This window comes from Elusimicrobiota bacterium, assembly GCA_041660925.1.
Taxonomy (GTDB): domain Bacteria; phylum Elusimicrobiota; class Elusimicrobia; order UBA1565; family UBA1565; genus JBAZUV01.
In genome coordinates, this window is record JBAZVI010000007.1 from 1 (window position 1) to 55,801 (window position 55,801).

Here is a 55,801-nt window from a genome sequence, read left to right on the forward strand (position 1 = left end):
CGGCGGCGGGCGCCGGTGCAGGCGCGGCGGCGGGCGCCGGTGCAGGCGCGGCGGCGGGCGCCGGTGCAGGCGCGGCGGCGGGCGCCGGTGCAGGCGCGGTTTGCGAGACAGCCGGCGGCGGCGCAGGGACGGGGGTGGGCGCCGGCGCGGGAGCTTGAGCGGCGGCGTCGAGCTCGAGCGGAGGCCGCGACAAGGGGAGCGGGGGCTTCTTCGGCGCGGGCTTGCCGGCGGGAGCGGGCTTTCGCCCGAGGACCACCGGACGCGGGCCGAGGTCGATGCCCCCGGCCTCTTCCGGCGAGCCGTACATCTTCTCCGGCGCAGGGGAAGCGATGGGGGGCTTGAGCAGGGACTCCGGAGCGCTCTTCGGCTGCGGCGGCGCGACGGGCGCCGGCGCGGCGGCGCGCTTGTCGGCCTCCGCTCGCGCCGTCCCTGACGCGCTCGAGGGCGCGGCGTGTCCGCCGCGCTGTTCGTCTTCCTTACGCGACGGACCTTCGGCGCTAGGGCCCGCCGAAGGGAGCGCCGCGGCGACCTTCGGCGGCGCGGCCGCCGGCGCGGGGGCGGGCTTCGGAACGGAAGCAGGGGCCGGCTGCGGCGCAGCAACGGGCCGCGGCGTCGGCAGAGCCTGCGGCGACGACGGCGGCTTGGCGGCGGCGGCGCGCTTGTCGGCCTCCGCTCGCGCCGTCCCTTCGGCGCTAGGGCCCGCCGAAGGGAGCGCCGCGGCGGGCTTCGGGGGCGCGGCCGCCGGAGGGAGCTTCGCCGCGGGCAGGGCCTGCGGCGACGATGGGGGCTTCGCGATGGGGACCGGCGCAGCCTGAGGAGCCGGCGCGGGTTTCGTGGGTGCGGCCGCCGGCGCCTGCAGCTGGATCGGGGCGGGAGCCGGGGGCTGAACGGCGGCCGGCCGGATCGGCGGCGTCGAGAGCGCGGGCTTGGGCTCGAGGGGCGCCACCTGCGAGACCGGGACCTTCGGCATCCCCGGCGGCGGTTCCACGACCGGCGCCGCGGGGTCCGCCGGGGCGGCCGCGGAGACCCCCTCCGGCCCGGTGAGGCCGTTGAGGATGCCGTCGAGGTCGGTGAGGATGTCCTCGATCTCCTTGTCGGAGCCTTCTTCGCTCATGCGGGAGTCTGCCGGTCCTTCATCTTGACGGCCATGTCCTCGGGGTTCGATGCGTTCTCGAGGACTTCCGCCTCCCCGAGCTTCCCCTCCGCCAGCAGGCGCAGGAGGTCCTGGTCGAAGGTGTGCATCCCGTAGTAGTCGCCGGCTTCCATCGCCTTGAGCATCTCTCCGGGCTTGTTCTCGGCGATGTTGCGGCGCACGACGTTGTTGGAGACGAGCACCTCGGTGGCCGGCAGGCGGCCGCGACCGTCCTTCGCGCCGACGAGGCGCTGCGCGAGCACGCCCTTGAGGGCGTAGGAGAGCTGCTGACGCGCCTGGGCGGCCCGCCGCTCGGGGACGCTGTCGACGATGCGGTCGATGGTCTGCGCCGCGTCCATGGTGTGGATCGTGGAGAGCACGAGGTGCCCGGTCTCGGCGGCGACGAGCGCGGCCTCGATGGTCTCGGGGTCGCGCATCTCGCCGATGACGACGACGTCGGGGTCCTGGCGCAGCACGTGCTTGAGCGCGGCGGCGAAGGAACGCGTGTCGCGGCCGACCTCGCGCTGGACGATGGAGCCCTTGAGGTCCTGGTGGAAGAACTCCACGGGGTCCTCGACGGTGACGATGCGGCAGCTGCGGCTCTCGTTGAGGTGATGGACGAAGGCGTTGAGGGAGGTGGTCTTGCCGGCCCCGGTGATGCCCGCGAAGAGGATGAGCCCGCGCGATTCCGACGCGAAGCGCTCCATGGCCTTGGGCGGGAGGTTGAGCTCGGCGAAGGTCCGGACCTTCAGCGGCACCACGCGCAGGCTCAGCGCGAGGGAGCCGCGCTGGCGGAAGAGGTTGATGCGGAAGCGCGAGACGCCCGGGAGGCTGTAGGCGAAGTCGAGTTCGTCGAGCTTCTCGAACTCCTTGGCCTGCGCCGGGGTGAGGAGCTGCGTCGAGATCTTCCCGATGTCCTCGGCCGAGAGCTTCTGGATGTTGGCCGCCGCCACGAGCTGTCCATGGACGCGCACGGCGGGCGAGGCGTCCGCCTTGAAGTGGACGTCGGAGATGCCCTTCTCCACCATCAGCTTCAGCAGCGCGGCGATGTCCATGGGACCTCTAGAAATCCAGCGTATACGTGAAAGAACCCGGGCCGCACCTGCGGCCCGGGTTCTCGTGGGCGAAGCAAGGCGGCCGTTCTAGCCTTGGCGCACCTCGATCCCCTTCAGCACCAGCCATTCCATAGCGAGGGGGCTGACGATGGCGCCTTTCGGTATTGTAATCTCCCGCGACCCCGGCGTCAACGCGTTTTTGAGCTCCCGCTCCGTCAGGAAACGGCGTCCGGGCACGGGAGGCAGACCGCGGCCCTTCCCGGGACCGGCGGGCTCCCCCTCCCGTACGCGCGCGGGCGCCTGTGGGACCCGCATGCCCGCGGGGAGTGCCGCATCCGGACGCCGTCCGGGCGCGGCCCGCACGCGTCGCAGGACGGCGTCGATGAGGTCGTCGCGGGTGAACATCCCGGCGGGTCCTTTCCGGCCCCGCTCAGGCCTTGATGGCGATCTTCGAGAGGTACTTCTCGAGGTCGCCGTGCGGCCGCGGGATGATGTGGACGCCGACGAGCTCCCCGACCTTCTGGGCCGCCGCCGCGCCCGCCTCGACCGCCGCGCGCACCGCGCCGACCTCTCCGCGGCAGAGCGTGGTCACCAGCCCGGAGCCGACCCGCTCGTAGCCGATCATCTCCACCTTGGCCGTCTTGGCCATGGCGTCGGTGGCCTCGATCATGCCGATGAAGCCCTTGGTCTCCACCATCCCCAGCGCGTCCTTGGTCTCAGCCATTTTCAGTCCCTCTCAGTGGTCGTAGTTCGAATCGCGCGATTCCTGACGCTCGCCGACCTCCAGGCCGGCGTTGCACCAGGGACAGCGGCGGGCGGGCGAGTAGGTGCGCACGCACTCCTCGTCGTCGGCCCACCATTCCTCGAAGAACATCTCGACCTTCTTGTGGCAGCGGATGCAGTAGCGGTCGAAGCCGGCCCCGCAGGACGCGCAGTACTTCGGCGGGTTCTCGCCGCGGTGCACGATGGCGCCGCAGGCCCCGCACTGCATGTCCTCGACGAGGCGGACCTTCTTCTCGTCGGCCATCAGTAGCCCTTGCCGCCCTGCGGCTTCGCGTCCGTGACGATGGCGACGCTCGCGGAGGTTCCCAGGCGCGTCGCGCCGGCCTTCACCATCGCCTGCGCGGTGGCGCAGTCGCGGATGCCGCCCGAGGCCTTCACGCCCATGAGCGGCCCCACGGTCTCGCGCATGAGCTTCACGTCCGACACGGTGGCGCCGCCGCCGCCGAAGCCGGTCGAGGTCTTCACGAAGTCGGCGCCGACCTCCTTGGACATGCGGCAGGCGCGGACCTTCTCGTCGTCGGTGAGCATCGTCGTCTCGAGGATGACCTTGAGGATCTTCCCCCGGGTCGCCTCGCGCACCGCGCGGATGTCGTCGCGGACGTAGGCGTCGTTGCCCGACTTGAGCGCCCCGACGTTGATGACCATGTCGATCTCATCGGCGCCGTTGGCGATGGCGTCGCGCGCCTCGATCGCCTTCACGGTCGGCGTCGTGGAGCCGAGCGGGAAGCCGATGACGGTGCAGACCTTGACCGTCGAGCCGCGCAGCAGCTGCGCGCAGAGCGGGACGTAGCTCGGGTTCACGCAGACCGAGGCGAAGGAGTTCTCCCGCGCCTCCTGACAGAGGACGGCGACCTCGTTCTGCGTCGCGTTGGGCTTGAGCAGGGTGTGATCCACCATCGAGGCCACGGCGAGGCAGGTCTTCGTCGGGTCGCAGGCCGCGACGCGGTCGGCGCCGAGGGTCTTGAGCTCGGGCGCGGCGGCTTCGAGCGCGCGGCAGTGCGGGCACTCGGGACCGTGGGTGTGTCCGTCGTCGTCCTTGAGGGGCGCGCCCTTGTAGGGCTGCCACTCCTTGCCGCCGAACACCTTGCCGGCGGTGCCGACGGTGGTGGCGCGGACGGGGGCGGCGGAAGCGCCGGGGTTCGGGCAGCCGCAGGAGCTCCCCGCGCCGGAGCCGCCTTTCAGGTAGCCCCGCTCCGCGAGGACGCGGATGACGGCCTCGACGACGACACGGATCTCTTGTTCAGTCATAGTTTCCTCTCCACGCCGTTGACGCACGCCGCGTCCACGATGCCGCAGACGACCGTGCGCACCGGCGCTCCGGGGTCGCCCAGGATGCTCCGGGCCGAGCCGCCCTCGTCGACGACGAGCACGACGCTGCCGGGTCCCGCGCCCACGCCTCCGTCCAAAGCCATCGTCACTTCGCCGGTCGGTTCGTCGGTCATGGGGTCGATGGGCCGCACGAGCAGGAGACGGCGGTCCTTGAGCGAAGGATGCCGGCTCGTGCCCCACACGTTGCCCACGACCTCGGCGACGAACATCAGCGCCTCGCCTCTTTGCGGAAATCGCGCACGTGACGGCCCTCGACGATGCCGACGACGGCGGCGTCGATGGGCGGCAGGTCGGGGAAGGCCACCGCGGCCTCGCGCGAGGCCACCCAGACGACGTCCTCGCTCGCGCCGGCCCCGACGCACTCGCAGGCGACGAGCGGGTCGCCCTTGTCCGCCCCCGTCTCCCAGTCCCGCGGCTGGATGAGCAGCAGTTTCTTGCCGTCCAGCGTCGGGTACTGGCAGGTGCAGAAGACGCGGCCGACGACGCGGGCGAACTTCAAACGCGGCCTCCGAGGTGCTTCGCCTCGATGGCGGCGACCTTCGCGAGGCGCCGCTCGTGGCGGCTGCCCTCGAAGGGCGTCGAGAAGAAGGTCTTGAGGATCTCCTGCAGCATGAGCTCCCCGTGCGTCTTGCCGCCGAGGCAGAGCACGTTGGCGTCGTCGTGGGCGGCCGCGAAGCGGGCACTGACGAGGTCGTAGGCGCAGACGGCGCGCACGCCGCGGACCTTGTTGGCCGCCATGCACACCGCGCCGCCGAAGCCGTCGAGCAGGAAGCCTTGCTCGAACTCGCCGCGCGCGACCGCCTCGCCGACGAGCTGGGCGATGTCGGGGTAGTCCACGGCGTCGGGGCTGTAGCAGCCGAAGTCGACGACCTCGTGCCCCAGGCCCTGCATGAACTTGAGGAGGCGGCCTTTCGCCTCGAAGCCGCCGTGGTCGGAGCCGATGACAAGCTTCATCTTACTTCCCGAACTGCGCCAGGAGCTGGGGGTCGGCCTGCGCGATGACCGTGTGCCCGACGAGCATCTCCTTCGGCACGGCCGAGATCCCGGCGCCGACGGCGGTGCGCACCGCGGCGACCTCGCCGGTCATCGTGACGTAGCCCTTCCCCCCGCCGACGACGAGCTTCACGTCGATGAGGTGGACCTTCGCGGCCTTCGCGGCGGCGTCGGCGGCCTGCACGCAGGCCACGGCGTCCTTCGTCTCGATGACGCCGAGCGCCTCGAGCTTCTGGACGGCGCGGCGTCCCTCGAGCGCATCGAGCACGCCCTGGTGGACGTTGCGGATGATGAACTGGTGCACGAGCGACGTCCCCAGGGTCTCGACGCCGGCGCGCAGCGAGGACTCGACCTCGCCGACGGGGCCCTGGATGAGGATGGTCTGCTTGCCTTTGCCGATGATGTTCGTCTTCACCAGGTCCACGGAGGCCATCTTCACCATGACGTCGCAGGCCTCGACGCCCAGCGCGATGGAGGAGGTCTCCAGGAGTCCGACGGCGATGTTCGCTTGCATGTCGTTCCTCTCTTTATCTCTTCAAGCAGGTATTGCCGGGTTCGATGCAGGGGTTGTAGCCCGGTCCTTGTCGTTCGTTCCCGGAGCCTTCTCCATCCACCGTGTTATTCGACGATGTCCCTGACTGCGGCGGGAGAAACAGGCGCGCAGCAGCGCGGAAATCCTCTATGCCCAGCGTCATGGAGCCCGTCGGAGAGAAGGACTTGAAAACATGATTGAGCGTATCATCGACGCAACGCTCGATCGGGTCGTTGTGATTGTTCTGCGACAACTGGCTCATAATCCCGTCGTAGTAGGTCTTACCATAAAAATTCGCTTTCTCAAGCGCGAAAGAGAAATCACCTTCAGCGCGAGGATCCCCACACAACGTCTTAGCCATCTCCCGGAATGCCTCCATTGCCTTGAAGAACGCATCCCACCCACTGCCAGCCTGTCTCTTGCGGGCCGCCTCCTCCTGCGACCGAAGAACCCCCTCCACGACGCGCTGCCTCTGTTCTTCGAGATATTTCTGATTGGCCGCTTCCCGATCCCGCCGCACGTTTTCTTTGTTCTCTCTGTCCTGGCTTTCCTTCTCCAACTTCGCGCTTAAGGATTTCTGCTTATCACGAATTTCCCGAAGCGGCCCCTCTTGCTCCTCGAAACCCTTGCGATTTCCCTCCTCTTGCTCCGGAGTGGGGAAAGGGTAGCTGCACGGAAGCAACTTACACGCCAAGCGTCGATGATTCCAGTAGCTCACATTCTCGCGCAGAATTCCACGATCATATTTGCTGAGCTCAAAAGCATCCACATGGTACGTCTCATCGGAATAGGCTTCATGCTCGATCTGAGGCAACGATTCCCAGCCAGTCAACGTCAAGCGCTGCTGGTGAATGGACTCATGATAGAGCGTCGAGGCAAGAACCCCAGGGTTCCCGCTCTTCAACACCTTGGAGAATAAACCTTCACGAATCATTATGAGACCATCTTCCCATACCCCGCCCGCCTGAATCTGCCCCTCCCGAACCTTGGGAGAGAAACCCAGGTAGTGTTTCGTCCCATCCTCAGCCGTAACTTCTCGATATCGAATCCCATCTGGGAGGACGGAGATGCGTTCTTTTGCTTGTTGTCCGGCAAACGGCCCGTTCTGGATTGTGCCTCCTCGAATCTGGACGCTATAGTATTTCAGGGACAGGGCTATCGCTCGCGAAAATGCGCTATCTCGCTCTGCGTTCGCCTCGTCGAGCATCCGCTTAGCCAGACCCCATGCCTCGAGAGCCTTGGGGCTATCATCTGACTCGGCTCTTGCACGAGCTTTTTTCTCGGCATCGAGAAATCCGATGGCTTGTTTGCGCCGATCCTCCCCTTGGGATATCAAATCCAATATTTCCGCCTTCATTTCTTCAGTCGCAGAACACGGATAGGAAACCCCCCATGCATTTGAACATGGCCGATCCGTCGCAGCGGCATGCACTGGGTTCCACAAAACCATCAACAACAACCCCACAATCACGGAACGACCTCAAAAACGACGTCTTGCGATTCAAAACGTCCCAGCGCATATTGACGGAGCACGTCATCCAACTCCCGAGTATGCCGATCGAATTCTGAACCCATCGGACTCGACTTCCGTACAGGAGGAAGATCGTCATAAACGACCCTCAGCCGATAGGTTCCCGGCCTGGTGAACTGATAGGACGTCTGCAACGCATGAAAACCCGGGATGGCCGGCTTCGGCGGAATCTTCCCCCCCAGGGTTCTGTAAAAATCTTCCACGGGGTCTACCTTCTTCGGCGCTCTAGAATAAAGCGTTTCACCTGGCAACAAGGTGACGCGAAGTTGATCAATGCGTTCGGAATAGGCGTTGAGATCCCGAACCCGCAAGCTGCGCTGTTCCGACGTCAACTGCCGTTCATCGGGGAGGCGGAACTCCGTCGAGTAGCCCCCGCTCGCGATGGCTTTCTCTTCCGACTGCAGCACCAGCTCTCCGTCAGGGCCGCTCAAATAAAACCTGAAATGCTCATCGATCGGTTCGCCAGTCTTAAAAAGCGACTTCGATCCATCCCAGACAGAGAGTGCCTCGCGTCCCACGTTCTGGAGTTCCAGTCGATAGGTGAAGCGCTCCCCCTTGCGCAACTGAGTCGCCTGCGGAATCAAGGTCAGCTTGATCTTCCTGGAAACCGGCTCGAGCGTGAAGCCCGGCGGAGCTGGACGAACGAGCTCATGTCGGTCGTTGCGCTCCATGCGCCACTCGAAGAGACTCTGTTCATGGGTGGCGTTCAACGCCGCGAGCAGCTTCCTATCCTTCTCCGACATCCCCGGGCGCTCTGCGCGCTTCTTCGGCAAAGGAAGGTCCGGAGCGACGGGGCGATTGTCAGCGGGCGGCTCCGTCTTGCGACAGGAGAAGAATCCCGCTGCGAGCACGATGAGCGCCAGCCCTCCGAAAAGCCGTCTCATTATCATGCGATTCTGAAGTATCCCACGAGGCTGCAGTGCAGCGGGCGCACGAAGTGCGTCGCCTTGGTCAGGCCGTCGCCCGTCGGGGTGCCGATGGACATCGTCGCGTAGCCCTCGCCCATGCCCAGGCCGTAGAAGGTCGGGGCGTTCTTGACGAAGATGGAGCAGGCCATCCGCCGGCCCATCTTCGTGAGGTTCGCGACGTCCATCGAGTGCATGCTCGAGGTGTGGCGGTTGTAGCCCTCGGCGTGGTAGCCGAGCTCGATGGCCGCGTCGATGTCCGCGGCCGAGGTCACCGGCAGCACCGGCATGAGCTGCTCGGTCCACACGAAAGGATGGTCGTTGGGGACGTCGGCCCAGAGCAGGCGCACGCCCTCGGGCACCGAGATGCCGGCGCCCTTCGCGATGACGGCGGCGTCCTTGCCGACGAAGTCGCGGTTGAGCTTGGGGTCCTTGCAGCCCCTGCCGCCCTCGACGATGACGAGCTTCGTCACCGCGTCGATCTGCGAGGGCGAGAGCTCGAAGGCGCGCGGGTCGCGGCGCATGGCCTCGAGGAAGCGCCCGTGCGCGGCCCGGGTCGTGATGACCTCCTTCTCGGCGGTGCAGAGCACGCCGTTGTCGAAGGAGGCGCCGGTGATGATGTCCTCGGCGGCCCGGGGCAGCAGCGCGGTCTCGTCCACGATGGCCGGCGGGTTGCCGGGTCCGGCGGCGATGGTCTTGCAGACCTTCCCGGCGGTGAGCGCCACCTTCACGATGGCGGGGCCGCCGGTGACGAGGTTGACGCGCGGGCCCGGGTGGGTGAGCAGGGCCTTCGTCGTCTCCTGCGAGGGCGGGTCGACGGTGACGAGGAGGTTGCGCGGGCCGCCGGCCGAGACGATGGCGTCGTTCAAAAGCCGCATCGTCTCGCGGCTGCACTTGACCGACGCCGGATGCGGAGAGAAGATGACCGCGTTGCCGCCGGCGAGCGCCGAGATGGCGTTGTTGATGACCGTGGCGCAGGGGTTCGTCGAGGGCGTGATGGCGGCGATGACGCCGAAGGGCGCGTACTCGACCAAGGTGAGTCCCTTGTCGCCGGTGTAGGCCTGCGCGCGCAGGTCCTCGACGCCGGGGGTCTTGAGCGAGCAGACGAGGTTCTTCTGGACCTTGTCGGGCCAGCGCCCCATCCCCGTCTCCTCGCGCGCCATCTTCGCGAGGGGCTCGGCGTTCTGCACCCCGGCCGAGCGCATCGCGCGGATGATCTTCCGCCGCGCCTCCAGGCCCATGGCCTGGAACTCCTCCTGGGCGCCCTCCGCCGCGCGGAAGGCGTCGTCGATGCTAGAGAAGACGAAGCCCCCCTCGCTTCCGGCCGGACGGCGGCCGGAAGCGAGCTGGAGCGGACCCTCGGCCGATTCGACCTGGCGGAGCACTTCCGCGACGATGCGCGTGATGTCGTCGTTGTTCATGGGAGCGGCCTCCCGGCGTCAGCCTTGCGCGTCGTCCTTCTTGAAGAACACGCGCTTTCCGCCCAGCTCGACGGTGTCCACGATCGCGACGATCGTGGCGTCCACCGGCGCGCCCTCGGTGCGGGCGGTCTGCCGCGCCGAGGAGCCCTGGACGATGAGCACCAGCTCGCCTTCGCCGGCGCCGACCGCGTCCACGGCGACCAGCGGGGCGCCTTGGACCGCGCCCTGCGGGTCGGCCGATCGGACGAGGAGCAGCTTCCGACCGACGAGCTTCTCCTCCTTCTGGGTGGAGACGATGGTCCCGACGACGCGGGCGAACAGCATCGGCGTCGATGCCGCCGCTTACTTGCGTCCGCGGGCGAGCGTCTCGGGCAGGGAGATGGGCATCTTCCCCTCGAGGTCCGGGTGCGGCTGCGGGATGACGTGCACCGCGACGAGCTCGCCGACCTTCTGGGCGGCGGCGCCGCCGGCGTCGCAGCTGGCGCGGCACGCCGCGACTTCGCCGCGGAAGAGGACGGTCACGAGGCCGGTGCCGACCTTCTCGTAGCCGACGATGTGCACGTTGGCGGCCTTCACCGCCGCGTCCGCCGCTTCGACGCAGGCCACCAGGCCGCGCGTCTCGATCATTCCCAGAGCTTCCATGTGTTCCCCCGTTCTCTTATGTGATGTGGACGAAGTCCCCGTTCTTGAGCCACGCCGCGTTCGCCTCGTCGCTGTCGACGTGGAGCTCGAGCGCGAACTCCGGCGAGACGCGGACCAGCACCTGCTCGAAGACCAGTTCGCGCGGCCCGCCGATGCCGGCGCGCATGCGCACGATGTCCCCGGTCTTCAGGTTCAAAACTCTTCCTTCGTCGGGACTGAGGTGGAGGTGGCGCATCGGGATGATGAGCCCCTCCTGCACCTCGACCGAGCCCTTCGGCCCGTGCACCTTCACGGGCGCCGCGCCCTCGAGCTTCCCCGAGCCGGCGACCGGCGGCTTGAGGCCGAGGGCCAGCGCATCGCCGCGCGAGAGCTCGACCTGGGTCTTGGGGCGGTGCGGGGCGATGAGGCGCAGGCCGTTCAAGCGGCCTTTGGGCCCCTCGACGTCCACGGTCTCATGACAGGCGAAGTAGCCGGGCTGACGCAGGCGCCGCATCTCCGTCGGCTTCCTGTCGCGGCCGAAGAGAAGGTCCCAGTGCTCGGCGCTGAGGTGGACGTGCTTGTTCGAGATCCCGACCGGGACGGCCGTCTTCGAGCGCTCGATGCGCTCGAGGACGTCCTTCGCGATGTCCCGGGCAAGTGCTCCGACCGGGGAATTATGCATGTTTTGTCCGGGCGATTTCGTCCAGGCGAGACAAGGAGAGAGGAGCGAGGATGCCTCGAGGCATCTGAGCGACGAATGACGCGGTCGCAGCCCGAAAGCGCCCGGCCCCTTTCCAAGAAGTTTCGCTGCCTACGGCAGCGAAACTATTCTGGACGGGGAGGCCCGCCCCCGCGCGCATTCCGCGTCGCTCCTCCCTCAGATAGACCACGCTATCTTCGGTCGTCGCTCCTTGAATCCGCATCAGGCTCGGGCCTCCAAAACACGCATAATTCCCCGGTCGGAGCACCGGGTCGCCAATCTAGCGTCCCACCGGCGTCTGGAACTTGATGATGCGGGAGAAGGCCTCGACCTTGAGGCTCGCACCGCCGACGAGCGCGCCGTCGAGGTCGGGCTCGGACATGAGGGCGTCCACGTTCTCGGCCGTCACCGAGCCGCCGTAGAGGACGCGGACCGCGTCCGCGAAGCCCTGCCCGAGCAGGCGGGCGACGGTCTTGCGGATGAAGAGGTGGGCGTCCTGGGCCTGGGCCGGCGTGGCGGTCTTGCCGGTGCCGATGGCCCAGACCGGCTCGTAAGCGATGACGAGCGCGGCGAGCTCGACCGCGGCGAGGCCCTTGAGGCCGCCGCTCAGCTGGGTCTCGAGCACCCGGTAGGTCTTCTGCGATTCGCGCTCCGCGAGCGTCTCGCCGATGCAGAACACCGGGACGAGGCCCGCCTTCAGCGCCGCGCGGATGCGCTTGTTGACCGTCTCGTCGGTCTCCCCGAAATACTGGCGGCGCTCGGAGTGACCGATGATGACGTGCGTGCAGCCCGCGTCCTTGAGCTGGTTCGGGGCGATCTCGCCGGTGAACGCGCCCTTCTCCTCCCAGTGGAGGTTCTGCCCGCCGAGCGCGATCGGTCCGCCCTTCAGGGCGGAGCCGACGCTGGTCAGCGCGGTGAACGGCGGGGCGACCAGGATCTCGGGGCCCTCATAGGGCTTGGGCAGCGAGGAGAGCAGGCCTTGGACCAGGGCGAGCGAGCCCTTGAGGTCGAGGTTCATCTTCCAGTTTCCGGCGATGAGCGGGCGGCGGTTCTTATTCATGGTATCTGTGGCCTAATTGTCCACAATCGGGACTCCCGGCCTGTTTTTATTATACCTCAATAGGACGCAGGTCAAGCGCCCATTATCGTGCCTGCCATATAACGTTTAGTCATCAGGGGGGTGCCCCCACACATTTCATGTTTCACGTCAGGGGGACTGCCCCCTGATGTTTCATATTAGGCCCATCCGATGGATAAATAAGAGCGCCCGCGTAAGCGGGCGCTCTTTGATGATTCACGCGTACGGTCAATACTCGGAGAAAGGGACGACGAGTTCCTGCATCGTCGCGGGGTGGTAGTCTTCCTTGTAGCTCGACTTGGGGCTGCGGCGGATGCGGAGGGCCAGGACCTTGGCCTTGCGGCCGGCGGTGATGGAGGAATCCCGGTCGGTGAAATAGAGCACATAGGTCGCGCTGCCCAGTGTGGCCGCGCGCACGCCCTCGCGCTCTCCCGCGAAGACGAAGTTCGAGGCCAAGTGGCGCCACTCTTTGCGCAAGGCCTGCCCCCCGTAAGAGGGCCGGTCGGCGAGGATGGTGATGCGGAAGCCGAAGACGCGCAGGATCCACGCCGCGGAGTTGGTCAGGATCTTGCGGCTCTCGATGTCGTAGCTGTTGTTGACGATCTCCCAGAAGGCCGGGGAGAAAGGCACCGTCCCGCTCTTGAAGGCCTTGGTATACGAGGGTGTCGAGAAGACCAGGGTGTCGTCGTAGTCGAACGCCACCTTGAGCCCGCCGATGGTCACGAGGCTGTAGATGAGCCCCCAGACCATCATCATGCCGAGCACCTTCTTGAAGAAGGTGACGGTCTTGTCGACTTTTTCCTTGGCGACCTTGACGATTTCCATGTACCGGCGCCTATCCTATTAAATTTCCAGCCGATTTCAGAGTTTCTGGATGCGTCCGTCGGTCGGCATGGCCAGCGGGGAGTAGTTGCGCACGCACCACTCCAGCATGTCCCGCACGAGCACCGGCGTGTAGGCCGGGTCGGCCCCCCTCTGGAAGGACGCGTAGCCGTCGCCGCCGCCCACGACGAAGTCCGCCGCCGTCACCGAGTAGCTCTCGGCGTCCTGGAGCGGCTTCCCGCCCACGAGGACCTCGCGCAGCTTCTTCCCCCTCGGCGCCGCCGCTTCGTAGCGCATGGTGAGGCCCGCGACCTGCAGGATGCCGCGGTCCCCGTCGACGGAATGCTCGAGCGCCTCGCGCAGCTGGGCCCCCGTCATGGTCAGGGTCACCAGCGTGTTGTCGAAGGGCATGATGGAGAACACGGTCCGCATCGTCACCGGTCCGGCGGTGAGGTCGGCGCGGATGCCGCCCGAGTTCTGGAAGGCGATCTGCGTCTTCGTGTACTTGCGGGTGCAGTCGCACATCCAGTCGCCGAGGGAGGATTCCTCGTAGCGCTCGCGGCGCAGCATGACCGTCGAGCTCCCGATGACGACGTCGAGGGCGCTGCCGACCTCCTTGCGATACTTCTCGACGAGCTTGAGGACCGCGGGGTCCTCGCCGTACTGGTCGACCCAGAGGTCGTAGACCTTGTCCTCGGAGCGGAGGATCTTGTGCGTCTTGGGGTCGATCTCCAGGACGACCTTGCCGAGGCGGTTGAGGCTGGAGCCGGTCTGAACGACGAGCGTCCCGTTCTTCGGCTCGCGCCAGGGCTCCTTGAGCAGGGTGTGCGAGTGCCCGCCCACGATGAGGTCGATGCCGGGCACCGCGGTCGCGATGGCCTTGTCGTCCTTGAACTGGGTCTTGTCGAGGTCGGCGTAGCCCACGTGGGAGAGGAGGATGACGACCTCGGCGCCCGCGGCCTTGAGCTCGGAGACGGTCTTGCGCGCCCACTCGATCTCGTCGCCGGCGGCGCGGCCGGGGAAGTTCTTGGGGAAGACCAGGGTGCTCATGCCGGTGGTGATCAGCGCGAACATGCCGACCTTCACGCCGCCCACGTCCTTGATGATCCACGGCTTGAGGTAGGGGACCCGTTCGTTCGTCGCGGCGGTGAGGACGTTCGCGCCGAGGACCGGGGCGTTGATCGAGCCGATGAGGCTCTTGAGGTTCTCCTCGCCGTAGTCGTACTCGTGGTTGCCGACCGTGAGCGCGTCGTAGCCGAGCAGGTTGAAGTACTCCGCCAGCGAGCGCCCCTGCGTGAAGTTGCCCTCGGGCGTGCCCTGGAACCAGTCGCCGACGTCGAGGAGGAGGCGGGGGACGCCCGGCTCGGAGAGCTTCTTGATCGCGTTGGAGGCGACCGCCGCGCCGCCGACCATGCGGCTGGGGTCCTCCTTGTTGTAGGTCGCCGGCCGGGCCATGATCCAGCCGTGGATGTCGTTGGTGTGGAAGACCTGGATGCGCAGGGACTCCCCGGCGCAGACGCCGGCGATCGGGAGCGCGAGCAGCAGGGCGGCGGCGAGGGAGAGGAGCGTCGTTCTTCGGTTCATGGGTTCCTCACGAGGAGTTCGGCGAGCCGGTCCGTCGCCTCGACGCCATGCGCGGCGGCGTCGGAGAGGCGGCGGTAGAGTTCGCGGGTCTTGAGCATGCGCACGACGCTCGGCCCCTGGAGCTGTTCGGCCAGCCCCTTGCGGGTGAGGCCTTCGACGTAGAGAAAAGCCTTGCGCGCCTGCACCAGGGCGCCGGCACGGGGGTCCGGCGCACGGCCGAGCTCGCGCGCGGCCGCCTCGAGCTCGCGGCCTCCCTCGCGCAGGACGGAGGCCGCCTGACGGATGAAGGCGTCGACGGGGGTGCCGAAAAGGCGCGCCTCGGCGGCGGCCTCGCCCAGGGCCTTCCCCGACTCCTCGAGGGAGCGCGCGCAGGCGCGGGCGAGCCGGAGGTCCGCGGGCGGCCACTTGAGCGCGGAGAACGCCGCGTCGGGGTCCGGTCCGGCCGGCTCCGCGGCGGGCGCGGGGGACGAGGGGACGAGGGCGAAGTCCTCGAAGCGGCGCAGCCGCGACTGCAGGCGCCGGACCTCCGCGAGGAGCGGAGGGCAGGATCCCGCGCGCCGGGAACGGGAAGAGAGCATCGCCGCCATTCTACAAATTGTGGCGAAGGACGGCGGGGGACTCAGTTCTTGACGGCGGGATGCGGCAGGCTCCGCAGTCCGCGCCACCACAGCCCGAGGACGGCGATGCGGTAGAGCAGGCCGGTATCGATCTCGCGCGAGCCGGCGCGCAGGTGGGCGAGCATCGCGCGCAGGCGGGGTACGTCGAAGACCCCCAGGCCCTCGAAGCCGCGGTCGGCGAGGAGGTCCTCGAGGAAGGAGTTCTTCGGCGAGCGGACCCACTCCTCCCAGGGGACGACGAAGCCGTGCTTGCGCCGGAAGGCGATGGGACGCGGCAGGTACTTGGCGGCGATGCGGCGCAGCAGGTACTTCCCCTTCAGGCGCCTCATCTTCACCGAGCCCGGCAGGCCGAGCGCGTACTCGACGAGGCGCCGGTCGAGGAAGGGCACGCGCGCCTCCAGCGAGGCCCGCATCGTGGCCTTGTCGGCCTTCATGAGCAGGGCGTCGCAGAGCACCGTGCGCAGGTCGAAGCCCTGGGCGCCGGCGAGCGTGTGCGGCTCGTCGTAGTCCTTGAGCCACTCGAGCGCGTCGATCCGATGGGAGGCGGCGCGGAACTCGGGCTTCAGCACGATCGCGTACTGCTCGGGGTCCCCGTGCGCGCTGCTGCGTCCCCAGGAGGCGAGGTCGGCGTAGGGGATGCCCTCGAAGAGGCGCCCGCGCCCGAAACCGCGCGCCAGCGCCGCGGCCGGGCGGCGGCCCCAGGCCGGCATCGCCGCGACGGCCTCCGAAAGCCAGGCGGCCTTGTAGCGGTTGTAGCCGCCGAAGAGCTCGTCGGCGCCCTCCCCGGTGAGCACGACCTTGACCCGCTTGCGGGCGTATTTCGCGAGCAGATAGGTGGGCAGGATGGCCGAGTCGGCGACCGGTTCATCGAGGCACTCGGCGAGGCCGGCGACGTCGTCGAGCACGGCGGCCGGCAGGACCAGCTCATGGTGCTCCGTGCCGAGATAACGGGCGACCGCGCGTGCGTGGGCGGATTCGTCGAGACCCGCGCGCGCGCCCGAGAAGCCGATGTTGAAGGTCTCGACCTTGGCGCGGGTCGCCCGCGTCATCAAGGCGGCGATCAGCGAGGAGTCCACTCCCCCGCTCAGAAAGGCGCCGACGGGGACGTCGCTGAGGAGCTGCTCGCGGACCGAGGCGATGAGGAGGCGCTCGGTCTCCGCGAGGGCCTCGGCGAAGCCGACCTCGCGCCGCGGATGGCGCCCGGCGTGGCGCGAGGGGAGCTCCCAGTACTTCTCGACGCGCAGCCCCTGGGCGTCGAGTCGCAGCCAGTGACCCGGCGGCAGCTTGAGGGCCGCCTCCAGGATGGTGCGCGGCGCGTGGACGAGGCCGTAGCAGAGGTAGTCGGTCGCCGCCGCGGGGTCGATGCGCTCGTGGGGCAGGAGAGCGGCGAGAGCGCGCAGCTCGGAGGCGAAGGCGAGGGTCCCTCCGTCGAAGTGGTAGTAGAGCGGCTTGACCCCGATCGGGTCGCGCGCGAGGGTCAGCGCGCGCTTGTGGGCGTCGTAGACCGCGACCGCGAACATCCCCTCCAGACGCCGGAAGGCCTCCTCCCCGTGCAGCGCGAAGAGGTGGAGCACCGTCTCCGCATCGGAGCGCGTGCGGTAGCGCACGCCGCGGGCCTCGAGCTCCTCCTTGAGGACCGGGTGGTTGTAGATCTCGCCGTTGAAGACCAGGGTGAACCGGCCGTCCGCGCTCGACATCGGCTGGCGGCCGTTCGCGAGGTCGAGGATGGAGAGCCGCCGGAAAGAGAGCGCGGCGCGCTCGTCGCGGAAGGCGGCGGCGTCGTCGGGCCCGCGGTGCGCGAGGCGCTCCGCCGCGGCCTCGACGCGCTCGGCCTCGGGAAGCTTCCCGTCGAGGCGGAACTGCCCCGCGAAGCCGCACATCAGAGGATGCCCATGAGCTTCTTGAAGCGGCCGGCGTCGCGGAAGGAGGCGCGGTTGCCGAAGAAGAGCCAGGTCCGGGCCGGACAGCGCTCGCGCAGGAGCGCAAGGTCCGGGTCGCCGAACTCGTGCGCCCGCGCGTGCGTCGCGGCGTCGAGGGCCCCGTGGACGCGGCAGTAGAGGGCCGAACCGCGCCGCGGCGGCTCATCGCGCAGGGGGTCGCAGACGCGCAGGAGGTCGAGGTCCGCACAGACGCGCTCGACGACGGAGGGCTCCCACCCCCCGTGGGGCTCCCAGACGAACGACGCCCGTCCGCGCGGGGCCCCCTTGAAGAAGCGGCAGAGGGCGCGCAAGCTCTCGGCGCCGGGGTGGAAGCTCGGCGGGGTCTGGAAGAGCAGGAAGCGCGCGCCGAGGACCTCGACGAGTTCCTGGGTCGCCGCGAAGGCGGCGCGGACCTCGTCGCTGTCCTGGAAATGGCCGAAGCGCCCGGGACGGCCGGGAAGCTTGCCGCGGCGGCGCTCATAGGACGGGTTCGAGGCCGGGTGGGTGATGAGCAGGGGGGCCTTCAGCGAGAAGTCGAAGCCTTCGGGAGCCTCGGCCCGCCAGGCCCGCGCGGTCTCGATGCGGGGCAGGTCGTAGAACGGGGAGACGAGCTCGACGGCGTCGAAGCGCCGGTAGTACGAGGCGCGGGCGACGGGGAAGCCGCAGCAGCCGACGCGCACTAGGCCGCCGGAGTCTCCCGCTCCATCGTCTCGGGGAGGAAGCGGGAAATGCTCCAGAGGTACCAGGCCAGGCCGAGGCAGGCGAGCCCGTAGGCGAGCTCGAAGCCTCCGTAGCGCAGCCACTGCTCGCGCGTCACGAACGCCCAGGGCTGCGGGGCGTAGAGGTTGGCCTCGGGCTCGCCGACGAACAGGTCGTAGAGGGCCTTCAACGCCACGGGGAAGCCCCAGCAGGCGAGCAGGACCGCCGGGATCCGCAGGAGACCGCGGACTTTTATGCGTTCCCGGGCCACAGAGGACTCCGGATCAGCGCTTGGAGTACTGGAAGCGCTTGCGGGCCTTCGGCTGGCCGGGCTTCTTGCGCTCGACCATGCGCGGGTCGCGGGTGAGGTACCCTTCCTTGCGCATGATCTTCTTGAACTTCTCGTCGACGCGCGCGAGCGCGCGGGCGAGGCCGTGGCGGATCGCTTCCGCCTGGCCGGTGAGCCCGCCGCCGACCACCTTCACCGTGACGTCGTAGCCCTTCTGCTCGGCCTTCTCGAGCGGGAGCTGCACCGTGCGGATCTGGCGGTCGTAGCCGCGGAAGTACTCGCCGATGGGCTTGGCGTTGACGAGGACCTTGCCCTGACCGTTGGGGATGAGGCGGACCTGCGCGACGGAGGTCTTCCGCCGGCCGGTCGCGAGGATGGAGGAGGAATCGGTCACTTTTTAACCTCGGGCGCGAGCTGAGCGGCGTGGGGGTGCGCGGCCCCGGGGTAGATCTTGAGGCGGGTCATCTGCTGTCCGCGCAGGCGATTGACCGGCAGCATGCGCTTGACGGCGAGATAGACGACCCGGCGGGGATCGCGTTCCATCTGGAGCTTCATGGGCATGATCTTCGCGCCGCCGGCGTAGCCGGAGTGGCTGAAGTAGGTCTTCTGCTCGAGCTTGTTGCCCGTGAGCTTCACCTTCGCCGCGTTGGTGACGAGGACGAAGTCGCCGCAGTCGACGGCCGGCGTGAAGTAGCGCTTGTGCTTCCCGCGCAAAAGGTTCGCGGCCTGAGAGGCCAGGCGTCCGAGGACCTTGCCCTCGGCGTCGATGTGCACCCAGCGGCGTCCCGCTTGGGCTTGCTTCGGGGTCGTGATCGTCGTCTCTGTATGCATAGCCCTGTGAGTATAGCAAAGTCCCCCCCGTCGGAACAATGCTTATTTCTCGTCGAATGCCCGCGAAGCCCCCCTCAATATCAAGAGGTGCCTGCTACCACACTTTTACACTTTTACGACTGAGTCCTTTAAAAGTGTAAAAGTGTGGTAGCAGGCACCTATTTAAAAGTCGGGGTGCCTTGGAGATTCCCGCTTTTATCGCCGGAGCGGTAGCGGGCGACCAAGGCGAAGAAGGGGTCGGAGGGCGACATGAGGTAGTAGACCACGGTCTTGCCGCGGACGACCTGCAGCGAGCTCTCTTTCTCGAGGTCCGCTTCCGACAGCTTCGTGGTCTTTATAAGGAACTGCTCCTCGCCCTCCTCGATCTCCACGTAGCCGGTGCTCTTGAGCATCCCCGCCCGCTTGGCGGCCTCGGCGTCCTCGGCCGCGGGCTTCAACGGCTTCTTCCCCCCGGCTCCGCTCGGGGCCGGAGGGATCCTTGGAGCGCCGGTGAGGGCCGCGGTGCGCTCGGCGGTGGGGCGGGTGTTTCCGCCCGTACGTCCGTCGCGGTAGCGCCAGAAAGCCGGGAGGCTGCGATGGATGCGGTTGAAGAGTTCGTCGCCTTCCTGCGTCAGCATCCCCCGGGAGTCGAAGAGGTCCCGGCCCGACAGGCTGCGCAGGCGGAAGACCTCCTTGGCCTCCGCGCCGTGCGTCTCGAAGTACTTGCGGGCGTCCTGCGAGCGGAGGAAGAGGTATTTCCGATAGCCCTCGACGGTCAGCCAGACGTCCAGCTCGCTGGAGCCCGTGCGGGACTCCAGCGCGTAACCCTTGAGCGTCCCCATGCGCGCGCGCAGAAGCCCGAAAGCTCCCAGCGCCTGCGCCTCGCGCACGCGCGAGAGGAGCGTGAAGTCGTCGGCCGAGAAGTCCTCCTGGTCCTGCGGCACCACCCGGCGGCGCTTCATCTCCTGGAGCGCCGCCGACCGGTCCATGAGCGGGAGCTGGGCGCGCAGCGTCCCCGCGAGCAGCGGGAAGAGGAAGAGGCCGACTAGAAGCCATCCAGAAACCCCGTTGATACGCGAAAACGTGGATTTCGCGCCTCCGGCTAGGCAAGAGGACCGCAGCGTACTGGAGGTACGCGGCGGTCCGAGCAACGACGCCGGAGGCCGAAAGCCGCGTTTGCAGGCGCAGCGGGGTTTCTGGATGGCTTCTAGGGACGCCCGGAGCATCAGGGGTTCTTCTGGAGGATGCGGGGCAGGACGACGCCGGTCTGGCTCTGGTACTTGCCCTTGCGGTCCTTGTAGCTGGTCTGGCAGACCTGGTCGCTCTCGAAGAAGAGGAGCTGGGCGATGCCCTCGTTGGCGTAGATCTTGGCCGGGATGGGCGTCGTGTTGCTGATCTCGATGGTGAGGATGCCCTCCCACTCGGGCTCCAGCGGGGTGACGTTGACGATGATGCCGCAGCGGGCGTAGGTGCTCTTGCCGAGGCAGACCGCCAGGACGTTGCGGGGGATGCGGAAGTACTCCACCGTGCGGGCCAGCGCGAAGGAATTCGGCGGCACGATGCAGTGCTCGCCCCTGAAGTCCACGAAGGACCGGGGGTCGAAGGCCTTGGGGTCGATGCAGCCGGCCAGCGCGTTGGTGAAGATCTTGAACTCGTCGGCGACCCGGATGTCGTAGCCGTAGGAGGAGAGCCCGTAGGAGACCTTCCCCCCCCCGTCGAGACGCTCCACGAAGGGTTCGATCATCCGGTCCTCAAGGCAGCGCTGCCGGATCCACTGGTCGGATTTGATCATGAACGGGGCTCCTGGGGATATTCTAGTAGATGCCGTGGGTCCGGGCCCAGGCGCGTCCGGCGAGCACGAGCTTGCGGCCGGTGCTCAGGCCCACGCGCTGGAAGAAGACGCGGTAGTTCTCGGCGCGCACCCGCTCGAGGACCTCTTCGTAGACCTCGGCCATGACCTCGGCCGGGAGCATCGCGACCCGGTCCTCGGGCTCGAGGAGGGTCCGCGCCTTCCGGTAGTACTCCTTGGCGCGCTCGTACTGCCGGCTCATGAGGCGCGTGAACTCCGGGCCGTAGCGCCGGTGCACGACGGCGTCCTCGCTGCAGCCGGCGGCGCGCAGGTCCTCGAGCGGCAGGTAGATGCGGCCGCGCTCGAGGTCGCCGCCCACGTCGCGCAGGATGTTCGTGAGCTGGAAGGCGTTGCCCATGGCCACCGCGTACTCGCGCACGCGCTCGGGCGGGGTGCGCTTGTAGCCGAAGATCTCGACGCAGAGCAGGCCGACGGCGCCGGCCACGCCGTAGAGGTAGCGCTCGAGGTCCGCGTAGGTCTCGTAGCGGGTGCGCTCGAGATCCATGCGCACGCCGGCGAGGACGTCGAGGAAGGCCGCCTTGGGCAGGCGATAGGCCAGCACATGGGGGCGCAGTCGCCGGGCGAGCGGGTGGGTCTCCTTCCCTTCATAGAGCCGCTCGATCTCGGAGCGCCACTCCTCCAGAGCGCGCGCCGCCTCCGGCGGCGGCAGCGCCCCGGAATCCACCACGTCGTCGACGTGCCGGCACCAGGCGTAGACCGCGCGCAGGGCCTCGCGCTGGGGCGCGGAAAGGAACAGGAACGCGAGCGAGAAGTTGGAGCCGGACTCCGGAGCGCTCATCGCCGTGTCAGCGTTTTGAAGGCGAGCGGGGGCCAGTCGAAAACGCCGATCCGGGGGCGCCGGTGGAGCGTGTCGAAGCCCTGCTTGCGCACCTTTCGCAGGACCTCCATGCCGCCGAACCAGGTCAAGCGGACCTCCCAGCGCAGCGGCCAGTCCAGCCGAGCGGAGAGCGGGCGTCCTTCCTCGAAAAGGGCCTTCGTGCGCTTCCAGGTCAGCTTCACGAGGTTGCGGAAGCGCTCGTTGGCCACGCCCATGCGCAGGTCGGCCTCGCTGTAGCCGCAGGCCCGGAAGTCCTCCTGGGGAAGGTAGATGCGGTCGCGCTTGAGGTCCCCGGAGAGGTCCTGCATGAAGTCGACGAGGCGCAGGCCCGAGCAGACGCAGTCGGAGAGCTTGAAGAGCTCCGGGTCGCGGTAGCCGTGGATCATGAGGACGAGTCGGCCGACCGGGTCCGCCGAGCGCCGGCAGTAGTCGAGGAGCTCCTCGAAGGTCTCGTAGCGGGTCTTCGTGCAGTCCTGGAGAGCGGCGTCGAGGAGTTCCTCGAAGGGCCCGCGGGGCAGGTCGAGGGCGCGGAAGGTATCGGCCAGGGCGACGAAAACGGGGTGCTTCGGCGTCTCCCGGCCCACGGCGTCGAGCTGGCGGCGCCAGTCCCGGAGGCGCTCGAGGCGGGCGTCCTTGTGCTCCGCCTCGTCGGCGATGTCGTCGGCGATGCGCGCGAAGGCGTAGACCGCGGCGACGTGGCGGCGCAGTCGGCGCGAAAGCATGGGAGAGGCGACGGGGAAGTTCTCGGGGTGACGGTCGGCGAGGCGCTGGCAGAACGCGTAGGCGGCGCCGGCGTCGGAGGGATCCTCCGCCTTCGCCTCGTAGAACTCGAGAGTCTTCAATGCTTCCTCCCCGCTCCCTTATAGACCTTGTACGCGCGCTTGGCCTCGGACCATTCGAACTCCGTCTTCCCTATGCGCACGGTGTCCCCCTCCTTGATCCCCGCCCGATGCAGGGCCTTCTCGACGCCCACCCGCTTGAGGATGTTCTGGAAGCGGTCCACCGACTCCTCGAGCGTCATGTCGGTCATCGCCGTCAGGCGCTCGAGGGCGGGTCCGCTCACGCCGAAGGCGCCCTCCCCGAGCCGCTCGACCGCGAAGCCCTTCTCGAGGCGCACGATGTCCGCGTCCTCGTCCGCCTCGACGCGCAGCGCGGGCTTCGTCAGCGGGATCCGGGCGAGGTCGGCGATCAGCACGTCGAGCAGCCCCTTCACCCCTTCTCCGGTGGCGGCGCTGATGAGGAAGATGCGGCGCTTGGGGTAGCGGCGCTTGAGCTTCGCGTACAGCTCCTTGGCGCCGGGCAGGTCGGCCTTGTTGACCGCGAGGACGCGGGGCTTGGCGGCGAGCGCCGGGCTGTAGCCCTTGAGCTCGGCCTCGATGACGCGCACGCCGTCGAGCGCGTCGGAGGTCCCGAAGCCCTGGGGGTCGACGAGATGCACGAGCAGGCGCGTGCGCTCGACGTGGCGCAGGAACTCGTCGCCCAGGCCCTTGCCCGTGTGCGCCCCCTCGATGAGCCCCGGGATGTCGGCCATCACGAAGCCGCGCTCCTTGTGGGTGACGAGCCCGAGGTTGGGCGAGAGGGTCGTGAACGGATAGTCGGCGATCTTGGGGCGGGCGTTGGAGACGCGCGCGAGCAGCGTGGACTTCCCCGCGTTGGGGAAGCCGGCGAGCCCCACGTCGGCGATGAGCTTGAGCTCGAGGACGAGCTCGTGCTCCTCGCCGGGCTCCCCCTTCTCGCAGATGCGCGGCGCGGTGTTGCGCTGGCTCTTGAAGGCGTAGTTGCCGCGGCCGCCGCGGCCGCCGCGGGCCGCCCGCCAGGGCACGCCGGGGGTCGAGAGGTCGGCGAGGACGCGTCCGTCCCGGACGACCACGGTCCCGAGAGGGACGTGGACGACGAGGTCCTTGCCCGCGCTGCCGGACTTGCGCGTGCCCTTGCCGTTGGAGCCGCACTCGGCGAGCAGGCGCCGCCGATAGGCGAAGTCCACGAGCGTGGAGAGGTTGGGGTTCGGGATGAAGACGACGTCCCCGCCCCGGCCGCCGTCGCCGCCGTCGGGGCCTCCGAAAGGCCGGAACTTCTCGCGCAGGAAGGAAAGGCAGCCGTTGCCGCCGGTTCCCGCCGCGACGAAGACGCGGACCTTATCGACGAATGCCATGATGTCTCCTAAGAAAGAACAGGATGCGGAGGCCGCATCCTGTTCTTTCGTGGACCGGCGAGGCCGGTCTCAGGCGGGAAGGACGCTGATGCGCTTCTTGTCCTTCCGAGCCCACTGAAAGGTCACGACGCCGTCCGCGGTCGCGAAGAGCGTGTCGTCCTTGCCGCGGCCGACGTTGAGGCCGGGGAGGAACTTCGTGCCGCGCTGGCGGACGATGACCATGCCCGACCGGACCTTCTGTCCGCCGTAGCTCTTGACGCCCAGACGCTGGCCGTTGCTGTCGCGTCCGTTCTGGCTCGAGCCCTGTGCTTTTGTGTGCGCCATGGGAAACCGCCTCGACCTTAATTGATGACGATGTCCTTCACGCGGATCTCCGTCAGCGCCTGACGGTGACCCATGCGGCGGACATAGTTCTTCTTCGGTCGCTTCTTGAAGACGATGATCTTGGGACCCTTCACTTGGCGGAGGATCTCCACCTTGACCTGGGCCGATTGCTTCGCGGGGGCGGGCTTGCCGGCTTCCTGCCCCTCCGAAGCGGCCCAGAGGGCCTTGAGTACGAGCTCCGTTCCTTCCTTAGCCTCGAGCTTCTCGACGCGCAGGGTATCTCCGGGCACGACCCAATACTGCTTTCCACCCGTCTCGATGATCGCGTACATAACCCGACCATTATACGAAAAGCCCGGCGATTGCGCAAGTGTTCCGCACGTACCCGGGGGACGGGTTCCTCGTCGGACGGCGCGAAGGCGCTGAACGGGCGTTCCTTCGCGAGGAGATGAAATGTCAAATAAGGCGCTCCACATGCCTTTGCGTGCCGTTCTTTATCATCGATTGCTCTAATCATCCTGTCCCCTGCTCATCCCCCCTGATGTCGCACTTCGAAAATCACCTTATTTTTAAAGGATTAACAGATGTTATCGGCGCTTCTGCCGGCCTCTTCCGTCTGATGGATTTCGCGCCGCCCCCGTCGGGACCACGACGGAGCATATTCCATGTTTTACCATCGACTATCATTAAATCCTCCAGGCGGGTTTTCAAGACCATGGACCTATGCGTTTTTTGGGTCCGCTGAAAACGACGTTCCTCGACGGAGGATTTGACACTGAAAATGCGCGGCGATATACTTCACTCCACGCTTTTCGAAGCGACATTCCGACGCAAGGTGAGCCACGAGTGAAACAGAAGACCGCCGCAGACAAAGCAACCCGCATCTCCAAGATCCACGCCAACGAGAATCAGCAGAAGGTCATCAAGGACAAGTATCTGCGCGACGCCGCCAGCATCGAGACCTGGCTCGACGGAGTCGCCCGGAACGTCGCCCTCTCCGAGATCCTCAACCACCCCGACGCCGAGAAGTGGGGCGTCTTCGAGGGCGTCCGCTACACCGTGGAGAACTCGCCCGCCCCGGCCGACGGCGTCCGGGAGCCCCTGATGACCCTCTTCCACGAGGGCGCCAACGAGACCTCCGAGCGCGACGCGAACTTCATGCGCCTCATGAAGAACCTCGAGACCGTCTCCAAGAAGGTCCCCGAGGCCGCGAAGACCCACGAGGTCTGGACCGCGCGCTTCTACAACCTCATGGCGAACTGGGACTTCCTCCCGAACTCCCCTACCCTTATGAACGCCGGCCGCGAGCTCCAGCAGCTCTCCGCCTGCTATGTGCTCCCGGTGCCGGACTCCATGGAGGGCATCACGAAGGCCGTGACCGCCCAGTCGCTCATCCAGAAGTCGGGCGGCGGCACGGGCTTCGCCTTCAGCCGTCTGCGGCCCAAGGGCGACATCGTGAAGAAGACCCAGGGCGTCGCCTCCGGCGCCATCTCCTTCATGCAGATCTTCGACAAGATGACCGACGTGGTCAAGCAGGGCGGGACGCGCCGGGGCGCCAACATGGGCATCCTGAACGTGAACCACCCCGAGATCCGCGAGTTCATCACGATGAAGAACACCCCCGGCGTGATGGAGAACTTCAACATCTCCGTCGGCGTCGACGCGGAGTTCATGCGCGCGGTCGCCGAGGACACCGAGTACGACCTGGTCCATCCCCGCACGAAGGAGCCCACGGGCAAGATCCGAGCCCGCGAGATCTGGGACCTCATGGTCGAGAACGCCTGGAAGTCCGGCGACCCCGGCTACGTCGTCATCGACCGCATCAACTCCTCGAGCTCCAACCCGACGCCGTCGCTCGGTCAGATCGAGAGCACCAACCCCTGCGGAGAGCAGCCGCTGCTGCCCTGGGAGCCCTGCAACCTGGGCTCGCTCAACCTCGCGAACTTCGTCACGGGCCCGCTCACCGAAGGGACCTTCGACTTCAAGCGCCTGGAGCAGGCGGTGACGACGGCCGTCCGCTTCCTCGACGACGTCATCGACGTCAACAACTACCCGATCCCCGAGATCGAGCGCATGGCCAAGGGCAACCGCCGCATCGGCCTGGGCGTCATGGGCTGGGCCGAGACGCTGGTGAAGATCGGCATCGCCTACGACTCCCCCGAGGCGCTGGCCTTCGCGGAGAAGCTCATGCGCGCCATCAACACCACGGCGCGCGAGGCCTCCGAGCGCATCGCCAAGGAGCGGGGGGTCTTCCCGAACTGGAAGGACTCCATCTTCGACCCGGAGAGCGGCAACTACCGCGGCTCCGCCGCCCAGCCCCGCAACTGCGCGCGCACGACGATCGCCCCCACGGGCACCATCGCCATCGCGGCCGGCCTGCACGGCAGCGGCATCGAGCCCTTCTTCGCGGTGGCCTACACGCGCTACAACGCGAAGGCCCTCGACGCCCTCAAGCAGGGGCAGACCCCCGAGGCGAAGGACGTGTTCTTCGAGGTCAATCCGCTCTTCAAGGAAGTCGCCGAGGACAACCACTACTTCGGGCTCTCCAAGGCCGACCTGTGGAAGAAGATCAACGACAACCACAAGTCGGTGCGCGGCATCGCCGAGGTGCCCGAGCGCATCCAGGCGCTCTTCCCGACCGCGCACGACGTCTCCGTCGAGCACCACGTGCGCATCCAGGCCGCCTTCCAGCGCCACTGCGACAACGGGGTCTCCAAGACCATCAACCTCCCCAACACCGCGACGCTGGAGGACGTGAAGCACGCCTACCAGCTGGCCTACGACCTGGGCTGCAAGGGCATCACCATCTACCGCGACGGCTCCAAGTCGCAGCAGGTGCTCAACCTCAACGCCCCGGCCGAGACCGCCTCGAAGAAGCGCCGCCGCGACCCGACCGAGTCCTTCGGGGTGAAGTCGGAGTACTACCTCATCAAGACCGGCTACGGTCCGCTCCACATCCACATCAACTACGACGAGCGCGGGCCTTACCAGGTCTTCACGAACATCCCGCCGCTGGGCACCGAGATCTCGGGGCTCACGTCGGTCATCGGGATCCTGCTCTCGAAGTACCTCGCCGAGGGCGGCGACCCCATCCGGATCCTCAAGCACCTCAACGCGGTCAAGGGCGACCGCCCCCTGGGCTTCGGCGAGAACCGCATCGACTCCATCCCGCACGCGGTCGCCGTGGCCCTGCGCCAGCACCTGAAGCACACGGGCTGGATCTCCGACAGCAACTCCGAGGAGGCGAACAAGACCGTCGACGCCCTCCTGGAGCTCGCGAAGACCCAGCACTGCCCGAAGTGTTACTCCTCCAACGTGGCACACGAGTCCGGCTGCTCGGGGCCGTCCTGCAAGGACTGCGGCTACTCGGAGTGCTCCTGAAGACCTGACGGACGTCGTCGGGTCCGACGGAAGCCCCCGGGGTGAATGAGACCCCGGGGGCTCGGTTTTATACCCTCGGCGGGAATCCCGAGTCAGGATTCCCGCCGAATGGTATCATGGGCGCGGTGAACATCCCCTTCGCGCGGAACCGGCCGCTGCGCGCCGCCGCCTGGGCGCTCCTCGGCCTCGCGGCCTTCGCGTGCGGTTCCCTCCTTGCGCGGCCGGACGCGGCGAGCGGGAACCGTCGGCTCATGGAGCGCGCCACGCTCGCGCTCGACGCGGGCCGGCCCGCCGAGGCCCGCGTGCTGCTCGAACGCCTCGCCAAGGAGCAGCCCGACGAGCTCCTCGTGCTGAGCACCCTCGGCCTCGCGATGCAGCAGCTCGAGGATTGGCCCGCGGAGCTGGCCGTCGGGGAGCGGCTCTTCCGCCTCGCGCCGGAGAACCCGCTGACCTGCCTCAACCTCATGCTCCCCCTCGAGATGCTGGGGCGCTACGACGAGGCCCTCGCCGCCTACCGGCGATGCGCGGTCCTGGACCCCGACAACATCGAAGGACTCTTCAACTTCGGGATGTTCCTCGAACGCCGCGGCCGCTACGCGGAGGCCGTGGAGGTCTACCGCAGGCTCGCGCGCTCTCCGGCCTTCCTCGGGCCCCGCCTGGCGATCGCGCGCGTCCGCCTGCGCCAGGGCCGGCCGGCGGACGCCGAGGCCGAGGTCCGCGCGGTCCTGAGGGTCTCTCCGATGAGCAGCGGCGCCCTCGACCTGGGCGTCTCGACGGCCGAGGCGGTCGGCGATCTCCGAGAATCCCGGCGTCGCCGCCTGCTCCTGCCGGCGGCCCTCGAACGGGAGCAGCACAAGTGAACCCTCTCGACCTGGCGCTGCGCACGCTCTGGGGACTCTGGGGCCTTCTCATCGCCGTCTCCGCGCTCTTCGCGCTCGGAGCGCAGGGGCCGCAGCTCCTCGAGGCGCACCGCCTGCCCGCAGCCGTCGAGACCTTCCGCGCTCATCCCGGCGCACTCTTCGCCGCGCTCGCCGCCCTCTCACTGCTGCGCCTGGCGCGTCGCGACGCGCGCAGGAGCATCGCTCCGTTCACGGCCGCGCTCGCCGCGTCCGGAGCCGGACTGCTGATGTCGCCGCCGCTGCGGCTGCCGGCGGACTGGGCGCCCATGCAGGCGCTCCTGGCCTGGCTCCCCCTGTCGGCCTGGGAGGGAGCGCTCTTCCCCCTCGCACCGCCTCTTCACTGGCGCCTGCGCGAGGACGGGCCCGAGGGCGGACGCGTCGTCACGGCCCTCTTCGCCGCCGCGCTGCTCTCCTGGACGTTCTCCTCGCTCGGTCTCGCCGCCCGCGCCGACGCGGAGAGCTGGGCGCTGGGCGCGAGCTGGAGCCTCCTCCTCCATCTCCTGCTCGCCGCGGCGGCCGCCGCCTCATGGGCGCTCGCCCGCGAGCTCGTGCGCTGGGCGGGAGGCGGAGCCCGCGCGGAGGCCGCCGCCCTGCTCTCTCTGCTGGCGGCGGGCGCGGCGCTCCTTTTTCACGACGCCTTCTGCGCCCCGCTCGCCGTGCGCGCACCGTGGGCCTTCTGCGCCGCCCTCGCGGCCGGCGCCGCGCTCGCCTCCTCCTGGGGAGGCGTCTGCCGCGCCTGCGCGAAGCACCCGCTCCCCTCGGGAACGGCGTTCCTCTGCGCGCCCCTGGGCCGCCTCTCCGCACCGGCCGCATGGGGAGCCGTCGCCGGCGGCGGCGCGGCCTTCTGGGGGCTCCAGCTCCTCCTCCCCGGCCGAGACTGGGGAGACCTCCTGCGCACGCTGAGCGCTCCGGCGCTCTGGGCGGCGCTCGCAGCCCTCGCTTACGCCTCCCCGCTCCCCCGTCTCCGTCGACCCGAATGGGCGTCGCTGGCCGTCGTCCCCGCGGCCGTGCTCCTGCTCGCGCTGCGGCTCTCCGGCGGCGCGGCGGTCTCCGCGCTCGAGCGCGGCCTGCGCGCGCAGGAGCTCCGCGACCCCTCTCTGCGCGCGGCGCGCCGCCTCTTCGCGCGGACCGCCGAGGACCCGCTCTTCGCGTTCCTGCGCGCGCGCACGAACCTCCCCGCCGGCGCCCCCCTGCACCCGCGGGACCCCGCGCTCGTCGACGTCTGGAAGCCCTTCCCTTCCCCTCTCCCCCACGTCTTCGTGTTCGTCATCGACAGCCTCCGCCGCGACCATGTGAGCGCCTACCCCGACGCCCGCGTCCGTACCCCGGCTTTCGAGGCCTTCTCCCGCGAGGAGGGCGCCTTCGCCTTCGACGCCTTCACGCAGTACGGCGGCACCGGCCTCGCCCAGCCCTCGCTCTGGGCCGGCGGCGTCCTGCCGCATCGCCAGCCGCCGGCGGGCTTCCCGGAGATCGACAACCTCGGCCGCCTGCTCGCGCGCGCGGGCTACCGCCGCTGGCTCGGGCTCGACGTCTACCTGCGCCGCTTCCTCGCCCAGGCGCCCGGAGACCGCCTCCTCGACGAGGGCGCCGTCGGAGATTATCGCTTCTGCAATACGACGCGGGAGCTCGCGGCCTTGCTCCCGCAGGCCGCAGCCGGGACGCCGGTCTTCGTCTATTCGCGCCCCGAAGACCTGCACATCGCTCTGCGCATCCGGGACGGCGACCGGCGCGCGGAAGGCGCCGAGCGCTACGCCGAGCGCGTGCGCGGCGTCGACGCCTGCTTCGGCCGCTTCGTCGCGGACCTCAAGCGCGCGGGCCTCTGGGAGCGGAGCATCGTCGTCCTGACGGCCGACCACGGCGACCTGCTCGGCGAGGACGGGCTCTGGGGCCACGCCGACACCCTGCGCCCGCAGGTGCTGCGCATCCCGCTGGTCCTGCGCGTACCCCGCGCGTTCAGCAAAGAGCTGAGCCCGGTCCGCTCCCCCGCCTTCCTCACCGACCTGACGCCGACGCTCTACGCCCTGCTCGGGCAGAGCCCGCTGAAGGGCGGCCCCCTGCGTGGGCGACCGCTCTTCCTGCGCGAAGGGGAGCTCGACCCCGGTCCGGGGACGCGGCTGCTCGCCTCCAGCTTCAGCACGGTCTGGGGCCTGCTCGAAGAGGGCCGTTATCTCTACATCGCCGACGCCCTCAACGCCGAGCGCTCCTTCTACGACCTCTCCGCGGATCCCGGCGCACGGCGGAACCTCCTGACCCCGCCCCTGGACGCGAGTCGTGCGCGGGACCTGCGCGTCCTGGTCGAACGCCTCATGGCCGAGTTCAGGCGGACATGACGCAAATCGTCTTGCGCGTCTCCCCTCGGAGCCCTATACTATCGCGCGCGCACGATGAAGACCTTTTCCTTTAACCGCGGCCGCCGCGGCGTGACCCTCGTCGAGCTCATGGTCGCCGTCTCGATCCTTTCGATCGCGATCCTCGGGCTGACCGGCGCATTCCAGTACATCAGCAAGTCCATCCGCATCTCCCGGGCGCGCACCCTCGCCATCAACCTCGCGCAGGAGAAGGTCGAGAACCTCAAGAACCTCTCCTACTACAAGCTCCTGCTCACGACCGACACCGTCACCGACAACAACTTCTCCCCCGCGCTCGTCTACGACAAGTCGAACTACCCGCCCGAGGACATCTACACCGGCGGCATCACCTTCAAACGGGGCACTTACGTCGCCTTCGCTCAGACCGACAACAACGTCATCTCCACCGTCTCCTACACCTACCCCGACCCCGGTCTCAAGCAGATCACCTCTTACGTGCTCTGGCAGCAGGACGGGACCTGGCGCAAGCTCGTCCTGCAGAACCTCTACGAGAATCCCTACGTCAACACGCTCGACGGCACCATCCGGGGGACGGTCAGCCCCTCGGTGGCCGGGGCCAACGTGCGCGTCGTCGAGAACCCGGACTGGAACGCCACCACCAACGCCTCGGGCGTCTACAACTTCAACGTCGTGACGGGCACCTACACCGTCCGCGTCACCTCCGCCGGCTGGTACGACGCGAACCGGCCCATGGTCAGCGTCTCCACCGGCGGGACGACCATCGTGGACCTCACGATGACCCAGATCGGCTCGGGAACCGTCTCCGGCTCCGTCTGGGCCAGCACGATCGCCCTCATCAGCCAGGTCGTCGCCGCGACCACGACCGCCTGCGGCAGCTGCGGGGGGAGCCTGAAGGACATCGAGTACGTCGAGCTCTTCAATCCCACGACCGCCGCCATCAACGTCGCCGAGGACGGGCCCGTGAACCAGTACCTCGAGCTCGAGTACCGCGACGAGAGCTCCGCTTTCAACGTCGACGACCACGGCGGGGCGGGTCAGAACTTCGACCTGACCTACGTCTCGACCTGGATCCCGCCCTCGAAGTACTACCTCATCGCCAACGCCACCTTCTTCTACGTCGCCGGCAACTGGATGACCGCCGACGCGCACTACGACAACCTCAGCGGGACGCTCAAGGACTACATCCGCAACGACACGGGAGGCGGCGGGAAAGCCGGCGGAGTGCGCCTCGTGCGCTACGACGGACTCCTCCTCGACGCCGTGGGCTGGTGCGACGCCGACAACTCGCCGCCCGCCGACTCCTACAAGGGGACCTTCCTCGACCTGGATGCCCTCGACGGCATGAACAAGGGCGACCAGCTCGTTCGCATCTCGAGCCCGCTGGTGGTCAGCAACACGATCGGACGCGCCTACGACTCCGACTCCAACACCCGCGATTTCTATTTCCCCCACGCCGGCGTCTTCTCGGGCCTCCTGTACCGCCCCTTCTCGACCGCCGACGCCGCGCAGACCGTGCTCACCGGCAAGCCCATGCCCGGCGCCTTCGTCGAGTCCGACGACCTCCTGGGGACCTCGACGCGCTCGTACACGGCCTACATGAGCAGTCCGAGCAACGGCACGCTGATCCCCTACGCGCCCTACGGCCTCTATCCGGCGGCCACAGGGACCTGGACCCTGACGGTCTCGAGCGGACTCTACCTCGCCCAGATCGGCACCGTCACCGTCACCCAGTTCATCTCGATTGGCGCCCCCAACGCCTCCTCCTCGCCCACCTGGGTCAGCGCCGGCAGCCCCTTCGTGCGGCTCTCGAGTTCCGGGGTCGGCGGCTTCATCTCCGGCCGCGTCACCGACGTCGGCAACCGGGGCATCAACAACATCCAGGTCCTCGCCGCCGGGGTCCTCAAATACACGAACACGAGCGGCTACTACTTCGCCTACGTCTCGAGCGGCCCGATCACCGTCATCGCCAACCCCAACAACGCCGACACGCGCTTCGTCCAGACCCTCTCCGAGACCGTGGTCTACACCGGCCAGGTCACCGAACAGGACTTCATCCTCTCCCAGGGAGGGGTCATCCAGGGCTACGCCACGACCGGGACCTCCGCGCTGCCCAACGTCATCTTCACCGCCAACCGCGGCGGCTACCAGTACGGCTCCGGCTCCACCGACAACACCGGCTACTTCTACATCAAGAACATGACCACCGGGACCTACGTCGTCTCCCCGGCCCTCGACCCCATGCAGACCTCGGACCCGGTCTCGACGGACACCTACGTCTCGGGCGCCAACGCGGTCTTCGCCGCGAGCTTCACGGTCATCGGCGCGCTGGGCTCGCTGGCGGGGACCGTCACCTATGGGAGCGACCTGCACATGACGGGCGCGCTCATCGTGGCGAGCACGAAGGCCATCTCCAGCACGCCGCCCTCCATCGTCGCCTCCTCGGCCGGAGCGCAGACCACCTACTACTCCGCTTCGAGCAAGGCCGACGGCACCTATACGCTGGACCTGCGCGGCCCGGCGACCTACTACATCTCCGTCTATGTCCCCATCATCGGCGCGACCTCGGTGACCATCACGACCAAGACCTTCTCGGACGTCGTCGTCAATCCCAGCATCACGACGCCTTACAACATCGTCGTCCCATGAAGAACACCCTGCGCCGCGCCGGCTACTCCCTCGTCGAACTCATGATGGCGGTCGCCATCGTGGGCATCATCGCCTCGGTGGGCCCGCGCATGCTCATCCAGGCCCAGAACTACTTCCTCATGACCACCGCCCGCAACGAGATCCAGCGCGACGCGCGCGCCTGCATCGAGATCCTCAACCGCTTCCTGCGCCAGGGCAAAGCCACGAGCATCGTCATCAGCACGCCGAGCGGACAGGGACCGATGTCGCGCATCGACTTCCAGCTCATCGACGGCCGCAACGTCTCCTTCCGCCAGAACGGCGCCCAGCTCATCCAGCGCTTCAGCGGCAAGGAGAACATCCTCTCCCGCAACCTCAGCTACATCGCCTTCACCTTCCCCCGCTCCGACGACCCGACGCTCGTGAGCGTCTCCATGACCATGTCCAAGAACGTCCAGCTCGGCCGCAAGAAGGCCCTCGAGCTGACCATCCAGAAGATCCGGGTGATGAACTGATGAAGCCCCGAATGAACCAGTCCGGCCAGGTGCTCGCGGCGGTTCTCCTCATCCTCGTCATCCTGACGACCCTCATCCCCCTCATGGTCCTCTACACCCAGCGCGAGGCCAAGTGGACGGAGAAGCAGGCCCAGAACACCACGGCCTTCCACCTCGCCGAATCCGGCATCGAGAAGGGCTTCCGGGCGTTGACGACCTCTACGATCACCTGGGCCAACCTGACCAACCTGGGGACCCAGATCAACGGCTTCAGGTTCGACGTGGCCTATTCCGACGTCCCCGGCGGGACCTACGCGGTCTCCATCACGAGCGGCCCTCAATCGAAGCAGGCCACCATCATCAGCATCGGAAAGGACCGCTACAACAAGGAGGTCCGCGCCATCCAGGCGGTCTACGGCCAGAACACCCTGGGCAACGTCGCCATCGAGGCCGTGCGCGGCGTCAATCTCACCGGCGCCAACACCCAGGTGGAGTGGGGCGCCGTCGTCAGCAAGCTGCCCATCATCACCAACAGCCGCGTCTGGCCGCAGTTCTGGTCCGCGGGGAGCGTCGACCAGGACACCGACGGCTCCGCCGGCGTCAACTGCGACGACCCGAACTGCGTCCAGTGGCACTCCTACGCCACCCTCCCGCCTCAGCCCGAGATCTCGATCGAGGTCTACCGCGACTCGGCGAACGCCACCTCGACCTACTACAGCGCCTCCCAGAACTGGTCGAGCGGCTACACCTACACCGGCGGCGGCACCGTCTTCGTCGAAGGCAACGTCTCCAGCGCGAAGAAGGTCAACATCCTCGGCAACCTCATCGTGACCGGGAACTTCACGACCGCCACGGGCGTATGGGGCGAAGGCACCGCCACCGTGCGCATGCCGCGGGAGGCCTGGAAGCAGTACGGCCGCAACGCGACCTCCTGGACCCACTACCGGACCTGGGACACGACGCTCACCGCCTTCCCCGGCAAGGACTCGACCTACTACTACACCTCGGGCACGCAGAGCGGAAGCAAGTGGGGCGTGCGCGGCTTCATGTACGTCGGCGGGAACTTCACGACCAGCGGCGGCGGCGGCGGCACCGACATCTACGGCGCCATGCTCGTCAACGGCAGCTGCGTCCTCGACGCGAATTCTCCCGTCGTCGTCTACTACGACGAGGAAGCCTCGAAGAACATCATCACCCGCAACATCATCCTCAACCGGGTCTCCTGGCAGGACCTGGTGCGGTCGTGGCCGACGGGCCTCTAGAGGCCCGTCCCCTCACCCCGCGCTGAGCGCGAACCCCTCGCCGGCACCCCGACGCTGATAGTGCCGCAGACCGGACGCGGAATGGAATCCGATAGTCCGGTCGCCCGCATGGCGGGAGAGGGGTGCTTTATATCCGAAGCGCACTCAGGCCTTTTCGAAGCGGGGGATGGAGAAGACGAAGCGCGCGCCCTTCCCGGGGCCGTCGCTGAACGCCTCGATGTAGCCGCTGTGGTTGTGGAGGATGCGCTGAGCGGCGCTCAAGCCCAGGCCGTGCCCCTTGCGGCCCTTCGTCGTGAAGTAGGGGGTGAAGAGGCGGTCCTTCTTCATGGGATCGATGCCCGCGCCGTCGTCCCGGACCGCGAGCTCCGCGAAATCGAGGGTGTCCCCCGGATAGGACCACCAGGCCTTCTTGTGCGCGGGACGCAGGCGCACCTCCAGGGCTCCCCCCCCCGGCATCGCCTCGATGGCGTTCTGGACCACGGCATACACCGCCTCGTGCAGGAGCGTGCGGTCGCCGAGGATGGGGAACGACCGGCCGAGCCCGGAGACATGCAGGCGGATCCCCTGCTTCTCCAGCTGGGGGCGGGCCATGTCCAGCGCGCTGCGCACGGGCTCCCGCAGGTCGAGCGGCTGGAAGACGGTCTCCTCGACACGTCCGAGGTCGAGGAGGCCTGAGAGGATCTCCCGGCAGTGCAGGGCGCCGGTCCGTATCCCTTCGAGCTCTTCCTTCAGCTCCTGCGTTCCCGGACGCGCCTGGAGGACCTCGGCGTTGACGAGGATGGAGGTGAGCGGTCCCTTGATCCGATGGGCGACCTCGCCGGAGAGCTGTCCCATGGCCGCGAGCCGCTCCATCTGAAGGAGCTGCGACTGATAGCCCTGCTCGGCCTCCTTTCGCGCGTGGCTGGCGTCCTGGGACAGCACCGCCGCGATGAAAGCCATGACCCAGAGGAACGGGATGCGCAGCCAGAAGCCGGGGTCGCTCGGCAGGCCCTCCATGGGGGTCCAGGCCGAGCACATGTAGAAGACCGTGGCGACGGCGGCGACGATGAAGCATTGGGCGAGCTTGCGGGTCAGCGCCGCGCCGAAGATGATCATGAAGTAGGCGAGATAGAGGTCCGACTGCGGGTTCTGCGACCAGTGCACGGTCAGCGAGGCGAGGACCGCATCCCCGATGAGGAGCGCGCTCTGCCCCGGGACCGAGGAGAGCCGCTTCTCGGACACGAAGCGCAGGGCGGCGAGGATGCCGAACAGCGCCGCGCAGAGGAGCGGGAACTTGAAGACCCAGCCTTCGACCTCGCGCCGTTCGTAAAGGAAGAAGAGCAGGAGGATGGCGGTCAGCAGGCCCTGGAAGGCGAGGTAGACCTGTCGGCGCTCACGCATCGACGGAGAGGAAGCGGTAGCCGCGCTTGGGGACGGTCTCGATGAGCTTCGCGCCCGCGCCCAGCTTGCGGCGGATGTTCTTGATATGGGAATCCAGGCTGCGCGGGGAGGCGGGCAGACCGTAGGACGAGGAGTTCTCCATGAGATAGACCCGGCTCAGGACCCGGCCGGCGCTCTCCACGAGGAGGCGCAGGACCTCGAACTCCCGGGGCTGAAGATGCAGGGCGCGGCCTTTATAAGCGGCATCCCCGCTCTCCGGGTCGAGGCGCAGGCCCGAGGACTCGAGGGTCTTCCCTTTCGCGCGCGCGGGCGCGGGGACGGGCGCGGGCGGGGCGGCCCCCGGGAGCCCCTGCGAGCGCCGCAGCACCGCCGAGATGCGGGCGAGCAGTTCGAGGGCGCCGAAGGGCTTGGTCACGTAGTCGTCGGCGCCGAGGTTGAGGCCGAGGACCTTGTCCCCCGTGCTGGCGCAGCCGGTCAGGAAGATGACGGGGACGGCCGCGGTCGCCCGGTCGGCCTTGAGCGCCTTGAGCACGAGGCGGCCGTCGGCGCCGGGCATCATCACGTCGAGGAGGACGAGGTCCGGGCGCAGTTCCCGCACCGTCTCGACGGCGCGCTCGGGGCGCGGGAGGTGGACGAGCTCGTAGCTCTTCTCGAGGGTGAAGGTCTTGCGGACCGCCGCGACGATGGCCGGATCGTCCTCGATGATCAGAATCTTCGGCATCTCTCCCCGGGGACCTGCGGCGCGCGGCGGACGATGGGCCCTAGCCACGCGCCTTCCGATTGATTATAAAGCATTCATAACCCGCTCACAACGGATCCACACATCCCCCACAGGATCGGGCGATACTATGGGTGAGGGATAGAACGATGAACGCGCGCACGAGCTTCCGCGGACTTCGCAGGCTCCTCCGGAGCCGGCGGGGCTCCATGCTTCTCGAAACGGTCCTCGCGATCCTCATCATGACGACCGTCACGGTCGCCCTCGTGGCCCTCGTACAGAAGTCCATGATCGTCTCCTTCAAGGCGCGCGAGCAGATGACCTGCACGCGCATGGTGCAGAGCGGCTTCTCCCGCCTGAAGAACATCGACTTCTACTACCTCTTCGCCTCGGACAGCAACAACGCGAACCACGGCCTCTGGGCCGCGTACCCCTACAAGGGAGTCCTCGACGGCCTGAAGAGCACCCTCCTCGCCTCCAAGTTCGACCGCTTCCGCGTCCAGACCACCTTCATGCGCCGCGACACCTCGGACGCCAACGGCAACGGCTTGACCTCCGACCTCATCGCGTTCACGGACGCCAACGGGAACAACATCGACGACTACGATTCCAACATCCGCTTCCTCGACCAGAACGGCGACGGAGACCTCTACGACACCTACGCCTCCGGCGGGCGCACCGTGGCCGAGCAGCCCGACACCCACATCAAGAAGGTCCAGCTCGACGTCTTCCGCCGCGGCCGCTGGGTCTGCGGCCACACCGAGTACATCTCGCTCGAGCAGTTCTCGGGCGACTCGAACCCCTCCAGCGAGGCCGTGCTCAACCTGCTGGTCTCGACGCCCTCGAACAACGCGACCGTCTACCGGCAGGCCACGGCCGCGCAGACCAACGCCCTGGGCCTTTCCATCGCCAAGAGCTACCCCTCCGACCTCGTCCGCTACCGCGCCGACGCCTCGGCCCCGCTCCTCATCGCGGGGGAGACGGAGCCCCTGGCGAACGTGAACCTCTACGTCGGGGCCTCCGGGATCCTCGCGACGCTCGCCGCCGACGGCGCCGGCGCCTTCTCGGGCGCGCCGGCCCTCGTCACGAGCAACCTCGCCGAGGGCTCCAACCTCCTGACCGCGCAGTCCGCCAAGGACGCCTACACCTCGCCGGTGGCGCCCCGGACGCTCCTCTACGACTACGGCCTTCCGACGCTGACGAGCCCGACGCCTTCGGGGACGGTGAACACCAAGAGCCCGTACGTCTCGATCGTCCTGCGGGACGTCGGGCTCGCCACCTCGACGGTCAGCGGCATCTGCCTGGACGTCATCACCCTGAAGGTGAACGGTGCGGAGGTGGCCTACAACTACGACGCCACCCGCGGGACCATCACCTGGGTCGACGCCGCCTCGCGCACCTCCCCCATCCTCGCCGACGGCAGCTACACGGTCCTGGCCGAAGGCGGCGACTACGCGGGCTATAAGACCACGCACTCCTGGACCTTCTCCGTCGCGGTGCCGGTCACCGACAACTCGGCGCCGGCCGTCGCCAACAAGGTCCCCAGCGGCATGGCCTCCTCCCAGCTCCCGGTGATCTCGGTGCGCGTCTTCGACAACCAGAGCGGGATCGTCCCCTCGAGCATCCGCCTGAGCCTCGACGGCGCCGTCGTCGTCGACTCCTCGAACCTCGAGGACGCCTACGACCCCGCCTCCGACACCGTCTCCTACACCCCGTCCTCGCCGTTCGCCCCCGGGAGCGCCCACACCGTCGAGGTCAGCGTCGACCACTGGGCGACCGACCCGCTCGACAAGGTCAACCACACGGAATCCTGGTCCTTCAACGTCCCATGGTGAGGTCCCGCAGAGGCGTGACGCTCACCGAGCTCATGGCCGGGATGGCCATCATGGCCATCGTCTCGGTCGCCTTCACCTCGGTCCTGCGCTTCATGGTCAAGAACACCATGACCGCGCGCAACGCCGGCGAAGGGCAGGAGGCGGTGCGCCAGGGGCTCATGAAGGCCGAACGCCTGCTCGTGCACGCCGACGAGGTCCGCATCGCCTCGCCGACGCTCGTCGAGTTCGTCCTGGACCTCGACATGAGCCCCGGCTACGACGCCAACGGAGACCGCGACGGCGACGGCGTCCCGGACTACCGCGACGGGGACCGCGACAACGACGTCAGCCTGCTGGATTCCGCGACCGCGCAGTGGCGCCACGGCTACAACCTCAAGGACGACGACGAGGACGGGGACGGGAAGATCGACGTGCGCCGCCGCCTCTATCTCGACGCGGCCTCCCGCAAGCTCTACTCCGACATGAGCATCAACGAGGCGGCATGGGGCGGTCAGTACCTGCAGACGGTCATGGCCGACGTCTCCTCCTTCACGCTCACCTACTTCGGGAACAAAGCCAACGCCCTCGGAAGGAACATCGACGCCAACGGCGACGGCATCATCAGCTCCAACGAGATGGACTCCGTGACGCCCGCCAGCGGGATGGGAGACAACAACGGGAAGCTCGACACGGCCAACGAGAAGCGCTACGTCACGATGATGCGCATCTATCTGGCCAGCGACCGCAACCGGGACAACAAGACGGACTATGGAGTGGAGACCGATGTCTATCCGCCGCTCTTGCCGCTCAAGAGCCGTTGAGACCGAGGCGGGCCAGGCGCTCATCATGGCCCTGGTCATCCTGCTCTTCGCCCTCCCGGTGGGGATCACCTTCTACAAGTTCGTCAACCAGACCCTCAAGAGCGCCATCCAGGAGCGCCGACAGAAGGACGCCGCGCAGATCGCCAACGACGCGCTCACCGATTACATGCGCCAGTTCTCGCAGGACGTCTACAACGGGCACTACGACCTCGACGCCCTCTCTCACCCGGAGGCCTTCTACTCGGCCGGCTACTCGACGGTGTCCTTCATCCCCGATTCGGTCAACCGCACCCTCTACATCAACGCGCACGGGATCTACGGGACCACGGCGAACCCCCTGACGACGAAGGGCGTCGAGGCCCTCATCCAGTTCAGCTCCGATCTCACGCAGTTCGGCACGATGTTCAACGGGACGGCGTCGCTGGGCTACAGCAACATCGTCTACGACGGCGGCTTCTACGTCAACGGGAACTTCACCGAGACCGGGAGCAACGTCCGCTTCCGGGGCGGCCCCGTCATGGTGCGGGGGAACTTCAGCGGCACGGCGACGACCGTCGTCGACGGCGACGCCTTCGTCAGCGGCACGCTCAGCGGCGCGACCGTCAACGGGACCCGCTACACCTACGTGCCCAACGTGACCTGGCCCACGCTCGACTTCAAGTACTACGACGCCCATTACACCTACAAGACGACGGCGACCAAGGACATCATCTTCTACTCCACGGGGACCTTCCGCGAGGTGGGCGGGGCGAGCTACACCATCCCGGCGAGCGGCGCGATCGTCTACTGCGACAATTGCAACCTCCGCATCAAGGGGATCATCGCCGGGCGGGTGACGGTGGTGGCCGGGGCCGACGCGGCCGGGAACTGCAGCAGCACCGCCGGGAAGATCACCTTCAACGACAGCCTCTATTACGCCGGCGCGAGCTCGATCACCGCGAGCGCGACGAACTCCTTCTCGGCGCTCGGCCGCAACTGCATCGCCTGGAACAAGGCCAGCGGGAACATCCTCACCGTCGGGGTCAACTTCGTCCAGCAAGGGACCTCGAACATGGTCTGCGAGGGTTCCTCCCCCGGGAAACAGTGGATCTACGGCACCCGCACCCAGGTCATCACCGGCTCGGGCTTCAGCGGAGGGACGGCCATCGTCTACGACGCGAACCTCCGCGCCTACCCGCCGCCGGGCCTCCCCGAGAAGGCCCTCCTCGTCAACTGGAAGCTCCACTAAGCCGGGATCCCTTCGGGATCCGCGCAAGCCCCCTGGGGAACGCGGCGTCCGCCGCGTTGCTCAGGACAGCGTGAGGAAGTAGGAGGACATCAGCAGGAGGGCGGCGGGGATCCCCGTGCGCGCCCAGCGCCGGCTCGGGATCCCGAGTTTGCGGCAGACCACGAGGTTCGGGGCGTTGCCCGGCACCAGCGCCCCGCCGGCGAGGGCGAGCGCGACGACGATGTGGCGGAGCTGGTCCTGCGTGAGACTCGGCGTGACCTCGAGGGAGGCGAGCGTCGCGGCGTCGACGACGGCGGCGAGCGCGTTGAACCAGTAGAGCACCCCGGCGGAGAGCCCGATGAGAAGGCGGTCGGCCGCCGGCGCGAGTCCCGCGCCGAGCAGGACGAGCCCGCTGACGAACACGAAGGTGCGCCCGGCGAGGACGAGGATCGTCCAGAGGTCCAGCGGGTCCTCCGGGGGCGGCGCCGCGGGAGCGGACGCGGAGCGGGCGAGAAGACCGGCGAGCGCGGCGCAGGCGACGAGCGCCGGGAGGAGCCAGGCCCCGCCCAGCTCGAGGAGGTAGAAGATCCCGGTCGGGTACGGGGCGTCCGCGAGCCGGGCCATCACCAACGCGGCGACGGGTCCGCCGACCGGGCTCAACGAGCCGCCGAGACCCACGGCGAAGGCTCCGAGCACCGCGGCGTCGACGCGCCGCTCCTCCTCGAGGTCGAGCGCGCGAAGGACCTCGACGAGGAGGAGCGCGGCGACGATGGAAGTGATCAGCGGGGCGAGCAGCCCGGCGAGAAGGACCCCCAGACCGACGGCGGCGCGCACGCCGAGCCGCGCACCCAGGCGCCGCAGGCCGGAGCCGATCCTCTCGTGGAAAAAGGAGAAGAAGAGCGAGCCGGCGAGCAGGGCCCCGCAGATCTTCAGCGGCCGCAGGAGCGCCTCGCCCAGCAGCGGGAGCGACCACGACCAGGAGGAGGTGGCGGCGGCGACCCCGAGGGCCAGCAGAAACCATTCCAGCCGCCGCTCGATGCGCGCGGAGACCAGGGGGCCGATGAGCGCCCAGAGCACGCAGAGCGCGAGGATCCCGTCGCCGAAGGAAGGCATCCGGACGATTCTATCAAGTTTGCTATCATCCATCCGATGAAGGAGAAGGGCCTGTTCCTCGTCCTTGAAGGTCCCGACAAATCCGGCAAGTCCACCCACGCGGCCCGGCTCGTGCGCGAGCTGCGCTCCCGGGGTCGGCGCGTCGTGCACACCCGCGAGCCCGGCGGCACCGCCTTCGCCGAAGCCGTGCGCGCGCTCCTGCTCTCCCCCCGCTACAGCGTCTGCGCGCTGGCCGAGCTCTTCCTCTATGAGGCCGCTCGGGCCCAGCACACCGAGGAGGTCCTCCTCCCTGCGCTGCGCCGCGGCGCGATCGTCGTCTGCGAGCGCTACACCCTCGCCACCCTCGCCTACCAGGGCTTCGGCCGCCGACTGCCCCTTCCCATGGTGCGCCTGCTCAACCGCATCGCGACCTCGGGTCTGCGCCCGCGCCGGACCCTCGTGCTCGACGTGCCCGAGGCGCGCTTTCGCGACCGGGACCCCGGCCGCCGCCTCGACCGCCTCGAACGCGAGGGCCGCGCGTTCCGCCGACGCGTGAGGGAGGGGTACCGGCGCCTGTCCCGACGGGAGCCCGGCACGACGGTCATCGACGCCGACCGGCCCATCGAGGCCGTGCACGCGGAGCTTCTGCGCCGCGTCGAGCCCCTCCTGACGAAGGTCGGATGAGCCTCGCCTCCATCGTCGGCCACGAGCGCCCCCTCGCCGCCCTGCGCCGCCTGCTCTCCACGCGCCGCCTGCCGCCGGCCCTGCTCTTCGCCGGCCCGCGCGGAGTCGGGAAAAAGAAGGCCGCCCTCGCGCTCGGCCGCGCGCTCAACTGCCTCGCCCCGGCCATGGACGGGGACTCCTGCGGCGAGTGCGACGCCTGCGTCCAGGCCGCGAAGGGCCTCGACGCCGACGTACGCCTCATCGACGCGGACTACCAGGCGGCCCTCCTCGAGGAGGACGCGGCCAAGCAGCGCACCCTCCACGTGGACACCGTGCGCGCGGCGATCGCCGACGTCGAGATGCGCTCGCTGCTCGGGCGCCGCAAGACCGCGATCCTCGACGACGCCCACCTCCTCGTCCCCGCGGCGGCCAACGCCATGCTCAAGGCGCTCGAGGAGCCGCCGCCCGGCACGCTCTGGATCCTCGTCACGCACCAGAGCGAGCGGCTCCTGCCGACGATCCGCTCACGCTGCCACCTCCTGCGCTTCGGCCCCCTCGCGCCCGCCGACGTGCTGCGCGTGCTCCGCGCGGAAGGCCGCGACGACCCCGGCGCCGAGCGCGCCTCTGAAGACTGCGAAGGCTCCGTCGCGCGCGCCCTCTCGCTGCTCGACGCCGCCGCCCCCGACCCCTCCGAGTGGCTCGCCGACCCGCTGGCCCCCTTCCGCCTCGCCGAGGGCCTGCCCCGGGAGCTCCACCTCCAGCGCGCCCTCGTCGAGGAGCACCTCGCGCGCATGTCGCGCCACCTGCTGCGCGGACCGCGCAGCGCGGCCGCGCGCTCGGCCCTGCGCGAGCTCGCGCGCCTGCGCGCCGCCCTGGCCTCCAACGTGGACCCGCGCCTGACCCTCGAACTCGCCGCCCTGCGCCTGCAGGCCCTCTCCAAATGAAAAGCTATTACCTGACCACGCCGCTCTACTACGTCAACGCCGCCCCCCACATCGGCCACGCCTACACCACGGTGGCCGGCGACATCCTCGCGCGCTATCAGCGCCTGCGCGGCCGAAAGGTCCACTTCCTCACCGGTACCGACGAGCACGGCGCCAAGATCGAGGCGGTCGCCCGCGAGGCCGGCACCGACCCCAAGAGCTACGCCGACGCCGTCGTCGTCGAGTTCCGCGAGCTCTGGGCCCATCTCGGCATCACCCACGACGACTTCATCCGCACCACCGACCCGCGCCACGCGCGGCGCGTGCAGGCCGTCTTCGAGCGCCTCAAAGCGACCGGCGACGTCTACGAGGGCGTCTACAAGGGCTACTACTGCCGCTCGGATGAGACCTACTTCACCGAGACCGAAGCCCCGCCCGACGAGAAAGGCCGGCGCCTGTGCCCGAACTCCGACTGCCGCCGTCCCCTCGAGCTCATGGAGGAGGCGAGCTGCTTCTTCCGCCTCTCCAAATACGGCCCGCGCCTCCTCGAGCACTACAAGGCGCACCCCGAGTTCCTCCAGCCGCCGCACCGCGCCAACGAGATCGTCCGCTTCGTCGAAGAGGGCCTGCGCGACCTCGCGGTCACGCGCAGCAAGGTCGCCTGGGGCATCCCCGCGCCCTCGGTCCCGGGCCACGTCATCTATGTCTGGTTCGACGCCCTGCAGAACTACATCACCGCGCCCGGCTACAACCCCCCGGGCCTCGCCGCGGCCGACGCCTCCGCCCCCGGCGCTTTCGAAAGCGCCTGGCCCGCCGACGTGCACCTGGTGGGCAAGGAGATCTACCGCTTCCACACCGTCATCTGGCCCGCGATGCTCATGGCGCTCGACCTGCCGCTGCCGAAGAGCGTCTTCGCGCACGGCTGGTGGACGGTCGAAGGGAACAAGATGTCCAAGTCCAAGGGGAACATCGTGGACCCCCGCGCCGTCACCGCCGAGTACGGCGTCGACGCCTTCCGCTACTTCCTCTTCCGGGAGATGCCCTTCGGCAACGACGGGAACTTCTCCAAGGAGTCCTTCCAGCGCCGCTACAACGCCGAGCTCGCCAACGACCTCGGGAACCTGCTCAGCCGCGTGACCCAGATGGCGGAGAAGTACCTCGGAGGGAAGCTCCCCGAGAAGCCCGTCTTCGAGCGCGCGCTCTTCCCTTCGGCGCTCGCGGGGAGCGCCGCCGTCGAAGCCTCGCTGGAGCGCCTGGCCTTCCATGAGGCGCTCGACGCGGTCTGGGCGCTCGTGCGCCGGCTCAACGAGCAGGTCGACCGCGAGAAGCCCTGGGAGAAGGCGAAGAGCTCCCCCGAGGTCCTGCCCGGCCTCCTCTACGACCTCGTCGCCTGCCTGCGCCTCATCGCCGTCTGGATCGCCCCCTTCATGCCGCTGACGGCCGACCGCATGGCCGAGCAGCTCGGCCTTCCTCTCCCGCTGCGCTGGGACGATCCCGTGCTGCGCTCGGGACCGGACGGCGCGGTCGTGCGCAAAGGGGAAGGGCTCTTCCCGAGAAAGCAGGCGAAAACGCCCTGAGGGTCGTTTCCGCCTGGAGGAGTAAGGATATGTCGAACCTCCGCCCCCCCTGGACCCAAGCCCCCCCGAAGAGCGCCGCACGCGCACGGCCCATTCTGATGGCGGCGGCGCTTGTCGGACTCACGGCCGCATGCCAGAGCGTGCCCTACACCGGACGCACGCACATGATGCTCGTCTCGCAGGACGAAGAGATCCAGATGGGCGAGCAGGCCTACCGCGACACCCTGAAGAAGTCGAAGCTGTCGACCGACCGCGAGCAGGTCGAGCTCATCCGCAAGGTCGGCGCTCGCATCGCGCAGGCCGCCGAGAAGCCCGACTACCGCTGGGAGTTCAACCTCCTCGAGGACGGCCGCACCCTCAATGCGTGGTGCCTGCCCGGCGGGAAGGTGGCCTTCTACACCGGCATCCTGCCGGTGACGCGGGATGAGAACGGCATCGCCGTCGTCATGGGCCACGAGGTGGCCCACGCGCTCGCCCGCCACGGCTCCGAGCGCATGAGCCAGGGGATGCTCGTCAACTTCGGCGGCCAGGCCCTGAGCGCCGTGCTCACCCAGCAGCCCGCCGCCACCCGCCAGCTCTACGGCCAGGTCTACGGCCTCGGCACGGGGCTCGGCATCATGCTCCCCTACAGCCGCAAGCATGAGAGCGAGGCCGACAAGATCGGCCTCATCCTCATGGCCAAAGCCGGCTACGACCCGACGCACGCCCTCGAGTTCTGGAAGCGCATGGAGAAGGCGGCCGGAGGCGGCGGGAAGGGCTCCCCGCTCGAAGGCTTCATGCGCACGCACCCCACCGACGCGGACCGCCAGCGCCAGCTCCAGGAGTGGCTGCCCGAAGTGCGGTCGCAGTATTACCACCCGCAGTAGCGTACAACCCGACCGGCGGGAACTTCCGCCCCCCCTCGAACGTATTCATTGTTGCGGCGTCGTTGCGGCGTCAGGCACCGCAACTTATGCAACTTATTGGCGGGACGGAGGGCGGAACGGCAAATAGCGAATCCTGGACGCGCTTTCGAATAAGTTGCAAAAGTTCACGTCTGACCCCATTAGGATAACGCTAATTACAGTTCCTTATCTCCCCCTCCTGCGGGCGTCCGCACTACGTGCAGCGGACCTGGCGCTATCAGCGTCGGTGCGCCAGCGTGGGCAGGGGGAGGGGGCAGGGAGAGGGAGTTGCGGAATCCTATCGCACGGAACGTCTATATCCCTTCCCCATGGGGGGCGTCGTCGGGGCGGTGCTTCGGACGGCGGATGACGAGCCCCATCAAGCCCGAGAGGACGTAAAAGAGGAAGATGAGGAAGACCGCGTTCTGAGGGTAGAGGTAGACCCCGACGAGCGCGGCGACCACCAGCAGCGCGAGCCGCAGGTTGCGGCCCTCGGCCAGGTGCTTCTGCTTGAATGCCGCGTAGGGGATGGTCGAGACCATCAGCAGGCCCAGCCCCACGAGCATGAAGGGGCCGAGCATCGCCAATACGGGGATCTCGCGCATGAGCGGGCCGAAGGCGCGCACCGGCCGTCCCTCTTCCACGATCTGATAGAGCAGCACGAAGGACGCCAGCAGTCCCGCCCCGGCCGGGATGGGCAGGCCCGAGAAATGCGTCTTGGAGCCCGTGCCGGCCTGCGCGATCGCGTTGAAGCGCGCCAGGCGCAGCCCCCCGCCCAGCGCGTAGACGAAGGCGGCGATCGCGCCCCAGAGCCCGTAGTCCTTGAGGAGGAGTTCGTACATCATGTAGGCGGGGGCGATGCCGAAGGTCAGGAAGTCGGCCAGGGAGTCGAGCTCCACGCCGAAGGTGCTCTCGCCGTGGACGAAGCGCGCGATGCGGCCATCGAGCATGTCGAAGGCGATCCCGCCGAGGATGAGGGTCGCGGCGGCCGTGAACTCGCCGATGTCGGCGGCCAGGAGCGAGAAGAAGCCGCACGCCATGTTCCCCATCGTGAACAGCGAGGGGGCCAGGACCTGCCCGGAGCGCTTGAGCTTGCCTTTATCCATTCCGGACGGCTACCACTGCGCGATCGGGGTGATGCCCGCGCGCACGACGTCTCCGGGCTTCACCAGCGGCCTGACCGACGGAGGCAGATGCAGCGCCGCCTGGGAGCCGAACTGGATGAGGCCGTAGCGCTCGCCGGCGGCGACCTTGTCGCCGGGGCGCACCCAGCAGCGTATGCGCCGGGCGATGAGGCCGGCGATCTGCTCCGTCTCGACGCTCTCTTTGCGACCCTCGACGGCGATGGTCACCCGGTTGCGCTCGTTGGCGGCGGCCTCGGCCTTCATCGCGGCGCGGAAGGTCCCGGGAGTGTAGCGCACCTCCGACACCGTCCCCGCGCACGGGGCGCGCTGGATGTGGACGTTGAAGATGGAGAGGAATATGCGGACGGTCGTCTTCCCGTCCTCCGCACCGACGCTGAGCACACGCCCGTCCCCGGGGGAGTAGATCCTGGCCGGGTCCTGCGGGAGCGGCCGCTCGGGGTCGCGGAAGAAGAAGGTGCAGAAGGCGGAAAGGAGCACGCCGAGCACGGTGACCGCGATGCCCGCGTTCTTCCAGGGGAGGAGATAGCCGACGGCGGCGGCTCCGAAGCCGCCGAGGATGAAGGGGATCCCTTCGGTCGCGATGATCATTCGCCTGCTCCCTCGCTCGATGCTGCGCTCTCGCCCGCATCCGGCCCTGCGGGCGGGTGCTACTTTAGCTTATTAAGGACTCCCCACCCTCGCCGGCACCCCGTCGCTGATAGTGCCGGGACCGGGCGTCTTGAGGAAGCTCCCTCTAGCCCGGACTCTCGAAGAGGGAGGGAGACAAAATAGTGGGTTGGGAGGGACTCGAACCCCCACGACCTTTCGGTCAGCGGATTTTAAGTCCGCCGCGTCTGCCTTTTCGCCACCAACCCTTGTCGCACCCGGCCGCCTTCGGCGCCGGGCTGAAGCCCTCGCGAGAGAGGGAGTTCGCTCGCTCGGGTGCTCCCCATGGGGGGTTCCCCCCTCTGGCGCCGTCGGGACGCTCGCGCGTCCCAGGACGGCTGTCACCCTCCACCCAGGTGCGCCGGACCATGCCGGCGCCTCCCACTTTGTCGCGTCCGGCTCCAGCCCGGCCCGATCGGTCATCGGGCCCGGGGGGGCCGGTTCCCTCGCTCCGGGAAGGAAACCTGCTAATCGCCGCCGCACCGATGAGGAATCATACCAAACATGGGGAAGGGCGCTGGGGGACAGGGGGGGCCCGGAAAAGTATAATGTCTCCGACGGGTGCGGGCGCGAAGCGCCTGCACGGAGCAGGAACCATGGCTTCCCAAAACCCATCCATGCCGACCTCCCCTTCTTCCTCCAAGACCCCGCCGGCGGCGCCGTCGACGCCGCCGGCATCCGACTTCATCCGCGAGATCGTGGACGCGGATCTGCGCGCGGGCAAGCACCCGAAGATCATCACCCGCTTCCCCCCCGAGCCCAACGGCTACCTCCATATCGGCCACGCGAAGTCCATCTGCCTGAACTTCGGCGTCGCGAAGCAGTACGGCGGGACCTGCCACCTCCGCTTCGACGACACCAACCCGAGCACCGAGGACGTCGAGTACGCCGACTCCATCCAGGAGGACGTGCGCTGGCTCGGCTTCGACTGGGCCGACAAGCTCTTCTACGCCTCCGATTACTTCGAGCGCATCCACGACTACGCCGTCGAGCTCATCCGGCGCGGGCATGCGTACGTCTGCGACCTCTCCGTCGACGACGTCCGCGCGAACCGGGGCTCCTTCACCGTCCCCGGCAAGGAGAGCCCGCACCGCAACCGCCCGGCGGAGGAGAACCTCGACCTCTTCAAGCGCATGCGCGCCGGGGAGTTCCCCGACGGCTCGAAGACCCTGCGCGCGAAGATCGACATGGCCTCCCCGAACATGAACATGCGCGACCCGGTGCTCTATCGCATCAAGCGCGCCGAGCATCACCGCACCGGGAACAAATGGTGCATCTATCCGATGTACGACTACGCCCATCCCGTCTCGGACGCCATCGAAGGCATCACCCACTCCATCTGCACCCTCGAGTTCGAGGACCATCGCCCGCTCTACGACTGGACGCTCGAGAAGGGCCCCGCGCCCTGCCGGCCCCGCCAGATCGAGTTCGCGCGCCTGAACCTCACCTACACGCTGATGAGCAAGCGCAAGCTCCTGGAGCTCGTGGAGGGGAAGCTCGTCACCGGCTGGGACGACCCCCGCCTGCCGACCCTGCGCGGCATGCGCCGGCGCGGCTACACCCCGGAAGCCATCCGGGCCTTCTGCACCCACATCGGCGTCACCAAGTTCAACTCGCTGACCGAGATGGAGCTGCTCGAGAACTTCCTGCGCGAGGACCTCAACAAGCGCGCCCCGCGCTACATGGCGGTGCTCCGGCCGCTGAAGCTGGTCATCGAGAACTATCCCGAGGGGCAGGTCGAGGAGTTCGAGGCGATGAACAACCCCGAGGACCCCTCGGCCGGCACCCGCAAGGTCCCCTTCTCCCGGGTCCTCTACGTCGAGAAGGACGACTTCCGCGAGACGCCGCCGCCCAAGTTCTTCCGCCTCTCGCCCGGCAAGGAGGTCCGCCTGCGCAGCGCCTATTTCGTGGTCTGCACGGGCGTCGTGAAGGATCCAAAGACCGGGGAGGTCGTCGAGCTGCGCTGCAGCTACGACCCCTCCACCCGCGGCGGCTCCTCCCCCGACGGGCGCAAGGTCAAGGCGACCATCCACTGGGTCTCGGCCGAACACGCGAAGCCCGCCCGGGTCCGGCTCTACGACCGCCTCCTCAAGTCCCCGGAGGCCGAGGGCGAGGACTATCAGGCCTCCCTGAACCCGAAGTCGCTCGAGACCCTCGAGGACTGCCGGCTGGAGCCCGCGCTCGCGGACCTGCCGCCCGGACGCACCTGCCAGTTCGAGCGCCTCGGCTACTTCTGCGCCGACGCGAAGGACTCGAAGCCGGGCGCGCCCGTCTTCAACCGCACGGTCACGCTGCGCGACGAATGGGCCAAGCTCGAAGCCCGCGGCACGAAGTAGTCCTCGCCGCGGCCCTCGCGCTGGCGCTGAGCGGCTGCGCCGGCGCCCAGCGGCGAGGCGCGACGCGCCGCCCCATCCCCCCTCTCGCGAAGGCCGTCGTGCGCACGGCCAAGTCCTACCTCCCCGAGGAAGAAAAGGGCCGCAAGCTGCCGAAGGACTGCTCGGACTACGTGCACGCGGTCTTCAAGGAGAACGGCATCGAGCTCCCTCGCACCTCGCTCGAGATGGCCCGCCGCGGAGAGCCCCTCGCCTCTTCCGGCGACCTCCAGATGGGCGACCTGGTCTTCTTCTCCGGTTCGAAGCCCTCGAGCACGGTCGGGCACATCGGCATCTACGTGAACAACGGGATCTTCATCCACTTCGCCAAGGAAGAGACCGGCGTGACGATGGAAAGCATGTATAGCGATTACTATCGTAAACGATACCTGAAGGCCCGTCGGGTCATCCCCTAGGAAGACCGTTTCCTCATTGTCCTCCCCCACGGGGAGGGCAGGGTGGGGGCGAATCCGACTTCCTCAACCCCGACTCCAATAACGCATGCTCCCTCTTCCTTCCTTAGTATGAGCTCCCCCTCCCCTGGCCCCTTCCCTGCAGGAGGGGTAGTTCAGGAAACTGAGCCCCCTGGGCCTAGAAACACCTCCCGGACTGCCCACTCCCGTATGGGCCTTCTCCCAGCACACGCATAGGCCCCCGGCCACCTCCGTCCGATGGACTCCTCCTTTATACTGAGGGTGCGAGGTACCATCATGGCCACGATCCACCGTCGTGCGTCCCTCTTCTCACTCCCCCTTCTCCTCCTGTCGGCGCTGAGTACGGCCGTCTCCGCCCAGCAGACGAGGACACAGGTCGCCCCGGTCGCTCCCGGCGCGGCCTCGGGCATCGCCGGCATCGCCGCCGCCCAGGCGCTCAAGACCCCGGACCTGGGCCTCAAGATCGGGAACCTCGCCCCGACCCTGATGCTCCCGCAGACCCCTCTCCTCCGTCCCTCCGCCCTTACACTCCCCGCGGCTCTCCCCGCGGGAATGGCGAACGTGAACGCGGCCCCGACCAACGGGGCCGCGGCCGTTTCCGCCCAGATGCAGGACGCGGCGGCCGTCGTTCCCGCCGCGTCGTCCGTGCGCTCGATCATCTCCGCCGACCCGGGAGCTGCTCCGATGGAGAAGAGCGAGCGCGTCGACACGCGCTCGCTCCTCGCCCGCATCCTCCCGAAGCTCGACTTCTCCGCCTTCTCCCCCGCGAAGCTCAAGGACATGTCCTCGACCTCCGCCCGCGAGGCCGGCGGGCGCCTCATGGACCGCGTGCTCGGGCTCAAGAGCGCCGCGCGCACCAACGGGGTCGCCGACGTCTCCGCGGACGCCGCGGCTCCGGCCGCCGCGCACCCGGCCGCCAAGCTCGAGAAGCCCTTCGACCCTCTCAACCGCCCCTACACGAACTTCCGTCTCAACATGTTCGAGAACGACCCCGAGGCCTACGCGCTGACCTTCCTCTTCGGCGTCGAGGAGTCCGGCTCGAAGGGCTACGAGCTGCTCGTCGGACTGGCGGTGCACGAGACCCTCGAGCACATCTACACCTGGGTCAAGGAGGGCGCTCCGGGCAAGGACATCACCCTCGAGAAGGTCCTCGCGGAATACGCCGCCTCCTGGGACCGCAACCTCAAGGCCGGCCATTACCGCTCCCGCACCGACTTCAAACCCAGCGAGTACAAGCGCCGCGGCATCGACTTCATCACCCGCCGCTTCCAGGCCCTCGCCCCCTTCGACAAGGGCCAGATCCTCGGCCTCGAGGAGCGCGTGCTCTGGACGATGAAGGACCCCGTCACCGGCAAGAGCTACGACTTCAAGGGCAAGATCGACCGGCTCATGGTCGAGGACGGCGCCGTCGTCATCCACGACTGGAAGACCCACTTCAACCCGCCGAGCATACGCCAGCTCCAGCAGGGCGACTATCAGCTCGGGCTCTACGCGCTGGGCCTCGCCCGCTCGCGCCCGGACCTCCTCCAGGGCCGCAGGATCAAGCTGGTCTGGGACTTCAAGGAGTTCTCCCAGGAGATCGTCGTCGACGAGGCCTACCTCCAGCGCGTCGAGGCGAAGATCTTCGACGTCCTGCGCCGCATGGACAACTTCACCGAGCGGGTCCAGGCCGAGCGCGCCGAGTGGCTCAAGCGCCTGAAGCCCGAGGCGCGGCCCTCCGGCCTCGTCGAGGCCCGCGCCGCGGCCGACCGCATCGGAGTCCTCGACGGCGAGATCGGCGACAAGGGCGGCGAGCTCAAGAAGCTCCGCGCCGAGTACGACCGCCTCGAGGAGGCGGTCCTGCGCTATGCGAAGGGCAACAAACTCTCCTCGGTCGCCGGCCGCAAGCGGACACTCTCCATCTCCGAAAAGTCCTCCCGCGGCCTGCCCACCAAGAGCGACGACTCCGAGGGCTACGAGGCCGTCGTGGCCGCGCTGAAGGCCGCCGGCCGCTGGGAGGAGTTCTCCTCCGTCGACCTCGCCGCGCTCAAGCGCATGGCCGAGGTCCGCGGCGGCGACGACGGCGCGCTCTTCGAGAAGCTGCGCGAGCTCCTGGGAACGGGCTTCTCGCACTCCATCGAAGCCGAACTCCGCGACGACGCGCCGCGACGCGGCGGAAGCGTCAAGGTCAAGGACGGCCCCGCGGTCCAGGAGCGTCCGGAGATGGACGCGATGCCCGGACTGCTCTCGCCGACTCAGCTGGCGACCTTCCTCGCCGACCGCGACGACTACGTGAAGCGCTACCTCCTGGGCCGCCGCGCGGACGCGGGGGCCAAGCCCATGGGCATGCTCGCCGGCTCCTCCATCCACGAGACCGTCGAGCAGCTCTTCACCTGGATCAAGGGAGGCCGCCCGATCTCCGAGATCCAGATCGCCGACCTCCTCAAGGTCTTCGAGCAGCGCTGGAAGGCCCTGCGCGACACCGCCGACTACCGCCCGGAGGGGAAGCTCACCGCGACCGACTACAAGCGCGGCGCCCGCAACTACCTGCGCGGGATCTGGAAGCGGATGTATCCCTTCGAGCAGGGGCGCACCGTCTACCTCGAGAGCCGCATGCACTTCGACCTCACCGATCCCGAGACCGGCCGCGTCTACCGCTTCCAGGGGATCGCCGACCGCATCATGATCGACGGCGACACGGTCGTCATCCGCGACTGGAAGTCCCACTACGTCCCCCCCTCCGACGAGGAGGTCCGGGCGAAGGACTACCAGCTCGGGCTCTACGTCCTGGCGATGCACCAGCTCTACCCCGACCTCATGAAGGGCCGCAAGGCGCGGCTCATCTGGGACTTCAAGGACAAGTCCACCGTCATCGAGGTCGACGACGCCTACATCGCGGACCTCAAGACGCGCCTCTTCAAGATCCTGCGCGGGATGGACGCCCTCGGCATCGAGGTGCGCAAGGACCGCGCCGCCTGGGAGGAGCGCCTCCTCCCGCCCGACCTCCCCAAGAACAAGACCGAGGCCGGCCGCCGCGTCGACAGGATGGGAGAGCTCTCCGCCCACATGGACAAGCTCAAAGCCGAGGTCGACGCGCTCAAGGCCGAGCGGGCCGAGCATGAGGCCGCCCTCATCGACTTCACCCGCCGCACCGGGCGCGTCGTCGTCGACGGCAAGCGCTTCGACGCCCGCCTGATCAAGACCGGCGTCACAACCGTGCCGACCAAGACCGCCGACCGCGAGGCCCACGAGAAGGTGGCCGCGATCCTCAAGGCGTCCGGGGCCTGGGAGAAGTACTCGTCGCTCAACTACGCCGCGCTCAAGAAGGCGCTCTCGGACCCGAAGAATCCGGACAAGGCGCTGCTCAAGGTCCTCGAGCCGCTCATGAAGGACCTCGTGAAGGTCGAGGCCTCCCTCTCTGAGATCTCGAGGGCGTCCGCGGCGGCGAAGCCGGCCAAGACGTCGAAGTCGAAGAAATAGACTCTGAAGGCCCTCACCCCGCCCCCTTCCCGTTTGGGAGGGGGGCGGTTTTTTGCTAGCGTGCCCGCGGGGGAACCCCCGGGAGGACGACATGACCGCTCTCAGGACGCTCGCGGCGCTTCTGCTGCTCTGCGCCGGCGCCGCCGCGGCCGAGCCGCAGCCGGCTCCGCAGGGCGACGCCGCCTGCAAGGCCGACGCCGAGAAGTTCTGCAAGGACGTCACACCGGGCAAGGGCCGCCTCATCCTCTGCCTGAAGGCCCACGACGACAAGCTCGCTCCGGAGTGCCGCGAACGGCTCAAGAAGGGCGCCGAAGAGATGCGCGAGCGCAGGAGCAAGGCCAAGGAGGCCTGCCAGGAAGACGTCGACAAGTTCTGCAAGAGCGTCGACCCGGGCAAGGATGTCCTCGCATGCCTCAAGGAGCATGCCGCCGAGCTCTCCGCTTCCTGCCAAAAAGTCCGCGAAGACGCTCAGGCCCGCATGAAGGAACTCAAGGAGCGCCAGGAGAAGGTCAAGACCGCCTGCAAAGGCGACCTCGACAAGTTCTGCAAGGGCGTCGAAGCCGGCGGGGGCCGCCTCGCGAAGTGCCTCAAGGAACACGAGGCGGAGCTCTCCGAGTCCTGCCGCGCTCTAAAGCCCCACAAGGACGAGAAAGAGAGGCCGCTCCCCAAAGAGACGAAATAACCCTTCCTTAGCTCCCCCTCCCGCGGGTAGGGGGCAGGGGGAGGGGGTTCCCCTCCAAAATGACAAAGAAGGCCGCCGGCATCGCCGGCGGCCTTCTCTCTGCCCTATCTCTCCGACTCGCCCTGCCGAAAGGCTCGCTCAGGACTCGACGCCCCCGCGTCTGGAGACCGAAGCGTCCAGCTCCCGGACCTTGCGGCGCTCGAGCCCGTACCAGAGCCCGCCGGAGAGGAAGAAGAGGGCGAGGGTCGCCCAGGAAGCGTGGTCGAAGAAGACGAAGCGCATGAAGCAGACGGCGGCTACGACGAAGAGCGCCCAGCGGTAGGCGCGGCGCTGGCGCACGGAGCCCTACTCCCCCTTGTCTCCGCCCTCATCCTCGGCCGGCTGGGCGTCGGAGGCGGGGGCGGGCTTGGCCGCGGGCTCGGGGGCGGCGGGGGCCGCATTCGCGCCGGACGCCTCGTCGGCGGCGGGAGCCGCCCCGGCGTCCTCCTTCTCCTTCCCCTCCGCGGATTCCTCGGCCGGCTTCGGCGCGACGACGGAGCGGGCTTTCTCGCCGGGACGCCGTTTGCCGGGCTTCTTCACGGCCTTGCGGCGGACGCCGTCGCCCTTCGCCTTCTTCTCCTTGACCGCCTTCTCCTTCGCGCCTTTCGCGGCGGGAGCCAGCGGCTGGCCGTCGGGACCGAACTTATAGGGGGTCCCGACCTCGTTGGACTGCGAGATATACTTGGAATCCTCGCGCTCCTTGTCTTTCTTCGCCCCGAGCGAAGAGGCGGCGAGCGCGGCGGCTACGAGCAGGAGAAGCGGTCGGTTCATGGAGTTAGGGCTCGCAACGGCATAATATGACCGATTCGGAGGCCCGGCTTTGAGACGAATTCGAGGCGCGAGGAGGAAGCATGGCTTGAGCCATGCGCCCGACGAGCAACGAAGAAGTCGGCCAAAGAAGGGCCTCCCCGAAGGGCCGGGGCGCTATCGGGCTGCGACTTCGTCTCTCCTCGTTCACATACCGCAGGGGGT

At 68.3% G+C, this 55,801-nt stretch carries 56 protein-coding genes and 1 tRNA gene; 17 read left to right on the forward strand and 40 right to left on the reverse strand.

Going from position 1 to position 55,801, the window contains the following annotated elements; translation table 11 throughout:
* The 32 genes from WC969_10485 to rplU all read right to left on the reverse strand — a co-directional run.
* Positions 1–1,114 (reverse strand): hypothetical protein (locus tag WC969_10485; GenBank protein MFA6030270.1); only part of this gene is annotated, 1,114 nt, incomplete at its 3' end.
* Positions 1,111–2,187 (reverse strand): PilT/PilU family type 4a pilus ATPase, encoded by a 1,077-nt coding sequence (locus WC969_10490; GenBank protein MFA6030271.1) that lies wholly within the window; start codon positions 2,185–2,187, stop codon positions 1,111–1,113. The genes WC969_10485 and WC969_10490, both read right to left, overlap by 4 nt.
* 87 nt (positions 2,188–2,274) lie before the next feature.
* On the reverse strand, positions 2,275–2,592 hold the full coding sequence (locus tag WC969_10495) for a hypothetical protein (protein ID MFA6030272.1): 318 nt from the start codon (positions 2,590–2,592) through the stop codon (positions 2,275–2,277).
* 25 nt (positions 2,593–2,617) lie between these two features.
* Entirely contained in the window at positions 2,618–2,911 is a 294-nt protein-coding gene (locus tag WC969_10500; GenBank protein MFA6030273.1) for a BMC domain-containing protein, read from the reverse strand.
* A gap of 12 nt (positions 2,912–2,923) precedes the next feature.
* On the reverse strand, positions 2,924–3,214 hold the full coding sequence (locus WC969_10505; protein ID MFA6030274.1) for a hypothetical protein: 291 nt from the start codon (positions 3,212–3,214) through the stop codon (positions 2,924–2,926).
* Entirely contained in the window at positions 3,214–3,867 is a 654-nt protein-coding gene (deoC, locus tag WC969_10510; protein ID MFA6030275.1) for a deoxyribose-phosphate aldolase, read from the reverse strand. Before deoC ends, WC969_10505 begins: the two co-directional genes overlap by 1 nt.
* 347 nt (positions 3,868–4,214) lie before the next feature.
* Complete coding sequence (locus WC969_10515; GenBank protein MFA6030276.1) at positions 4,215–4,508, reverse strand: EutN/CcmL family microcompartment protein; 294 nt, start codon at positions 4,506–4,508, stop codon at positions 4,215–4,217.
* Positions 4,508–4,798: a EutN/CcmL family microcompartment protein gene (locus WC969_10520; GenBank protein ID MFA6030277.1), complete on the reverse strand. Its 291-nt coding sequence runs from the start codon at positions 4,796–4,798 to the stop codon at positions 4,508–4,510. The genes WC969_10515 and WC969_10520 overlap by 1 nt, the downstream gene beginning before the upstream one ends.
* Positions 4,795–5,253, reverse strand: coding sequence for an RpiB/LacA/LacB family sugar-phosphate isomerase (locus WC969_10525; GenBank protein MFA6030278.1), 459 nt, complete (start codon positions 5,251–5,253; stop codon positions 4,795–4,797). The genes WC969_10520 and WC969_10525 overlap by 4 nt, the downstream gene beginning before the upstream one ends.
* 1 nt (position 5,254) lies before the next feature.
* Positions 5,255–5,806, reverse strand: coding sequence for a BMC domain-containing protein (locus WC969_10530; protein ID MFA6030279.1), 552 nt, complete (start codon positions 5,804–5,806; stop codon positions 5,255–5,257).
* 13 nt (positions 5,807–5,819) lie between these two features.
* Entirely contained in the window at positions 5,820–7,181 is a 1,362-nt protein-coding gene (locus tag WC969_10535; protein ID MFA6030280.1) for a hypothetical protein, read from the reverse strand.
* A 110-nt stretch (positions 7,182–7,291) separates the two neighbouring features.
* Positions 7,292–8,239: a hypothetical protein gene (locus WC969_10540; GenBank protein ID MFA6030281.1), complete on the reverse strand. Its 948-nt coding sequence runs from the start codon at positions 8,237–8,239 to the stop codon at positions 7,292–7,294.
* Between the two features lie 2 nt (positions 8,240–8,241).
* On the reverse strand, positions 8,242–9,681 hold the full coding sequence (locus WC969_10545) for an aldehyde dehydrogenase family protein (protein MFA6030282.1): 1,440 nt from the start codon (positions 9,679–9,681) through the stop codon (positions 8,242–8,244).
* An 18-nt stretch (positions 9,682–9,699) separates the two neighbouring features.
* Entirely contained in the window at positions 9,700–10,005 is a 306-nt protein-coding gene (locus WC969_10550) for a EutN/CcmL family microcompartment protein (protein MFA6030283.1), read from the reverse strand.
* An 18-nt stretch (positions 10,006–10,023) separates the two neighbouring features.
* On the reverse strand, positions 10,024–10,323 hold the full coding sequence (locus WC969_10555) for a BMC domain-containing protein (protein ID MFA6030284.1): 300 nt from the start codon (positions 10,321–10,323) through the stop codon (positions 10,024–10,026).
* A 16-nt stretch (positions 10,324–10,339) separates the two neighbouring features.
* Positions 10,340–10,984, reverse strand: coding sequence for a phosphate propanoyltransferase (gene pduL / locus WC969_10560; GenBank protein ID MFA6030285.1), 645 nt, complete (start codon positions 10,982–10,984; stop codon positions 10,340–10,342).
* A gap of 298 nt (positions 10,985–11,282) precedes the next feature.
* Positions 11,283–12,062 carry a triose-phosphate isomerase gene (gene tpiA / locus WC969_10565; GenBank protein MFA6030286.1) on the reverse strand — a complete coding sequence of 260 codons (780 nt, stop codon included), beginning with the start codon at positions 12,060–12,062 and terminating at the stop codon, positions 11,283–11,285.
* Positions 12,063–12,308: 246 nt separating this feature from the next.
* Positions 12,309–12,905: a hypothetical protein gene (locus WC969_10570; protein MFA6030287.1), complete on the reverse strand. Its 597-nt coding sequence runs from the start codon at positions 12,903–12,905 to the stop codon at positions 12,309–12,311.
* Between the two features lie 36 nt (positions 12,906–12,941).
* The gene (locus WC969_10575) at positions 12,942–14,486 is read right to left on the reverse strand and encodes a bifunctional UDP-sugar hydrolase/5'-nucleotidase (GenBank protein ID MFA6030288.1); all 1,545 of its coding nucleotides are present in this window, start codon (positions 14,484–14,486) and stop codon (positions 12,942–12,944) included.
* Positions 14,483–15,064, reverse strand: coding sequence for a hypothetical protein (locus WC969_10580; GenBank protein ID MFA6030289.1), 582 nt, complete (start codon positions 15,062–15,064; stop codon positions 14,483–14,485). The genes WC969_10575 and WC969_10580 overlap by 4 nt, the downstream gene beginning before the upstream one ends.
* Positions 15,065–15,105: 41 nt before the next feature.
* A complete protein-coding gene (asnB, locus tag WC969_10585) occupies positions 15,106–16,983 on the reverse strand; it encodes an asparagine synthase (glutamine-hydrolyzing) (protein ID MFA6030290.1) in 1,878 nt (625 codons plus the stop codon).
* A complete protein-coding gene (locus tag WC969_10590; GenBank protein MFA6030291.1) occupies positions 16,983–17,702 on the reverse strand; it encodes a DUF72 domain-containing protein in 720 nt (239 codons plus the stop codon). Before WC969_10590 ends, asnB begins: the two co-directional genes overlap by 1 nt.
* Positions 17,702–17,992: a hypothetical protein gene (locus WC969_10595; protein MFA6030292.1), complete on the reverse strand. Its 291-nt coding sequence runs from the start codon at positions 17,990–17,992 to the stop codon at positions 17,702–17,704. Before WC969_10595 ends, WC969_10590 begins: the two co-directional genes overlap by 1 nt.
* A gap of 13 nt (positions 17,993–18,005) precedes the next feature.
* The gene (rpsI, locus tag WC969_10600) at positions 18,006–18,404 is read right to left on the reverse strand and encodes a 30S ribosomal protein S9 (GenBank protein MFA6030293.1); all 399 of its coding nucleotides are present in this window, start codon (positions 18,402–18,404) and stop codon (positions 18,006–18,008) included.
* On the reverse strand, positions 18,401–18,841 hold the full coding sequence (gene rplM / locus WC969_10605; GenBank protein MFA6030294.1) for a 50S ribosomal protein L13: 441 nt from the start codon (positions 18,839–18,841) through the stop codon (positions 18,401–18,403). The genes rpsI and rplM overlap by 4 nt, the downstream gene beginning before the upstream one ends.
* 158 nt (positions 18,842–18,999) lie before the next feature.
* Complete coding sequence (locus WC969_10610; protein MFA6030295.1) at positions 19,000–19,809, reverse strand: hypothetical protein; 810 nt, start codon at positions 19,807–19,809, stop codon at positions 19,000–19,002.
* Positions 19,810–20,045: 236 nt separating this feature from the next.
* Positions 20,046–20,612, reverse strand: a complete 567-nt coding sequence (gene dcd, locus WC969_10615) for a dCTP deaminase (GenBank protein ID MFA6030296.1) — start codon at positions 20,610–20,612, stop codon at positions 20,046–20,048.
* Positions 20,613–20,634: 22 nt separating this feature from the next.
* Positions 20,635–21,468, reverse strand: a complete 834-nt coding sequence (hpnD, locus tag WC969_10620; protein ID MFA6030297.1) for a presqualene diphosphate synthase HpnD — start codon at positions 21,466–21,468, stop codon at positions 20,635–20,637.
* The gene (gene hpnC / locus WC969_10625; protein ID MFA6030298.1) at positions 21,465–22,349 is read right to left on the reverse strand and encodes a squalene synthase HpnC; all 885 of its coding nucleotides are present in this window, start codon (positions 22,347–22,349) and stop codon (positions 21,465–21,467) included. Before hpnC ends, hpnD begins: the two co-directional genes overlap by 4 nt.
* Complete coding sequence (gene obgE, locus WC969_10630; GenBank protein MFA6030299.1) at positions 22,346–23,659, reverse strand: GTPase ObgE; 1,314 nt, start codon at positions 23,657–23,659, stop codon at positions 22,346–22,348. Before obgE ends, hpnC begins: the two co-directional genes overlap by 4 nt.
* Before the next feature lie 69 nt (positions 23,660–23,728).
* The gene (rpmA, locus tag WC969_10635) at positions 23,729–23,983 is read right to left on the reverse strand and encodes a 50S ribosomal protein L27 (GenBank protein ID MFA6030300.1); all 255 of its coding nucleotides are present in this window, start codon (positions 23,981–23,983) and stop codon (positions 23,729–23,731) included.
* A gap of 17 nt (positions 23,984–24,000) precedes the next feature.
* Positions 24,001–24,315 (reverse strand): 50S ribosomal protein L21, encoded by a 315-nt coding sequence (gene rplU / locus WC969_10640; protein MFA6030301.1) that lies wholly within the window; start codon positions 24,313–24,315, stop codon positions 24,001–24,003.
* A gap of 514 nt (positions 24,316–24,829) precedes the next feature.
* Here rplU and WC969_10645 point away from each other — a divergent pair.
* From WC969_10645 to WC969_10670, 6 genes are all read left to right on the forward strand, one after another.
* Positions 24,830–27,364 carry an adenosylcobalamin-dependent ribonucleoside-diphosphate reductase gene (locus WC969_10645; protein MFA6030302.1) on the forward strand — a complete coding sequence of 845 codons (2,535 nt, stop codon included), beginning with the start codon at positions 24,830–24,832 and terminating at the stop codon, positions 27,362–27,364.
* A 125-nt stretch (positions 27,365–27,489) separates the two neighbouring features.
* The gene (locus WC969_10650; protein MFA6030303.1) at positions 27,490–28,224 is read left to right on the forward strand and encodes a tetratricopeptide repeat protein; all 735 of its coding nucleotides are present in this window, start codon (positions 27,490–27,492) and stop codon (positions 28,222–28,224) included.
* Positions 28,221–30,593 carry a sulfatase-like hydrolase/transferase gene (locus WC969_10655; protein ID MFA6030304.1) on the forward strand — a complete coding sequence of 791 codons (2,373 nt, stop codon included), beginning with the start codon at positions 28,221–28,223 and terminating at the stop codon, positions 30,591–30,593. Before WC969_10650 ends, WC969_10655 begins: the two co-directional genes overlap by 4 nt.
* 54 nt (positions 30,594–30,647) lie before the next feature.
* Positions 30,648–33,239 carry a carboxypeptidase regulatory-like domain-containing protein gene (locus tag WC969_10660; GenBank protein ID MFA6030305.1) on the forward strand — a complete coding sequence of 864 codons (2,592 nt, stop codon included), beginning with the start codon at positions 30,648–30,650 and terminating at the stop codon, positions 33,237–33,239.
* Complete coding sequence (locus WC969_10665) at positions 33,236–33,733, forward strand: prepilin-type N-terminal cleavage/methylation domain-containing protein (GenBank protein MFA6030306.1); 498 nt, start codon at positions 33,236–33,238, stop codon at positions 33,731–33,733. Before WC969_10660 ends, WC969_10665 begins: the two co-directional genes overlap by 4 nt.
* Positions 33,733–34,974: a hypothetical protein gene (locus WC969_10670; GenBank protein ID MFA6030307.1), complete on the forward strand. Its 1,242-nt coding sequence runs from the start codon at positions 33,733–33,735 to the stop codon at positions 34,972–34,974. Before WC969_10665 ends, WC969_10670 begins: the two co-directional genes overlap by 1 nt.
* Before the next feature lie 144 nt (positions 34,975–35,118).
* Here the strand turns inward: WC969_10670 and WC969_10675 are convergent, their stop codons facing one another.
* The gene (locus tag WC969_10675; GenBank protein ID MFA6030308.1) at positions 35,119–36,354 is read right to left on the reverse strand and encodes a HAMP domain-containing sensor histidine kinase; all 1,236 of its coding nucleotides are present in this window, start codon (positions 36,352–36,354) and stop codon (positions 35,119–35,121) included.
* Positions 36,347–37,075 carry a response regulator transcription factor gene (locus tag WC969_10680; protein ID MFA6030309.1) on the reverse strand — a complete coding sequence of 243 codons (729 nt, stop codon included), beginning with the start codon at positions 37,073–37,075 and terminating at the stop codon, positions 36,347–36,349. The genes WC969_10675 and WC969_10680 overlap by 8 nt, the downstream gene beginning before the upstream one ends.
* Before the next feature lie 206 nt (positions 37,076–37,281).
* Here WC969_10680 and WC969_10685 point away from each other — a divergent pair, with 206 nt between their 5' ends.
* From WC969_10685 to WC969_10695, 3 genes are read left to right on the forward strand one after another with little or no spacing between them, the layout of a single operon-like run.
* Positions 37,282–38,907, forward strand: coding sequence for a hypothetical protein (locus WC969_10685; protein MFA6030310.1), 1,626 nt, complete (start codon positions 37,282–37,284; stop codon positions 38,905–38,907).
* Complete coding sequence (locus WC969_10690) at positions 38,901–39,707, forward strand: prepilin-type N-terminal cleavage/methylation domain-containing protein (protein ID MFA6030311.1); 807 nt, start codon at positions 38,901–38,903, stop codon at positions 39,705–39,707. The genes WC969_10685 and WC969_10690 overlap by 7 nt, the downstream gene beginning before the upstream one ends.
* 25 nt (positions 39,708–39,732) lie before the next feature.
* Positions 39,733–40,935 (forward strand): hypothetical protein, encoded by a 1,203-nt coding sequence (locus tag WC969_10695; GenBank protein MFA6030312.1) that lies wholly within the window; start codon positions 39,733–39,735, stop codon positions 40,933–40,935.
* Positions 40,936–40,995: 60 nt separating this feature from the next.
* Here WC969_10695 and WC969_10700 read toward each other — a convergent pair whose 3' ends face one another.
* Positions 40,996–42,027 carry a DUF1646 family protein gene (locus WC969_10700; protein MFA6030313.1) on the reverse strand — a complete coding sequence of 344 codons (1,032 nt, stop codon included), beginning with the start codon at positions 42,025–42,027 and terminating at the stop codon, positions 40,996–40,998.
* A 36-nt stretch (positions 42,028–42,063) separates the two neighbouring features.
* On the opposite strand from WC969_10700, the gene tmk reads away from it, so the two are divergent.
* From tmk to WC969_10720, 4 genes are all read left to right on the forward strand, one after another.
* A complete protein-coding gene (gene tmk, locus WC969_10705; GenBank protein ID MFA6030314.1) occupies positions 42,064–42,690 on the forward strand; it encodes a dTMP kinase in 627 nt (208 codons plus the stop codon).
* The gene (locus tag WC969_10710; GenBank protein MFA6030315.1) at positions 42,687–43,613 is read left to right on the forward strand and encodes a hypothetical protein; all 927 of its coding nucleotides are present in this window, start codon (positions 42,687–42,689) and stop codon (positions 43,611–43,613) included. Before tmk ends, WC969_10710 begins: the two co-directional genes overlap by 4 nt.
* Positions 43,610–45,169: a methionine--tRNA ligase gene (gene metG, locus WC969_10715; protein MFA6030316.1), complete on the forward strand. Its 1,560-nt coding sequence runs from the start codon at positions 43,610–43,612 to the stop codon at positions 45,167–45,169. The genes WC969_10710 and metG overlap by 4 nt, the downstream gene beginning before the upstream one ends.
* 98 nt (positions 45,170–45,267) lie before the next feature.
* On the forward strand, positions 45,268–46,035 hold the full coding sequence (locus tag WC969_10720) for a M48 family metallopeptidase (GenBank protein MFA6030317.1): 768 nt from the start codon (positions 45,268–45,270) through the stop codon (positions 46,033–46,035).
* A 332-nt stretch (positions 46,036–46,367) separates the two neighbouring features.
* Here WC969_10720 and pssA read toward each other — a convergent pair whose 3' ends face one another.
* From pssA to WC969_10735, 3 genes are all read right to left on the reverse strand, one after another.
* Positions 46,368–47,159 (reverse strand): CDP-diacylglycerol--serine O-phosphatidyltransferase, encoded by a 792-nt coding sequence (pssA, locus tag WC969_10725; GenBank protein MFA6030318.1) that lies wholly within the window; start codon positions 47,157–47,159, stop codon positions 46,368–46,370.
* A 9-nt stretch (positions 47,160–47,168) separates the two neighbouring features.
* Positions 47,169–47,786, reverse strand: a complete 618-nt coding sequence (locus tag WC969_10730; GenBank protein MFA6030319.1) for a phosphatidylserine decarboxylase — start codon at positions 47,784–47,786, stop codon at positions 47,169–47,171.
* Positions 47,787–47,969: 183 nt separating this feature from the next.
* Positions 47,970–48,052, reverse strand: a tRNA-Leu gene (locus WC969_10735).
* 387 nt (positions 48,053–48,439) lie between these two features.
* Between WC969_10735 and WC969_10740 the strand changes: the two genes are divergently transcribed.
* The 4 genes from WC969_10740 to WC969_10755 all read left to right on the forward strand — a co-directional run bounded on the left by WC969_10740 (position 48,440) and on the right by WC969_10755 (position 54,790).
* Positions 48,440–50,179: a glutamine--tRNA ligase/YqeY domain fusion protein gene (locus WC969_10740; protein ID MFA6030320.1), complete on the forward strand. Its 1,740-nt coding sequence runs from the start codon at positions 48,440–48,442 to the stop codon at positions 50,177–50,179.
* Positions 50,146–50,631 carry a C40 family peptidase gene (locus WC969_10745; GenBank protein ID MFA6030321.1) on the forward strand — a complete coding sequence of 162 codons (486 nt, stop codon included), beginning with the start codon at positions 50,146–50,148 and terminating at the stop codon, positions 50,629–50,631. The genes WC969_10740 and WC969_10745 overlap by 34 nt, the downstream gene beginning before the upstream one ends.
* A 294-nt stretch (positions 50,632–50,925) precedes the next feature.
* A complete protein-coding gene (locus WC969_10750; protein ID MFA6030322.1) occupies positions 50,926–54,108 on the forward strand; it encodes a PD-(D/E)XK nuclease family protein in 3,183 nt (1,060 codons plus the stop codon).
* 91 nt (positions 54,109–54,199) lie between these two features.
* On the forward strand, positions 54,200–54,790 hold the full coding sequence (locus WC969_10755; protein ID MFA6030323.1) for a cysteine rich repeat-containing protein: 591 nt from the start codon (positions 54,200–54,202) through the stop codon (positions 54,788–54,790).
* A gap of 138 nt (positions 54,791–54,928) precedes the next feature.
* Here WC969_10755 and WC969_10760 read toward each other — a convergent pair whose 3' ends face one another.
* Complete coding sequence (locus tag WC969_10760; GenBank protein MFA6030324.1) at positions 54,929–55,129, reverse strand: hypothetical protein; 201 nt, start codon at positions 55,127–55,129, stop codon at positions 54,929–54,931.
* A gap of 6 nt (positions 55,130–55,135) precedes the next feature.
* Complete coding sequence (locus WC969_10765; GenBank protein ID MFA6030325.1) at positions 55,136–55,600, reverse strand: hypothetical protein; 465 nt, start codon at positions 55,598–55,600, stop codon at positions 55,136–55,138.
* Between the last annotated feature and the right edge of the window lie 201 nt (positions 55,601–55,801).

What these genes read in the sequence shown, in the direction of transcription:
- WC969_10530 (MFA6030279.1), bottom strand. Translation starts at nt 5,806, where the DNA reads ATGCAAGCGAACATCGCCGTCGGACTCCTGGAGACCTCCTCCATCGCG.
- WC969_10515 (MFA6030276.1), bottom strand. Translation starts at nt 4,508, where the DNA reads ATGTTCGTCGCCGAGGTCGTGGGCAACGTGTGGGGCACGAGCCGGCAT.
- WC969_10610 (MFA6030295.1), bottom strand. Translation starts at nt 19,809, where the DNA reads ATGGACCGGTCGGCGGCGCTCCAGGAGATGAAGCGCCGCCGGGTGGTG.
- WC969_10755 (MFA6030323.1), top strand. Translation starts at nt 54,200, where the DNA reads ATGACCGCTCTCAGGACGCTCGCGGCGCTTCTGCTGCTCTGCGCCGGC.
- WC969_10700 (MFA6030313.1), bottom strand. Translation starts at nt 42,027, where the DNA reads ATGCCTTCCTTCGGCGACGGGATCCTCGCGCTCTGCGTGCTCTGGGCG.
- asnB (MFA6030290.1), bottom strand. Translation starts at nt 16,983, where the DNA reads ATGTGCGGCTTCGCGGGGCAGTTCCGCCTCGACGGGAAGCTTCCCGAG.
- WC969_10525 (MFA6030278.1), bottom strand. Translation starts at nt 5,253, where the DNA reads ATGAAGCTTGTCATCGGCTCCGACCACGGCGGCTTCGAGGCGAAAGGC.
- WC969_10685 (MFA6030310.1), top strand. Translation starts at nt 37,282, where the DNA reads ATGCTTCTCGAAACGGTCCTCGCGATCCTCATCATGACGACCGTCACG.
- WC969_10570 (MFA6030287.1), bottom strand. Translation starts at nt 12,905, where the DNA reads ATGGAAATCGTCAAGGTCGCCAAGGAAAAAGTCGACAAGACCGTCACC.
- WC969_10695 (MFA6030312.1), top strand. Translation starts at nt 39,733, where the DNA reads ATGGCCCTGGTCATCCTGCTCTTCGCCCTCCCGGTGGGGATCACCTTC.
- WC969_10490 (MFA6030271.1), bottom strand. Translation starts at nt 2,187, where the DNA reads ATGGACATCGCCGCGCTGCTGAAGCTGATGGTGGAGAAGGGCATCTCC.
- WC969_10495 (MFA6030272.1), bottom strand. Translation starts at nt 2,592, where the DNA reads ATGTTCACCCGCGACGACCTCATCGACGCCGTCCTGCGACGCGTGCGG.
- WC969_10740 (MFA6030320.1), top strand. Translation starts at nt 48,440, where the DNA reads ATGGCTTCCCAAAACCCATCCATGCCGACCTCCCCTTCTTCCTCCAAG.
- WC969_10750 (MFA6030322.1), top strand. Translation starts at nt 50,926, where the DNA reads ATGGCCACGATCCACCGTCGTGCGTCCCTCTTCTCACTCCCCCTTCTC.
- WC969_10505 (MFA6030274.1), bottom strand. Translation starts at nt 3,214, where the DNA reads ATGGCCGACGAGAAGAAGGTCCGCCTCGTCGAGGACATGCAGTGCGGG.
- WC969_10710 (MFA6030315.1), top strand. Translation starts at nt 42,687, where the DNA reads ATGAGCCTCGCCTCCATCGTCGGCCACGAGCGCCCCCTCGCCGCCCTG.
- WC969_10670 (MFA6030307.1), top strand. Translation starts at nt 33,733, where the DNA reads ATGAAGCCCCGAATGAACCAGTCCGGCCAGGTGCTCGCGGCGGTTCTC.
- pduL (MFA6030285.1), bottom strand. Translation starts at nt 10,984, where the DNA reads ATGCATAATTCCCCGGTCGGAGCACTTGCCCGGGACATCGCGAAGGAC.
- tpiA (MFA6030286.1), bottom strand. Translation starts at nt 12,062, where the DNA reads ATGAATAAGAACCGCCGCCCGCTCATCGCCGGAAACTGGAAGATGAAC.
- WC969_10745 (MFA6030321.1), top strand. Translation starts at nt 50,146, where the DNA reads ATGGGCCAAGCTCGAAGCCCGCGGCACGAAGTAGTCCTCGCCGCGGCC.
- hpnD (MFA6030297.1), bottom strand. Translation starts at nt 21,468, where the DNA reads ATGAGCGCTCCGGAGTCCGGCTCCAACTTCTCGCTCGCGTTCCTGTTC.
- WC969_10535 (MFA6030280.1), bottom strand. Translation starts at nt 7,181, where the DNA reads ATGAAGGCGGAAATATTGGATTTGATATCCCAAGGGGAGGATCGGCGC.
- rpmA (MFA6030300.1), bottom strand. Translation starts at nt 23,983, where the DNA reads ATGGCGCACACAAAAGCACAGGGCTCGAGCCAGAACGGACGCGACAGC.
- WC969_10580 (MFA6030289.1), bottom strand. Translation starts at nt 15,064, where the DNA reads ATGCTCTCTTCCCGTTCCCGGCGCGCGGGATCCTGCCCTCCGCTCCTC.
- dcd (MFA6030296.1), bottom strand. Translation starts at nt 20,612, where the DNA reads ATGATCAAATCCGACCAGTGGATCCGGCAGCGCTGCCTTGAGGACCGG.
- WC969_10545 (MFA6030282.1), bottom strand. Translation starts at nt 9,681, where the DNA reads ATGAACAACGACGACATCACGCGCATCGTCGCGGAAGTGCTCCGCCAG.
- WC969_10730 (MFA6030319.1), bottom strand. Translation starts at nt 47,786, where the DNA reads ATGATCATCGCGACCGAAGGGATCCCCTTCATCCTCGGCGGCTTCGGA.
- WC969_10690 (MFA6030311.1), top strand. Translation starts at nt 38,901, where the DNA reads ATGGTGAGGTCCCGCAGAGGCGTGACGCTCACCGAGCTCATGGCCGGG.
- WC969_10540 (MFA6030281.1), bottom strand. Translation starts at nt 8,239, where the DNA reads ATGAGACGGCTTTTCGGAGGGCTGGCGCTCATCGTGCTCGCAGCGGGA.
- WC969_10720 (MFA6030317.1), top strand. Translation starts at nt 45,268, where the DNA reads ATGGCGGCGGCGCTTGTCGGACTCACGGCCGCATGCCAGAGCGTGCCC.
- WC969_10675 (MFA6030308.1), bottom strand. Translation starts at nt 36,354, where the DNA reads ATGCGTGAGCGCCGACAGGTCTACCTCGCCTTCCAGGGCCTGCTGACC.
- rplM (MFA6030294.1), bottom strand. Translation starts at nt 18,841, where the DNA reads ATGCATACAGAGACGACGATCACGACCCCGAAGCAAGCCCAAGCGGGA.
- WC969_10550 (MFA6030283.1), bottom strand. Translation starts at nt 10,005, where the DNA reads ATGCTGTTCGCCCGCGTCGTCGGGACCATCGTCTCCACCCAGAAGGAG.
- WC969_10680 (MFA6030309.1), bottom strand. Translation starts at nt 37,075, where the DNA reads ATGCCGAAGATTCTGATCATCGAGGACGATCCGGCCATCGTCGCGGCG.
- rplU (MFA6030301.1), bottom strand. Translation starts at nt 24,315, where the DNA reads ATGTACGCGATCATCGAGACGGGTGGAAAGCAGTATTGGGTCGTGCCC.
- WC969_10660 (MFA6030305.1), top strand. Translation starts at nt 30,648, where the DNA reads ATGAAGACCTTTTCCTTTAACCGCGGCCGCCGCGGCGTGACCCTCGTC.
- WC969_10500 (MFA6030273.1), bottom strand. Translation starts at nt 2,911, where the DNA reads ATGGCTGAGACCAAGGACGCGCTGGGGATGGTGGAGACCAAGGGCTTC.
- deoC (MFA6030275.1), bottom strand. Translation starts at nt 3,867, where the DNA reads ATGGTGGATCACACCCTGCTCAAGCCCAACGCGACGCAGAACGAGGTC.
- WC969_10555 (MFA6030284.1), bottom strand. Translation starts at nt 10,323, where the DNA reads ATGGAAGCTCTGGGAATGATCGAGACGCGCGGCCTGGTGGCCTGCGTC.
- WC969_10765 (MFA6030325.1), bottom strand. Translation starts at nt 55,600, where the DNA reads ATGAACCGACCGCTTCTCCTGCTCGTAGCCGCCGCGCTCGCCGCCTCT.
- WC969_10665 (MFA6030306.1), top strand. Translation starts at nt 33,236, where the DNA reads ATGAAGAACACCCTGCGCCGCGCCGGCTACTCCCTCGTCGAACTCATG.
- WC969_10575 (MFA6030288.1), bottom strand. Translation starts at nt 14,486, where the DNA reads ATGAACCGAAGAACGACGCTCCTCTCCCTCGCCGCCGCCCTGCTGCTC.
- metG (MFA6030316.1), top strand. Translation starts at nt 43,610, where the DNA reads ATGAAAAGCTATTACCTGACCACGCCGCTCTACTACGTCAACGCCGCC.
- tmk (MFA6030314.1), top strand. Translation starts at nt 42,064, where the DNA reads ATGAAGGAGAAGGGCCTGTTCCTCGTCCTTGAAGGTCCCGACAAATCC.
- pssA (MFA6030318.1), bottom strand. Translation starts at nt 47,159, where the DNA reads ATGGATAAAGGCAAGCTCAAGCGCTCCGGGCAGGTCCTGGCCCCCTCG.
- obgE (MFA6030299.1), bottom strand. Translation starts at nt 23,659, where the DNA reads ATGGCATTCGTCGATAAGGTCCGCGTCTTCGTCGCGGCGGGAACCGGC.